The sequence below is a fragment of the Marinihelvus fidelis genome (genome assembly GCF_008725655.1).
Lineage (GTDB): Bacteria > Pseudomonadota > Gammaproteobacteria > Xanthomonadales > SZUA-36 > Marinihelvus > Marinihelvus fidelis.
Genome location: NZ_VYXP01000003.1, coordinates 109859 through 167529 on the forward strand (window position 1 = coordinate 109859; position 57671 = coordinate 167529).

Genomic DNA, 57671 nt, shown 5'->3' on the forward strand with positions numbered 1-57671 from the left:
CGGTCACCGGCCTGTCATGGTCCGGCTGGTCCGGCAACGGATTTGGCTGGGGCGCGCAGTGGCGGTCCACGTGGCGCGTCGAGGACAACGACGAGGGCTACCGCCTGGGTGATGAGCACCGGCTGACCGGCTGGGGCAGCTACGCGCTGTCGCCCGCCGCCAGCGTATCACTGCGGCTGGAATACCTTGACCGTGGCAATGTCAGCGGTACCGACCCGTTGATCATGGGGCCGGTGCAGACCGCCGACCCGGACCGGCTGGGTGGCGAGCGCCTGGACCTGGGCCTGGGCCTGAACCTGGCCGGCCAGGGGTCGCTGGCCGGATGGCGCCTGGCCTTCGAGTACCTGGTACCAGTCGAGCAGGACCTGGACGGTCCGCAGATGGAAACCGATGACACGCTGACCATCGGCTTGCAGAAGAGCTGGGACTGACCGATTCCGGCAGCGCCCCGCCTTCTCGGGCGGGGCGCACCGTCCAACGTCAGATCGTCCTTGTCGCCACCGCTGGCGGCACCGCGGACGCACGTCGCGCCGGCCCAAACACGGCCAGCTGACCCACGACCAGCAACACGAGCATCGCAGCCGGCACCAGCCAGACGTCCAGGCGGTCCAGGTCGAAGGCATCGACCAGGAACATGTTTAGCGCAATGGTCAGGGCGGCGCCCAGAACCACGCCCACACCGCTGATGAGCACATTTTCGGTCATGAAATAACGGGCGATCGAGGCCTTGCTGGCACCCAGCGCCCGCCGCGTACCAATCTGCTTGGTACGGCGGCTGACCGAGAAGCTGGCCAGGCCGACGATCCCCAGGGATGTGATCAGCAGCAGCAGGACGATCGTGAAGGTCAGGATCTTGATCATCGAGCTGTCGCCGCGGTAGGAGCGCTCGCGGGTCTCGGTCATGGTCTGCATGTTGCGCACAATGCGATCGCGGTTGCGATCGGCCAGCAGTTTCTCGACCTCCGGCATCAGGCGGTCGCGCTCACCCGGTTCGGTACGGATGACGTAACGGGTAGATCCGAACAGCGTGTGCTGCGGCACCAGCATGACGCGCTCGACCCCATCCCAGCCGTTCCAGGCCGCCTGCATGCGCTCAACAATGCCCTTCACCGTCATTGGCTCATTGCCGTTGATGTAGACAGTGGCGCCCAGCGCGTCGCGCCAGTTGTCGGGGAACAGGCTCTCGGCCATGGCCTGGGTCAGCAGGGTCGTCGCCGACCATTCCTGTGACGTCCGCTCGCGCCAGGTCACGTCGGCCGCGGTGAAGTTCTCGCCGGCCACCAGGGACAGCCCGTAGGCATCCAGGGCGTGCTCGTCGACGAAGTACACCGCCACGCCCACGCCTTCCTGGTCCTCACCGGGCTCGGTCTGCAGGCCCATGGACCAGCCGCCGCCGGACAGCGGCACCGAGTTGGTCTGGATGGCGTCGATGACGCCCGGCATGGCCCGGATCGCGTCCAGGTCCTGCTCGATGACCGACTGCTCATCGAAGTCCTCGGTGTAACCGACGCTGGCGATATGGAAGATGTTTTCTTCGTCCACGCCGCTGGGCCGGGCCATCGATTCGCTGCGCGACTGGATGATGGAAATGGCGTTGACCATGATCGCCATGGTCACCGCCACCTGCAGGGCGATGAGGATGGCGCCGGTCTTGTTGCGCATCAGTGCGCGCCAGATGGGTCCGATCTGCATGATGCTCTCCTATTGGGTCTTCAGCTGGCTGGCGGGCATGACACGACATGACTGCCAGGTGGGATAGAGGCCGGCCAGCAGCGCCGACACGATGGCCAGGGCAATGGCGGCCGCCACCATGGCCAGGTCCAGCTGCACCAGGTGTTCGACATAGTCGCCGAACAGGGCGTGAATGCCCTGCAGGCCCAGCCAGGTCAGGCCCAGCCCCACCACGCCGCCGGCCAGGCCGATCAGGCCGGACTCGATCATGTGCTGGACGAACACGTCGCGCCGCGAGGCACCCAGGGCGCGCCGTACGCTGGTGACACCGGCCTTGCGCATAAACTTGGCCAGCAACAGGCCGATGGTGTTCAGCAGGCACACGGCCAGGAACAGCAGTGACAGCCCCAGCATGACGCGGGCATCGTCCTCCACCACCTGCTCGGCCTCCATCCACTCCATGACATCACTCAGGCGGTTGTCACGCGGCCGGCCGAAGCGGCCGAGTTCTTTCTGCGAATCGGTGTAGGCATTCAGGAATTCCATGTACTCGCGCTTCTCGTTGTCGTCGCGCAGCTCGGCCCAGAACTGGATCCACACGCACTCGGAGTTCAAAAAGCCCTCGAAGCCGTCATCCGGGCGTTTCCAGCAGTTGGTGTTGCCGTTGCGCGGCAACTCGTACTCGATGGCCACGTTGAACGGGATGTAGAGCTCCTCGGTGGGGTCGAAGGCGCCGTTGGTGACGTCGTAGAACTTGGGCATCGGCAGCCACTCATCCATGACGCCGACCACGCGGAAGTCCATGCCGTTGAGGCGCACGCTGCGGCCCACGGAGTCTTCGCCGCCAAACACCCGCTCATTCAGTTCACGGCTGAGCACGGTGACGCGCTCCAGCCCCTCGTCGGCAGATGAATCCCAGCCGCCGCCGTACTGGAACGGCGTATCGAACATGGCAAAGAAGTCGGCGAAGGTGTTACGGGTATCAACGGTAAACGGCCGCTCGTCCGGGTTCTCCGGCTCCAGCACCAGGCCGGAACGGTTCGAGGCGACCTGGCGGTGTGCCTTGTCCGCGCGGATCAGGTTCATCGCGTCGGTATAGGTCACCTGGTCGGGCGGCTCGCTGTCCTCGTCGGTGTCGTTAGGGTCCCAGCTGTCCAGCTGCACGTAGAACAGCTGGTCCGACTTGTGCGGGATCGGGTTGCCGGACATGGCGTAGTTGACGGTGATGATGGTCATGCTGGCGCCGATGCCGATGGCGATCGCCAGCACCATCAGGGCACTCAGCAACGGGTTGGCGCGGATACTCAGCCAGCCCAGTTTCAGGTAATAGTTGAACATGTCGCCCCCCTGCCCTACGCGGTCGCGGCCAGTTGCAGGTCCGAATGGTCGTCGGACACCTGGCCGTCGCGGATGAAGACGTTGCGGCCGGCGCGGTCCGCCAGGCTCGGGTCATGGGTGACCATGATGACCGTGGTACCGCCGGCGTTAATTTCCTCGATCAGCGACATGATCGATTCGGCCATGTTCGAATCCAGGTTACCGGTGGGCTCGTCGGCGAGCAGGAAACGGGGTTCGCCGGCCAGCGCCCGGGCAATGGCCACGCGCTGCTGCTGGCCACCGGACAGCTGCGACGGCAGGTGGCTGGCCCGGGATGACAGCCCCACCCGCTCCAGCACGCCCTCGATGCGGCGCTTGCGGTCGGCCGCGCTGAAACCGCGGTAGCGCAGCGGCACATCGACGTTGTCAAACACGTTCAGATCCGGGATCAGGTTGAAGCCCTGGAACACGAAGCCGATCTTCTCGTTGCGCACCTTCGAGGTATCGCGGTCCGACAGCGACGAGACATCCTTGCCGTCGAGCACGTACTTGCCGGCGGTAAAGCGCTCCAGCAGCCCGGCGATGTTCAGGAACGTAGTCTTGCCGGAGCCCGACGGCCCGGTCACCGCCACGAATTCGCCCTCGCCCACCTCCAGCGAAAACTCGCGCAGGGCGTGGGTTTCAACCGTGTCGGTGCGGTACACCATGGAAATGTTCTGCATGCTCAGCATGGGGTTCTCCTTTTGTGTGTTCAGTCGGTGACCCGCACCGTGTCTTCGCCTTCAAAGGCATCAATACTGGAAATGACGACGTTTTCGCCCTCGGCCAGGCCCTCGGCGATCTCCACCGCGGCCAGGCTGCGGGCGCCAACCAGGATGGATCGGCGGCTGGCCGTGCCGTCGTCGTTGAGCACGTAGGCCACGCGGCCACCACCGCTGTCCAGGAAGGCGCCGCGCGGCAGCGTCAGCACGCCGGGGCGCTCTTCCATCAGGATGCGGGTGGTCAGGCGCTGGTTCTGGCGCAGGCCGGGCGGCATGTCGCCTTCGAAGCGCACCCGGGTGGTGACCTGGTTATCCAGCACTTCGGGGGAGACGGCCACGACGGCCGCGGTGTAGGGGCGGTTCATGACCAGCACCTCGGCGGCCATGCCGATGCCAAGGTCGTCGGCGTAGGATTCCGGCACCTGGGCCTCGATCTCGAAGGCCTCCAGGTCGACGACCGACATGATTTCCTGGTTGCGGGCAACGTTGGCTTTCTGGTCGACCAGCAGGTTGCCGACGATGCCGTCGACCGGCGAGCGGATGGCCAGCGAGTCCACCTGGCGCTGCAGGTCTTCGACCAGCAGCCGCTGGCGGTCGAGTTCCAGCTCCAGCGTGCGCAGCTCAAACGCCAGCCGCTCTTCGTCCAGCTTGGCGTCGGCCACGGCGTGTTCGTGCGCAAGGCGGGCGTTTTCCAGGTCGTCCTTGGTCTTTTCGTAGTCGAGCTGGGAGATGGCCTCGATGGCGTAGCCATCCTCCGCGCGGCGGCGTTCGCGCTCGGCGGCGGTCAGCGCCACCCTGGCCAGGTCGATGTTCTTGCGGTTTTCCAGCGCGCGCTGGCGGGCATCGATGCGCTGACGGTCGAGTTCCACCGCCTGCCGGTCCAGGCTGGCCTGCTCCTGCTGCAACTGGTTCTGCAGTTCCGGGCTGTCCAGTGTCGCCAGCAGCTGGTTCTCGGTGACCACGGCGCCGGCATCGACATCCAGGGTGATGGTGCCCTCGGCCGGGGCGAACAGCGACGGCCGGACGGCGGCCACCACCCGGCCCTGCACCGAGACATCGCGGACCAGGTCATCGACGGTCACCCGCGCCAGGCGCAGGCGGTCCAGTGGCACGGTGACACTGGTACCTGCCCAGCGTTGCACCGCAGGCACGGCCCAGAACGACACCAGCACCAGGGCCAGGCACAGCGCGCCGATGCCCCACAACCGCGTGCGTCGAGGCGCTTTCTTGATCACCACATCCTGGCCGGATGTATCGGCAATGTTCATTCAGTGTTCTCCCTCGTTTGCGCTTTAGACGCGCAAAACCGTCGAAGGGTTACAGCGAATGTTGAAAGACCGTGTCAGTGATGATGATGCGCCATGTCGCCCGCGGGCCAGGCCAGCACGATGGCCCAGGCCGCCAGCAGCAGCAGGCCGAAACCGGCGACCCGCCGGAAGAAGGGGTCCCGGCCCAGTGTCACCAGCGCCGGCGCGGCCAGGGTCATCCCCAGCATGGACGGCAGTGTGCCCAGGCCAAAGGCCGCCATGACGCCGGCCCCGCGGGCGAACCCCCCGGTCGAGGCCGCGATCAGCAACGCCGTGTAGACCAGGCCGCAGGGCAGGAAGCCCCAGCACAGGCCCAGCAGCAGGCGCCCGGCCGGGCCGGGCCAGGCTGCCGTCCGCGCGGCCAGCGGGGCGACCTTCTTCCACAGGCCGGCGCCCACGCGCTCGATGACCGCCAGGGCGCGCCAGCCGGTGAGCATCTGCAGGCCCAGCACGGCAATCAGCACGGCGGCGGCCAGCCGCAACCAACGCCCCCAGCCCGGTACACCGGCCCACTCGCCGCCCTGCCCCAGCGTGGCGGCGATCACGCCACCCAGGCCGGCGTAGGCCAGCAGGCGTCCCAGGTTAAACAGCAATGCGTTGCGCCAGGCCTGTCCCTTGCCGGGGCCCAGGCTACCCAGGCCCATGGCGATGCCGCCGCACATGCCGAAACAGTGACCACTGCCTAACAGTCCCGCCAGCAGCGCGGCCACCAGGGGTGGCAGGATGTCGACGCTCACGCCTGTCCCCCGCCGCGTGGCTTATCACTGCTTTTGACTGAACCGGCGTTGATGTCATCATCGGGGTTGGCGTCCGCAGCGGCATCGTCCGTGGCGGGCGGCTTGCGGTCGTCGTCCAGCACGACACTCCAGCCCTGTGACTCCAGGTCATCGAACTGGCCGGAACGAATGGCCCAGACCAGCGCCCACACCGCCGCGGCGACCAGCACCAGCGCCAGGGGGATCATCAGGTAAATGGTGCTCATGTGCGCGCCAGCCGGGCGGCGTTACCCACCACCAGCAACGAACTCAGTGACATGCCCAGCGCGGCCATCCACGGCTGCAACCAACCGCTGAACGCGAGCGGCACGGCGAGCAGGTTGTAGGCCAGCGCCCAGGCCAGGTTCTGGCGGATAACTCGGCGGGTGCGCAGGGCCGTGTCGTGCGCCACGCGCACGCCGTCGAGGCCGGCACCCACCAGCGCCATGTCGGCCGCGCCCTGGGCCAGTTCGGCGGCGCCGTGAACCGTCATCGATGCGTCCGCCGCGGCCAGCACGGGTGCATCGTTGACGCCGTCACCCACCATGAGCACGACCCGCCCCTCGGCGCGCAGCGCCTCCAGCGCGCGAATCTTGTCTTCCGGTGCCTGCCGCGCCTGCCAGTCTTCGATGCCCAGCACGGCGGCCGTCTCGCGCACGGCCGGGATGCCGTCGCCGGAGAGGATGCGCGGGGCCAGGCCCCGGCGCGCCAGGGCTTCGACCGTGGCGCCGGCATCTTCGCGCAGCCGGTCACTAAACCCGAACTGCGCCAGCCAGCCCTCTTCGTCGGCCAGCCAGGCGCCATCATCGCTCTTGCCCGCGGGCGCGCCGGCGAACTCCGCTGTGCCCAGGCGGTATCGCCGCTCTTCGACGTACCCGCTCAGCCCACGCCCCGGCGCATGGTCTACCGCGGTGGCCACGATTTCGCCAGTCGAACGGCTGAACGCCCGTGCCAGCGGGTGCGCCGATTCGACCTCCAGCGCCGCCGCGACGGCCTCGACCCTGTCCACGGACGGCGTGGCGCGGTCGGGGTTCAGATGCACCCGGGACAGCACCGGCTGTCCCTCGGTCAGGGTGCCAGTCTTGTCAAAGACCACGGTGTCAGCGCGCGCCAGCGACTCCAGCGCCTCGCCCCGGGCCAGCAGTACGCCGCGGGCCAGCAGCGAGCGACTGGCGGCGGACAGCGCCGCGGGCGTTGCCAGCGCCAGCGCGCAGGGGCAACTGACCACCAATACCGCCAGCATCGCGGACAGCGCCCGGGCCGGGTCGGTGGCGCCCCAGTACAGCAGCGCCGCGACCGCGGTACCCAGGACAGCAACGATAAAGTAGCCCGACAGGCGATCGGCCATGCCCGGGCGCTGCTGCCCGGCCCGCGCCGACAGCATGCGCCGACCGAGCGTTGAAATGGCCGTGTCGTCGCCGGTGCGCCGCACCTCGACGATGACCGACTGCTCGCGGTTCACTGCCCCGGCGGCCACCTCGTCACCGCGCTCGCGCAGTACCGGCCGTGACTCGCCGGTCAGGATGGCTTCGTCCACGCGCGTCCGCCCGTCGATGATCACGCCATCGGCCGGAAAGGCCCGCCCCGGTTTAACCCGGACCCGGTCACCGGGCACCAGGTCGGCGGCCGGCACCCGGGTCTCAGTGCCGTTATCAAGCCGTTCGGCCCACTCGGGCATCAGCCGCGCCAGCGCCGCGCCGGCCTGCGCGTTGCGGTGCCGCTGGTTCATCTGCACAAAGCGCGCGATGCTGAGAAAGAAAATGAACATGACGACGGAGTCGAAGTACACATCCCCCGCCCCGCGAAGGAAGTTCACGGTACTGGCGACGAAGGCGATGCTGATCGCCAGCGCCACCGGCAGGTCCATGCCCGGGCGCCGGGCGCGCAGGGCCGCCACCGCGCCGCGGAAAAACGGCAGGCCGGCGTAAGCCACCACGGGCAGCGTCACCACCAGGCTGGTCCATTCCAGGAAACGGCGGGCGGTCTCGCCGATGCCCAGCGCGTCGCCGGCGTACAGGCCGACGGCGTACATCATCACCTGCATCATGCCGAGGCCCGCCACGCCCAGGCGGCGCATCGCCAGGCGGCGCTCGTCCAGGCGACTGCGCGCGGCTTCCCCGGCCAAAGGCAGGTGGGGCCGGTAGCCGAAACGCGCCAGTTCCAGCGCCAGGCGGCTGGGCGGCGTGCGCTCCGGGTCGAATTCCACCTGGGTATAGCCACTGGCGATATCGACGCTGGCGCGACGAACGCCGTCCAGCGGCTCCAGCCGGCTGCGGATCAGCCAGGCACAGGCCGCGCAGTGCACGCCTTCGACCTGCAACAAGAGGGTATTGAAGCCGTCGCCCATCGGCGTGCCACGGTAGGCCGGGCGGGCATCAATCGCGGCCCAGTCCGCGGCCAGGCGCTCCGGCGAGTCGGGTGCACGGATGCCCTCGCCCTCGCGGAACCGGTAATAGCGCGCGTGCCCGGAGGCGTGAATCAGCTCAAACACCGCCTGGCAACCGGCGCAGCAAACGCACCTCGATTCGCCCTCCCAGCGGACCTGGAACCGGTCGTCTTCACAGGCCTCGCCGCAATGGAAACAGGCGGCCTGGGTGTCAGTCATCGTCCCCGTTCTGCGCCCGCATTTCGCTGCGGATGCGATCGTACTCCTCGTCCTTGACGACGATGTACTCGGGGTTGGCGAGCGCCAGCCACAGCGTGATGCCACAGGCCACCACGGTCAGCAGGGGGATGGCAATGAGTACCCATGGCCAGGGTTCACGGTACCAGGGCCGTGGCGCGTCATCAGTCGGGTTTCGTGATGCGTTCATCGGTCGAAAGGCAGGATCATGCGAACGGTACGGGTGATGTCGATGGCGGCATCATCCTCGGCCTGGAAACGGATCTCGATATCCTGCGCGCCGCGGCCGAAGCCGGCCGGCGCCCTCAGCGTCAGCGTGTACTCACCCACCTGCTCGGCACCCAGCACCGGCGTCGGCGCGACCTCGACCTGCACGCCCTCATGCGCGGGCACACTCACCACGTAGGCATGGTCGCGGTGGTCGACATTCACCAGCTTGAGGGTGTAGATGTTTTCGACCTGGCCGTCCGCCAGTTCGCGGTAAAGCTGGTTGCGATCGTTGATCAGCTCGGCGCGCAACAGCGTGCGCTGCGTCAGCGAGATACCAATACCGGCGAGCAGGGCGAACAGCAGCGTGCCATAGATGATGATGCGCGGCCGCAGCACCCGGGTCGGCTGCTTTTCCAGCGCGTTCTCGGTGGTGTAGCGAATCAGGCCCGGCTCGTAGCCCATTTTGTCCATGACCTGGTCGCAGACATCGACGCAGGCGGCGCAGGCGATGCATTCCACCTGCAGGCCGTCGCGAATGTCGATACCGGTGGGGCAGACCTGGACGCACAGCGTGCAGCCGATGCAGTCGCCCAGCCCCAGCGCCGCCGGGTCATCACCCTTGCGACGACCACCGCGCGGCTCGCCACGGGCCTCGTCGTAGGAAATGATCAGCGTGTCGCGATCGAACATCGCGCCCTGGAAGCGCGCGTACGGGCACATGTACTTGCACACCTGCTCGCGCAGCAGGCCGGCATTGCCATAGGTGGCAAAGGAATAGAACAGGATCCAGAACGTCTCCCACGGCCCCAGCGACAGCGCCAGCACCGACTGGCCGAGCTCGCGGATGGGCGTGAAGAAGCCGACAAACGTGAACCCGGTCCACAGCGCGAAGGTCACCCAAAGCGCCTGTTTGCCACCCTTGCGCAGGATCTTTTCGCTGTTCCAGGGGCCCTTGTCGAGCTTCATCCGCTTGTTGCGGTCGCCCTCGGTCCACTGCTCGATCCACATGAAGGTCTCGGTCCACACCGTCTGCGGGCAGGCGTAGCCGCACCACAGCCGCCCGGCCAGGGCGGTGAAGAAAAACAGCGTCAGGCCGGCCGCGATCAGCAGCAACGCCAGGTAGATGAAGTCCTGCGGGAAAAACGTCAGCCCGAAGATATAGAAGTGCCGTGCAGGCAGGTCGAACAGCACCGACTGGTGACCGTTCCAGTTCAGCCACGGCAACAGGTAGTACAGGCCCAACAGGACAAACACGGCGACCTTGCGCAGGCGCGCGTACGTCCCCTTCACGTGCCGTGGGTAGACCTTGGGTTCCTTGCGGTAGAGGGTCTCCCCGCCGGCCTGCGCGGACATCAGTACCAGTCCTCGTCGTCAAGGTCGGGGTTGCCGTCAGCGGGGTGATGGGTTTCCGGCGGCCGGCGACGACCCTTGCCGCGAGCGTGACCACGGCGCGGCCCGGTACGGATCATGTAGCCCGTCAGCAGCGCGGACAGCAGCGCGATGGCGAAGAGGAAAAAGAAGGCCATGCCATAGACCAGGTGTACACCGGGCTGCCAGTCGATTACCCAGTCATCGCTGACACCATTAGGGTCGATGACGGCAAACAGCATGAAGGTGCCGACGCAGGCCGCCAGGAAGGCCATCCAGATGGCCACCCCGATATCCCGCTGGCGCCGGGTCCACCGACCCGGCACACGCTGGTCACTGCGCTCCGCGCCCATATTCGCCTCAGTCGCTGTTGCCTGACAGCCCCAGGACGTAAGCCGCCAGGATGCGGCGCTGCGGTTCGCTCATCAGCGATTCGTGCGCCGGCATGCGGCCGTTACGGCCATGCTGCACGCTGAAGACGATGTCGTCGACGCTGTTGCCGTAAAGCCATTCGTCATCGACCAGGCTGGGGGCGCCAAGCGCCGGCATGCCGTGACCTTCCACGCCGTGACAGGCCACGCACAGCATGGCGTAGTCCTGCTGGCCTTTCTGCGCCTGCGCGGCCTCGTGATCGAGCCCGGACAGCGAGCGCACGTACTGCGCCAGCGCGAACAGCTGCGGGTAGTCCATCGCCGCGCCCAGCGGCGGCATCGCCGCCTGGCGGCCCTGGTTGATGGCGGTCAGGATGCTGTCGTAGCCCTCGCCCCACTGCCAGTAATCATCCGCCAGGTTGGGGAAGCCCGGGCCACCGCCACCGTCGGAGCCATGGCACATGGCGCAGTAGTTGCCAAACAGCCGTCGCCCCGTTTCCATGGCCTGCGGGTCGCCGACCAGCTCGGCCGGTGTCATGCCCTCGTAGCGCGCCAGCACCTCGGCCGTGGCCGCATTGGCCTTCTCGACCTGCTCCTCGTAACGCTGCACCTGGGTCCAGCCCAGCAGGCCGGACAGGTTACCCAGGCCCGGGTAGAGCACCAGGTAGACCAGCGCGAAGATGATGGTGATATTGAACAGGTGCAGCCACCAGCGCGGCAGCGGGTGGTTCAGTTCGCGGATGTCATGATCCCAGACATGGCCGGTATCGTGAATGTCGCCATCGTCATCACGATCGGAAATGCCCTTGGTCCAGTGCAGCAGCCACCAGCAGGCGAGAATGCTGCCGATCGACACGATGATGACAAAGATGCTCCAGAATGATGTCAGCTGGTTCATGCCCCGTCCTCCTTCACCGCTGGCATCCGGCCGTCGTCGTCATCCAGCGGCAGTCGGGCCGCCTGCTCGAACTCCGGCACCCGTTCGCGGCTCCAGGCCCAGGCGAACAGGCCAACGAACCCGATGATCAGCAACACCAGGAGTATGCCCCTGAGGATATTGATATCCATGTCAGCGTCCGCTCCTTGCGTGCCCCAGGCCCTGCAGGTACGCGATCAGTGCATCCATTTCGGTCTTGCCATCGACGGCCGCCGGTGCACCCTCGACCTGGTCGTCGGTATAGGGGTCGCCCAGCCGTTGTAGTGCCCGCATGTGCTTTTGCACCTCGGCACCGTCGAGTTCGGCCGTGTCCAGCCAGGGGTAGGCCGGCATATTGGACTGTGGCACCACGTCGCGCGGGTTCATCAGGTGCACATAGTGCCATTCGTCGCTGTAGCGGCCACCCACACGCGCCAGGTCCGGCCCGGTACGCTTGGAACCCCACTGGAATGGCCGGTCGTAAACCGATTCGCCGGCCACCGAGTACGGCCCGTAGCGCTCGGTCTCGCTGCGGAACGGACGGATCATCTGCGAATGACAGCCGTAGCAGCCCTCGCGGATATAGATGTCGCGGCCGGCCAGTTCCAGCGCCGGGTATGGTTCGATGCCCTCGTAAGGTTCGATGTAGCGGTCCTGGGCGATCAGCGGCAGCAGTTCGACCAGCCCCGCCAGGCTGACCACGACGACGATCCACACCGCCATCAGGTTGATGTTTTTCTCGAGTTTTTTATGGGCGCGACTCATGCTTCAGCCCCCCAGGTGGCCGGTTCCGCGGCCTCCTCTTCCAGCGGCGGCGCGCCGGCCATCGTTTTCCACGTGTTCCAGGCCATCAACAGCATGCCGCTGAAGAACAGCAGCCCACCCAGCAGGCGGATGGCGTAGTACGGCTTGGTGGCCGCGATGGTCTCGATAAAGGTGTAGGTGAGCGTACCGTCATCGTTAAAGGCTCGCCACATCAGGCCCTGCATGACGCCGGCGATCCACATCGAGGCGATGTAAAGGACCACGCCAATGGTGGATATCCAGAAATGCGTTTCCACCGCCTTCACGCTGTACATCGTCTTCTGGCCGCCCAGGCGCGGAATCAGGCAGTACAGGCTGCCGATGGTCATCATCGCCACCCAGCCCAGCGCGCCGGAATGCACGTGGCCGATGGTCCAGTCGGTGTAGTGGCTGAGCGCGTTGACAGTGCGAATCGACATCATCGGGCCTTCAAAAGTCGACATGCCGTAGAAGCTGAGCGCCACGATCATGAACTTCAGCACCGGGTCGTCGCGGAGCTTATGCCAGGCGCCATTCAAGGTCATGATGCCGTTGATCATGCCGCCCCAGCTGGGCGCCAGCAGGATCAGCGAAAACACCATGCCCAGCGACTGAAGCCAGTCAGGCAAGGCGGTGTAATGCAGGTGGTGCGGGCCGGCCCACATGTAGATGCCGATCAGGGCCCAGAAATGCACGATCGAGAGGCGGTAGGAGTAGATCGGGCGCTCGGCCTGCTTGGGCACGTAGTAATACATCATGCCGAGGAAGCCGGCGGTCAGGAAAAAGCCCACCGCGTTATGGCCGTACCACCACTGCACCATGGCATCGACGGCGCCGGTGTACATGGAATAGGACTTGGTGGCACTGACCGGCAGCGCCACGTTGTTGACGATATGCAGCAGCGCGATGGTGATGATGAAGGCGGCGTAGAACCAGTTGGCTACGTAGATATGGCTGACGCGGCGCTTGATGATGGTGCCGAAGAACAGTACCGCGTAGGCCACCCAGACGACCACGATCATCCAGTCGATCCACCACTCCAGCTCGGCGTACTCCTTGGCCTGGGTCAGGCCCAGCGGCAGCGTGATGGCCGCGCAGACAATGATCAGTTGCCAGCCCCAGAACACGAAACTCGCCAGCCCGTCAGAGATCAGCCGGACATGGCAGGTGCGCTGGACCACGTGCAGCGAGGTGCCGATCAGCGCGGAGCCGCCGAAGGCGAAAATGACGGCGTTGGTGTGCAGTGGCCGCAGGCGACCGTAGGTGAGCCAGGGAATCTCGAAGTTCAGCACCGGCAACCAGAGCTGCGCCGCGATCAGCACGCCGACCAGCATGCCGACGATACCCCAGAGAATGGTTGCCACCGTAAACTGGCGTACAACCTTGTCGTTATAGGTCATTCCCGCTCCCCTCCAGAACGTGTTGGGCTTACTTTCACCGCCGGCAGAATACTATCACTATACTCTTGCAGTCATTGAGAACGAGGCGCATTTGTGAATACGCACAGGGACCCGGCTGGACGTGACATCGCGGCCGATAGCCATACCGTCATCGCACCGTGCCGCAAGCTCAACCTGGCCATGCCAATCCGCTGGTTGCGCGCAGGCTGGCAAGACTACCGGGCGGTACCGCGGGTGAGCCTGGCCTATGGCATGCTGGTGTTTGCGATCAGCGCCGTGGTGTCTTGGCTGGGCTGGACGCTGGGCGGCTGGGTACTGTTGCTGACCTTGTTGACCGGGTTCGTGTTCGTCGCCCCGTTACTGGCGTTTGGCCTGTACTCGGTGGCCCGCCAGCGCGACGCCGGCAACTGGCCGTCGATGGCGCGCTCGCTGCTGGACATGCGCCGGCCGGTCCAGAACGCCATGGTGTTTGGCCTGCTGCTGCTGGTCGTGTTCCTGGTCTGGGCCCGGGCAGGCTCGATGGTGCATATTTTCGCATCGCCCGATTCGACCCCGGGCTGGATGGACGTGCTGCGCTTCTTCGCAATCGGCTCGGCCGTCGGCGCGGTATTCGCCGGCTTTACGTTTGCGGCCTCGGCGTTCTCGCTGCCGATGCTGGCCAACCGCAATGTCGACGTGATCACCGCCGTTCTGTCGAGCATCAACGCGGTGATGCGCAACAAGCTGACCTGCGCCGCCTGGGCCCTGACACTGCTGTTGCTGACCGCCGTTGGCGTGGCCACGGCCCTGCTTGGCCTTATTATCGTGATTCCATGGCTGGCCTACGCCAGCTGGCATGCCTATCGTGACGTGCTGGTCGTCGACGCCTGGGCGCCACTGCCCATCGAACAGGAGAACACCCATGAGTCTTGAAGTCGCGGTCATCGGCTCGGTCAACCTGGACCTGGTGGCCCGCGTCAGGGCGTTTCCACGACCGGGTGAAACCGTCACCGATGCCACGCTGGATCGCCACCCCGGCGGCAAGGGTGGCAACCAGGCCATCGCCATCCGCCGCCTGGGCGCAAATGTCCGCCTGGTGGCCTGCGTGGGCAATGACAGCACCGCCGACGAAGCACTGGCCGGCCTGGCGCGCGAGGGCGTGATCCTGGACCATGTCCAGCGCATCGATGGCGCCGCCACCGGCACGGCCATGATTGCCGTGGATGGCAACGGCGAGAACCAGATCGTGGTGGCGCCGGGCGCCAATCGCCTGTTCACACCGGAACGACTGGTGCTGCCGGCCTGCGATGTCGTCATCGCCCAGCTCGAGGTGCCGATGGACACACTGGAGGCCGCGGCCCGCGCGCACCCGGGCTTCTTCTGCCTCAATGCCGCACCGGCCCGGCCGGTTTCCCCTGCCCTGCTCGCCGATGTCGACCTGCTGGTGGTGAACGAGATCGAGGCCGAGGCGATCGGCCCGAACCTGGACAACTTTAACGGCTGGCTGGCCGTGACCTACGGCGCGTCCGGCGCAGAACTGATGCGCCATGGCAATTGGGTGGCCAGCAGCGACGCGCCACGTGTGGACGCCATTGACACCGTCGGCGCCGGCGACGCGTTCACGGCGGCGCTGGCGTTTGGGCTGGGGAGCGGCCAGTCACCAGACGTGGCGCTGAACCGGGCCTGCACGGCGGGCGCGCTGGCGACCACCCGTGCCGGGGCGCAGTCCTCGCCAACGCTGGAGGCACTGGAGCAGTTCCTGGCGCGTCCGGCCTGAGCCGGCTCAGGCGGGCTCCCCGCCAACATCGTCGTCCGGCTCCAGGGGCTGGAAAGACGCCGCCGCCACCGGTCCGGGCGGCTGGCGGAAATCACTGCGCACGTGCAGGTCGCGCTGCGGGAAGGGAATCTCGATACCGGCTTCGCGCAGGCGGGTTTCCAGGGCCCAGAGGAATTCGCAGCGGATGCGGTGCGGGCGGCGTACACCGGCCCGGCTGACCCATAGCAGCATCTGGAATTCCAGCGCGCTGTCGCCGAAGTTGAACAGGCGCAGTTGCGGCCGCCGGCCCGGCATGTTGGTTAGCACAAACTCGACATCCTCGGCCGCGGCCATGGCAATTTCCTTCACCTGCTCCTTGTCCGAGCCATAAGCCACGCCAAAGGGTATGCGCATGCGCGCGATCGACTCGCGCAGGGTCCAGTTGGTGAGCTTGGTGGTGACCAGCTCGGAGTTCGGCACCACCACGTCGACACTGTCGTTAGTGTTGACCACGGTGGCGCGGGTATTGATCTCCTTGACCACGCCGGCCAGCCCGCTGGAACCGGCCTGGCCACCATCGAGCTCAATGTAGTCGCCCACCCGCAGGGAGCCTTCCAGCAAAAGAATCAGGCCGGAGACGAAATTGTTCACCACCGCCTGCAGGCCAAAACCGATACCGACAGAGAGCGCACCGGCGATCAGCGCGAAACTGGTGAAATCGAAACCGATGGACGCAAACGCCGCGAACAGGCCGACCGTCATGATGACGTAATGCAGGATCCGGCCCAGCGTGTAGGCGACCGGGCTGGCGGAGAACTGCTCGCCAGCCGCCGCGGCGTGTGCGATCAGGTAGCGCGCGACCCAGGAAATCAGCCACGCCAGGGCGATGATAAACAGCATCTTCAGGATGCCGCCCGGGGTCACCGGCGTGTCACCGATATCGAACAGGTGATAGTCGGCGGCGGCGATGACGTGGTCCCAGGCCGAACCGATGGTGAATTTCAGCCGGCTCCAGGCCTTGCGCAGGCCGCTCTGGCCGGCCAGCACGTCGCGGGTCAGGATGCCCTGGACCAGCAACAGGTCATCGTTGCGCGAGCGGATTTCCTCGACCAGGTCCAGCGTTTCGCGCGCCACGGTGCGGGCGATATCCTGGTTGGCCGCGGCGTTGGCGGAGTCGTCCGTCGGCGGAGATACCAGGGTATTGCGCGAATTCTCGGACCAGACATCCAGCTGCGGCAGGATGCGCTCCGACAGCGCCCGCGCATCCGCCGCCGCACCGCGCAGGTCCAGGTCGCCGTCCAGCGAGTCGGTACGAAGCCCGTACCAGTTCGCTTCACTGCGCGCCAGAGCGGCTTCGAGGCGGGCCAGCTCGGACGCGGCGGCGGCGCGCGTGATCTGTTGCCGGCGCAACTGTTCAAGGCTGCGATTTATGTTGTCTGCCGAGAGCACATCCAGCAATTGGGACTGCAAGGCCGTGACCTGCCGGTCCGCCTCCGCTACGGCTTCGGTGCTTTCATCCAGGTGTTGCTGGATTTCTTCTGCGGTCACATCACCCACTTCAAGATGGGCGCGAGCGAAATCCAGTTGCTCGGAAACCAGCTGGTCACGCTGTTCCAGAGCCTTTTCCCTGGCCTCCAGGTTCGCCTGCCTGGCCGTGACCAGTTCAAACTCGACGCGCATGGTGATGCGGTCAATACCGATCAGGACCTTGGCAGGGGACTCGACAGGCTGCGACTGGTACGCCCGCAGCAATTCGTCACGCCTTGACTGCAGGAAGTCGAGCTGCCGATCGGCCTGCTCGATATCGACCCGGACGGATGACAATTCACGCTCGATGTTTCGCGACTGCGCGCGTAAACCCAGCATTTCCCGCAGCGAATACGCATCCTGGGTGGGCACCGGCGGGAAAGGTGCCGAGGCCTCCCCGGCCCGGGTCACTTTCAGCAGGCGGACCAGGTTGGCCAGGTTGTCCAGTGCCGCGCTCGCCCGATCGTGATCGGCGGGGCCCAGGCCGTCGATGCGATCTTCCAGGCTGGCCAGGAAAGCGTTGATGCGACGATTCTGCTCATCCTCGTCGGCAACGTCGAACTCGCTCCACCAGTCCGCCGGCATGGCGGTGATCGCGGGCGGCTCCCAGGCGGCGGGGTCCGGCTCCGCCGGCTCGCTGGCCTGCAAAGCCTTGGGCAGTAACTGGGCGTGCGCGTACAGGGACATTGCCGCCAGCGACAAGCCCATCGCCAGGCAGGCGAGCGGAAACAGGAATCTGCGCAGCGACAATGCCATGGCTGGCATTGAAGCCTGATTCAGCGCCGGATGCAACGAGCGCTCAGTAACCGCGACGGGCGTCGACGGTGTATTGCAGCGGTTTTCCGGCCTGGAACCGGCGGAAATTGTCCAAGAACACGGCGACGATATCGGCCGGCTCGCTGAGCGCGGCGACATGCGCGGTCACGCGCAGGTTGGGGGTTGTCCAGAACGGATGATCCTGCGGCAGCGGCTCCTGGTTAAAGACGTCGAGGACGGCGCCACCCATGTGGCCGTCACCCAACGCCGCGACCAGGGCCTGCTCGTCGATCACGCTGCCACGGCCGGCATTGACCAGCACCGCTCCGGCCGGCAGGGCCGCCAGCGCGTCGGCGTCCAGCAGGCCAGCAGTGTCGGGGGTGTCCGGCAGCAGCGTGACGAGGTAGTCGCATTCTCCCAGGAAGGCATGCAGGTCTTCGACGGCAAAGACCCGGGTGAAAGGCGCCGTCGCGGCACCGGAGCGGCTGCAGCCCAGTACCCGCAGGCCCAGCGCCTGGGCGCGCCCGGCGACCACGCGGCCGATCGAGCCCATGCCCAGGATACCCATGGTCTTGCCGGCGATGCGCCCCGTGGGGGTCGTCACCCAGCGCTGCTCCGCCTGCCACTGGAAACGCTGGATCACGCCCAGTTCGTGCGCCAGCAGGTAGCCCAGCACGTATTCGGCCATCTGCGGGCCAAAGACGCCCTTGATGCCGGTGACGGTGAGCCCGGCGGAGGCCGCATCCAGCAGCGGCGCCACACCGGCCCAGGTCGATTGCACCCAGCGCACGCCGTCCATGTCATCCAGGGCCTGGACCAGCAGGCCCGGATCACCCAGGACGACCGGCTCGCCCGCGTAACGTGCGGCGACCGCGGCCGCGTCTGTGGCGGCCGCTGCCACGATGCCCTCGTCCGCCAGCAGGCGGACATAGGCGTCCGCGTCCCGGCTCAGGACAAACACGCCATCTTGGCCCAGGGGCTGATTCACCGGCGGCGCGTGACCCGGTCAGTCCTTCAGGCGCTTGTAGCGCACCCGCTTCGGTGCCGCGTCCTCGCCCAGGCGCGCCTTGCGGTCCTCTTCATACTCGGTGTAGTTGCCGGGAAAGAAGGTCACCTTCGAATCGCCCTCGAAAGCCAGGATGTGTGTCGCGACGCGATCCAGGAACCAGCGGTCATGGCTGATCACCAACACGCTACCCGGGTAGGCCAGCAGCGCTTCCTCGAGCGCGCGCAGGGTTTCCACGTCAAGGTCGTTGGACGGCTCGTCGAGCAGCAGCACGTTGCCGCCCTGCTTCAGCGCCACGGCCAGCTGCAGGCGACCGCGTTCACCACCGGACAGGTCACCCACCCGTTTTTGCTGGTCGGAGCCCTTGAAGTTGAAGCGGCCGACATAGGCCCGTGACGGCATCTGGAAGCTGCCAACCTGAAGGATGTCCTGGCCATCGGAGACGGCTTCCCACACGGTCTTGCTGTCATCCAGGCCCTCGCGCAGCTGCTGCACACTGACCAGGTCGACGGTGTTGCCCAGGTCAACCTCGCCGCTGTCCGGCGTTTCCTGGCCGGAGATCATCCGGAACAGCGTCGACTTACCGGCGCCGTTACCACCGATCACGCCGACGATCGCGCCTTTCGGCACGGAGAAGTTCAGGTCTTCGAACAGCAGCTTGTCGCCGAAGGCCTTGGAGACATTACGCACCTCGATGACCTTGTCGCCCAGGCGCTCGCCCACCGGAATATAGATTTCGTTGGTCTCGTTGCGCTTCTGGAATTCCTGGCTGCTGAGTTCCTCGAAACGGTTCAGGCGCGCCTTGCCCTTGGCCTGGCGGCCACGGGTACCGGAGCGCACCCACTCCAGTTCGTGCTGCATGGCCTTGCGGCGCGCGGCTTCCTGTTTTTCCTCGATAGCCAGGCGAGCCTCTTTCTGCTCCAGCCAGGACGAGTAGTTGCCCTCCCAGGGAATGCCGTGGCCGCGGTCCAGTTCCAGGATCCAGCCGGCGGCGTTGTCGAGGAAATAGCGGTCATGGGTGATGGCCACGACGGTGCCGGGAAAGTCCACCAGGAACTGCTCCAGCCAGCCCACGCTCTCGGCGTCCAGGTGGTTGGTGGGCTCGTCCAGCAGCAGCATGTCCGGGCGCGACAGCAGCAGCCGGCACAGCGCCACGCGGCGGCGCTCACCACCGGACAGATTGTCGATCTTCGCGTCCCAGGGCGGCAGGCGCAGCGCGTCGGCAGCCACGTCCAGGCGGTTTTCCAGGTTGTGCGCATCCCAGGTGGCGATGACATCCTCGTAGCGCGACTGGCGCTTGGCCAGCTCGTCAAAATCGGCATCCGGCTCCGCGTACTCGGCGTAGACGGCCTCCAGGCCGGCCAGCGCGTCCAGCGGCTCGCGCAGGCCGTCTTCGACGGCTTCGCGCACCGTGTGCTCGGTGTTCAGCTCCGGCTCCTGCGGCAGGTAACCGATCTTCAGGTCGGGCATTGGCCGGGCTTCGCCCTCGATGTCGGTGTCGACACCGGCCATGATGCGCAGCAGCGTGGACTTGCCGGCGCCATTGAGCCCGAGCACGCCAATCTTGGCCCCCGGAAAGAAAGACAGCGAGATGTTCTTAAGGATTTCGCGCTTCGGCGGCACGATCTTGCCGACGCGGTTCATGGTGAAAACGTACTGGGACATGGCCTGCAACCTGAAAATGGGTGCGCGATTATAACGTGCTAAATTTGCGGGCATGAAGCGCTTCGACGATCTCGTACCCGACGGCGGCACGCTGCTGCTGGACGGTGGCCTGGCCAGCCGGCTGGAAGCGCGCGGGCATGACCTGTCGACGCACCTGTGGTCGGCGGCGCTGCTGCGCGACGACCCCGAAGCCATCATCGCCGCGCACATGGATTTTCTCGAGGCCGGCGCGGACTGCCTGGTCAGCGCCAGCTACCAGGGCAGCCAGGCCGGCTTCATGGCGCTGGGCATGTCCGCCTTCGAGGCCGACCAGCTGATCGCCTCGTCCGTGACCCTGGCGAAAACCGCGCGCGACCGCTACCTGCGCAAGGCGCCGCCCGGGCGCCGCAGGCCGCTGGTGGCGGCCAGCTGCGGGCCCTGGGGCGCGGTGCAGGCGGACGGCTCCGAGTACCAGGGCAAGTACGGCGTCTCTCCCGAAGCACTGAGGGATTTCCACTACCATCGCCTGCCCGTCCTGGACGAGGCTGGCGCCGACCTGATCGCCTGCGAGACCCTGCCCGACCACGTCGAGGCGCAGGTGCTGCACGGCCTGCTGAAGCTGGTGGAGACCCCGGCCTGGGTCAGTTTCACCTGCAAGGACGAACGCCACCTGCACGACGGCACGCCGCTGCGGGACATGGCCAGCCTGTTCGCCAACCACCCGCGCGTCGTCGCCATCGGCGTCAACTGCACCGATCCGGCGCTCATTCCATCACTGATCGCCGAGGTGCGGGCCGGCGCGCCGGAAAAGGCCGTGTTGGTCTACCCCAATTCCGGTGAGCGTTATGATGCCGCGGCGAAAGACTGGACCGGCACCACCCGCACCGACAACTGGGCCGCGGACACGCTGGCCTGGCGCGCCGCCGGCGCCCGCCTGGTCGGCGGCTGCTGCCGAGTCGGCCCGGACGATATCGCCGCGGCGCGGGCCGCGCTGGACGCCAACCCGACCTGACTCACGGGAGAACCACCTTGAAGCAACACGACACCGATGCCATGGCCATCCAGGACCATTACGACCCGGACTTCCAGGTCTGCTACGGCTGCGGCGCCAGAAATGACAAGGGCCTGCACCTGAAGAGCTATATCGACGGTGACCGCGTGGTCGCGGAGTACCTGCCACAGGCGCATGAAATGGGCGTACCCGGGGTCGCCTACGGTGGATTGATCGCGTCGCTGATTGACTGCCACGGCATTGCCACCGGCGCGGCCCACTTCCTCGCCGAGTACAGCGGGCACCCGCCGCGCTGCGTGACCGCATCGCTGCATGTCGAGTACCGCGCGCCCACGCCCATTGATGGCACGCCGATGACCCTGACCGCCCGGGTCACGGATTCTTCGGCGCGCAAGGCCGTGGTCGAGGTGCAGGTGTACGCCGGCGGCACCCTCACGGCCGAGGGCCGCGTTGTGGCGGTGCGTTACAGGGGGTAGACCGGGTGCGGCGCCTTCGGGTCGTAGTAGCGCATCATTTCCGGCTCCAGCTCAGCCAGCTTTTTCTGCCGGTTTGCCGGGTCGGGGTGCGTGCTCAGGAACTGCGGCGGTGAGGCGCCGCCGTCCTTGGCCATCTTGGCCCACAGCGTGGCTGCCGCGCGCGGGTCGAAACCCGCCTTGGCCGCCAGCTCGATGCCTATGCGATCGGCCTCGGTTTCTGCCGTGCGACTGTTGGGCATGTTGACCGCGTAGACCGCGGCCAGCGCCGCGCCCGAAGTGGCGATAGCCTTGTTATCGGCAAAAATACCGACGGCCGCCACACCGATGGAACTGGCCATTTGCACCGACATCTTTTCCGCCGAGTGATTGGCCAGCGCATGGGCGATCTCGTGGCCCATGACCTGCGCGAGTTCATCGTCGGTGGGCTGGATGGTGTTGACCAGTCCGGTGTACATGGCCATGCGACCGCCGGCCATACACCAGGCATTGACCTGCGGATCATCAATCACCACCACGCTCCACTCCCAGTCCGCGGAATCGGGCCGCATGGCAATCGCCTCGGTGATCAGCCGGCCGGTAATGCGCTCGACGCGCCGGACCAGTGCCTGGTCAGACGACAGCTTGCCCTCCTTCTGCAACTCGCTGACCGTCGACACGTACGCCTCTTTGGAACTCGCGATGGCGGAGTCCTCCGACACCAGCATCAGCTGGCGCCGCCCGGTGGGGCTGGTCGCGCAGGCCACCAGCAATGACGTTACCAGGGCGAAAACGAGCAACCGCGCCAACAGCGTACGCTGCGACCGGCGAATGGGGATCTGGTTCATGTGTTCCTCGGGGGTCGGGACCATGTCGCTGAAAAATACGCTACCTCGGCCATGGATGCCAGCACTGCCCTAGCGCGTGTACAACCGGTAGCGTGCCCATTCACGGGGTGCCTGGCCGGCGTCGATGGACTCACGCATGGCCGTGGCCAGTGCCGTGGCGGGCGCCAGGTCGGCGTCGGCCGACGAGTACATGGCGCGAGCGAATGCGGCCGACCGCTCGCGGTCGCCGCGCCACAGGGTGGCCTGGACACTGCCGGCACCGGCCCGGAACCATTCGGCCACGATTGGCGGCACCAGGTCTTCCTGGCCGGGGCGACCCACCATTTCGGCCTGGCCCATGTATACCAGGGCCGCCGTCGTCGTCCACGTGGCCATGTCGGCCGGGCCCGGGCGCTCACGCCCCAGGCCGCCGGCGGGCTCCGACAACTCCAGCCAGGCGTTGTCCGGTCGGGCCATGTCGATATGTACCGGCATCACCAGGTGGACACGCCCGGCCTGGCGGAAGTCGGGGCTCTCGAACTCGTCGGCCAGCAGGGCCGAACCCCGCACCAGCGTCAGCCCGGGCCCGACGAACAGGCTGGCCACCGCGTCCAGCTCCGGGGCCGGGGCGAGTGCCGCCAGGTAGCCGGACTGGAAGTCCTCCGGCGCACCGGCCAGGAACAGGCGGTCTCCCGGGTCTGTCGCTACCCTGGGCGGGGTCTCCGGGAAACCGGTTGGTGTCGACAGCACGTGGCGCTGCACCAGGTAATCACCGTTGACGCGGATGGCCGCCGCCGGAAGGCGCGCCAGCGGGCCCGCGGCCACCCAGTGCAGCCGTCGTGGCAATGACCGGCTGATGGGCCCGAGCAACTGCCGGCCGAGCCGCGCCATGGCCTGGTCGAAGGCCTCGGTATCCAGGGTGGGCAGCCGGTCGGCCAGGTCATACAGTTCCTCGCGCAGCGATCCGCCGGTGGCCAGGCTGAACCGCTCCGTACCGCGCCCGTCCGTCAGCAGCACCCAGGCGCCATCAGCGGCGATGTGGAAGTCCAGCACCGCGCCGTCGCTGCCCAGCGCGTTGCGCCAGGCGGCCAGTGCCGTCGCGCCCGCTTCGGCATCGGCGGAGGGCGGTGGCCGCAGTGATGCCAGGGCGTTGCGCGCCTGGTCGGCGGCGGCGGAGTCTCCGGCGGCCGCCAGGCGGAGAGACTCGCGCAGTTCCGCCAAAGCGCTCTCTTGCGCCGTGGTCCAGGACGATGGTTCGAGTGAAGCCGCCAGGCTGCGCACGCGCGCCAGGCCCAGCTGCGCCTGGGCCGGGGTGGCGCGTGACATCAGCAGGCCGGTATACCCCGTGACCAGCGCATCCCGCCGTTGTGCGTACCAGCCGCCGAGTACGCCCGGCAGGGCCTGGCGATGCCAGCCAATGTCATCAAGCAGGCGCTCGTACTGCGACAATGCGTCCGCCCACTGCGCCTGGCGCTGCAGATGCCGCGCGTACAGGAAGTCCGCTTCGGCCGCTACGCCGGGTATGGCCGTTACCCGCGCCCGGTCACGGGCCTCGCGGGCGCTGTCGGCGGTGCAGGCATCAAATGCGATACACAGCTGCAGGGCCGCCAGTGGCGCCCATGGCGAGTCCGTCGCGGCTTGCAGGCGCCGCAGCGGTGCTTCGGCGCTTGCCCTGGAACCCGGCGCGGACAACGCGTCCAGGGCCAGGGCGTAATCGTGCGCGGCCCGCTCCGCGGCGCCCTCCAGCCGTTCGCCCTGGGCGGCGCGCAGTGTACGCATGCGCTGGACATCACCGCGCTGGCGATAGACATCCGCCATGATGCCCAGCGCCGCAGACACGTCCAGCAACGCCGTGCGACGGCGCCAGCCCGTGCCGTCCGGCATCGCGGCCGCCGCCTCGGCCCAGGCCAGGGCGTCGTCGAAGCGGCCCAGCCCCATCGCCGCCCGCGCCGAGGCCAGCTGCAGCTGCGCGCGGGTGGCCGTGTTGCGTTCCAGCGCCAGCGCCTGGCCCAGCACGTCGAGGGCCTGCGGATACCGCCATGCGTCATTCAGCAGCCGGCCCTGGGCCAGCAGGTTCAGCGCCAGCTCGTCGCCCTGGGCGTCGGCGTCCAGGCGCGATTCGATTTCCCGCAGCACCTCGCCACTGGCGACGACATCGCCCTGCACGGCGTGGACATCGACGAGCCGCTCACGAATGGACGTCGACAGGTCATCCGCGCCGATGTCGTCAGCCTGCGCCAGCCCCGCCTGCAGTTCCTCCAGAGCCTCGTCGTCGCGACCCAGTTTCGACAGCGCCTCGGCGCGGGTGAACAGCGCCTCGGCGTGCACCAGTGGCTGCGTACCGATGGCCGGCTGCGCCAGTACGTTGTCGGCGGTCTCCAGCGCAAGCTGCGGATCGCGGTCGGGGGAAGCCAGCGCCAGCTTCAACCGGGCCGCCGCCAGCGCCACGGCGGGAAACCGGCCGGTGGCCTGGTCGGCGTCGATATCGGCCAGCAGGTCCAGTGCCGTGGCCGGGTCACCCATGCCATGCGCGGCGATATGCGCCTGGTAATAGATGGACCACAGCCGCAACTCATCCATGCCGAATTCGACAAACGTCCTCGCGGCCGTCGACAGCGAGCCGGCCTTGATGCTCCAGCTGGCCGCCGTCTCGACCGCGGGCGCCTGCAGGCCGAAGGCCATCGACCGCAGCGCGCGGTCGAGCGCGGCGCTGCGCTGGTCACGGACGCCAATGCGATTCAGCCCCAGGTCGAACCGGGTCCGGTCGGTGTGACGGCCCGCCGTGACGCGGATGTCCAGCTGCCGCTCACGGGACGTCTCGTCCACGTACAGGAACAGGGGCGCCAGCCGCTGGCCGGGTACACCCGCGGTGGTCACGGGAATGTCATTGATATCCAGGATTTCAACACCAAACTCGGCATCGACACCGTCGACCCGCACCCACAGGGCCTCGTCACTGCCCTGGCGGATAAAGTACTCGCGGCTCAGCGGCGTATCGGCATGCAGCGCGGCCACGAGCAATGACCACGCGACCAGGCCGGCAACCACCTGGCTGATGACCCTTCGCGTGTTCAAGTCGCGTTCTCCGCTGTTTTCATGCCTGACGCACCCCGTCACTTTGGTTAAACTGGCCGACGCGCCGTCTCCGCCACGCTTGCCGCCGACTGCGCATTGAACATTTGAGGTCGCGCAGAGTCAATGTTCCCCATGTCCGCCTTGCCAGAAAGCCGCCGCCCCGACGTTGAAAATTCCTGATCGCGAAACTGCCGTCTTTACCACCTCCGCCGTCGACCTGTTCGCCTCGGCGCTGGGCGCGTTCATCCTGCTGATGATGCTGCTGTTCCCCTACTACCAGCGCGCCGGCAGCGGCCAGGCGTTTTCCGACACCTGGGCGCTGATGCAGGAGCGGCGCGCGCGTGCGGCCGACACCGAGACCCTGCAGGCCGAGCGCGAGCGCATGCAGTCGGAACTCGAGCAACTGATGGCCGCCAACCGCGGCACCGAGGCCGCGCTGTCGCGGTTGCGCAACGAGGCCCGCGACATCGAGCGCCAGCTGGCCGACACACCGGTCGACACCAGTACACCCGAGCCCGAACCGACCCCGCCGCCGCGGGCACCGGTCGACGGCGTAGAATTCTCGATCCTGGGACTGGCCTCGGAGTCCCGCTCCTTCGTCATCGTCGTCGACATGTCCGGCAGCATGCTCAATTACGAGAGCCTGGTGCTGCAGGCCATTCTCGACATCCTCGGGCCACTGGACGCCGATGACGAGTTCGCCATCGTCGGCTACCAGGGCAACCCGCAACCGGTGCTGTGGCGCTGGCCGCAGGGGACCACGATGGCCGCCGGCACCCCGGACAACCTGGCCCAGGCGCGCGAGTTCGCCCGCGGCCTGTCGACCAAGTTCGTCGGCTCAACGCCCACGCTGATGGCCCTGCAGGCGGCCTTCGAATACCCGGCCAACGCCGTGATCCTGATGAGTGACGGTGAGCCGAACAGCCCGCCGGGTTACATCATCCAGAACATTACCGGCATGAACCAGTTCCGCCAGACCGAGCTGCACACGGTGGCGATCGGCGACTACACCCACAACCGTAACCTGGTCATGTTCCTGCAGACCCTGGCGCGACTCAACAACGGCGACTTCGTCGGGGTGTCACGATGAGGCGGCGGCGCGGCATGGGCAGCGTGTTTTCACTGTCGGCCATCGACCTGTTCGCCTCCGGCATGGGTGCGTTCATCATCATCACCATCATCCTCATGCCCGATTACCAGAAAGAGGTGCGCATGGAAGGCCACCTGGCCTACCTGGACGCGCTGGCGCGGGAATCCGAAACCCTGCTCGACGAGACCGAGATGGGCGTCGAGCGCCTGCAAATGGCGCTGGACGCGGCGCGCACCCGGCAGCTGGAACTGGAGGCGGAAGAGCGCATCCTGGGCAGCGAGATCAACACCCTGAATGCCCAGCTGACGGCGCGCCGGCAGCAGCCCACGCCCGCGGTGCTCGACGAGGAACTGGAAGACACGGCCAATGCCCACGCGGTGACCTTTCGTTTCCTGGGGCTGAAAACCGAGCAGACCCGCTATGTGCTGCTGGTGGACATGAACAAGTTCCTTGGCGAGCACAGCGAGCTGGTGCTGCGCAGTGTAGGCCGCGCGCTGGACGCACTGCAGCCGGGCTTCGAGGTTGGCATCATCGGCTTCCAGCAACTCGACGACGGGCCGCGCTTTCACCACTGGCCGACCGAGGGCGCGCTGGCGCCGGTGACCGCGGCCAACCGCGCGCGGGCACTGCGCTGGCTGGGTGATCGCTCGGGCGCCTTCGCCGGCGGCTCGCCCATGCTGGCCGCGTTCGAGGCCGCCTACCGCACCCCTGCCGGCGCCGTCATCCTGTTTTCCGACGGCCTGCCGAATCCCGCGTTCAACCGCGGCCTGCCCGCGCGGCCGCTGGCGCAGGCCATCACGGTGGCCAACCCGGGCAACGTGGAAGTGCACGCGGTGACCATCGGCGACTACTTCAAGTACCAGGGCACCGTGGCCTTCATGGAAACACTCGCACGGGCCAATTCCGGTGGTTTCCTGGCGCTGGCGCAATAACGGGAATCCAACGATGATGCTGATAGAATTCGCGCCGCCCATGGAGCCCCGAAACGCATGAAAACCCTGAGCCTGGGTCGCGATGCCGACTGCGATCTCACCCTCGAAGCCGATGGCGTCGCGCCGGTGCACGCGCGTGCGCGCCTGGACGTTGACGGCTACATCTGGGTGGACGCCACGGAGCCCGGATTTCCCGTTCGCCTGCGGCGCAACGGCCAGTGGCTGCGGGTCCGGCGCACCACGCTTTGCGCAGGCGATGAACTCCGCCTGGGTGACGCACCGCTTGACCTGCCCACGCTGACCACGGCACTGGGCCCGACGGCCCGGCTCCGCTCCGCGCGCCTGGCCGCCGCCCGGCGGCGCACGGCGCCCGACGCGGACGCACCGGCGCGTGTGAGCCGTGACCCGGTCACCGGCGCCATCCGCGAAACCCGGAACAACAACAAGGACACAAGCCCATGAACCGACCCGGCATCACCCGCCTGATCGCCCTGGTCATCAGTACCATCACGGCCATCCTGGTCATCGCGCTGCTGGCGCGTATCCTGCCGCCATCCGCCGCGGCCGTGCTGCTGGACTATTACCGCGCGACCTGGCCGTTCACGGTACAGAATGTGCTGTGGGTGGCGTTCTTCATCGGCCTGGGCGAAATCGCCATCCGCTGGCGCGCCGGGCGGCTGGAAGAGGCCCAGTTCGACCGCGACTACCTGCCCACCGACGACGAGACGGTCCTGCGCCCCGGTGACGACCTGACACCGATTTTCCGCAAGGTGCGGGCCAGCCGATACCGCCGGACCTGTTTCGTGCCGCGACTGGTGGAGCGCTGCATCCTGAACTTCAACCTCAGCCGCTCGGTGGACCAGACCAACGCGCTGCTGAACTCCAGCCTGGAACTGTTCCTGCATGAACTGGACCTGCGCTACAACATCATCCGCTACATCACCTGGCTGATTCCGTCGCTGGGCTTTATCGGCACCGTGGTCGGCATCATGATGGCGCTGAACTACGCCGGTAACCGCACCAACGTGGAGAGCCCGGAACTGCTGTACGAGGTGACCCAGCGCCTGGGCGTGGCCTTCAGCACTACGCTGCTGGCGCTGGTGATGGCGGCGATCCTGGTGTTCCTGCAGAACCTGGTGCAGGGTCGTGAAGAGAACACCCTGAACCGCGCCGGCCAGTACTGCCTGGACAACCTGATCAACCGCCTGTACGCCCGTTGAAACACCGTTATCCCGTCATCGCCGCCCTGCTCGCGGCCTGTATCGCTGTCCTGCCGGCCTTCGCGGCCGCGCAGGACGACGACACCTACCCCACCCGCAAGACGCTGCCCGATGGCGTGGTGCTGGTGGTCAAGCTGGTGTCGGCCACCGAGGTTAAACCCACCACCGGTGTCGTGGTCGCCTACGGCCGCGTGATCCTGCCGGCCAGCTTTGTCGCCGACACGCTCGATGGTGGCCCCGCGCTCGCGGTCATGGACGGTGGCGGCAGCATCGCGCTGAACGGCCGCCCGGCCACGGTGCGGGAGATTTCCCAGTCCGGCGGGCTCGCCATTCTCGACGTGCCCGGCCTGATGGCGCCGCCTGTCGTGCTGGCCCAGGACCCAGGCGAAGACGGTGACGAGCTACGCTTCGGCGGCTTCCCCCCCGCGAAACAGATGGCCGAGGGCCGCGGCCCCATGTGGCTGCCGGCCCGCCTGAGCGCGAATGTCACCGCGGGCGTTTACGGCCTGCAGGAAACACCACGACTGCCCAACGTCACCGGCTTGCTGTTCAATCGCTGCGACCAGTGGGTGGGCTACAGCCTGGCCATGGGCGAGCCCGACCTGGCCGCGCCATTGCCACCCGTGGTGATGTTCGACCCCGAGCTGGGCAATGTCCTGGCCCGGCTGGGCGCGCCGGCACTGAGCACGGCCCCGTGCGCGCGCCCGGTGGTTGCCGAACAGGCACCCGAGCCTGCGAACACCAGCCCCGAACCCGAAGTGCCACCGCAGGCCGAACCCGGGCCCGCCGCTGTTGATGCCGACACTGCGGGTGACGACACCGCGGCCGCTGACACGGTGGATGCCGCGACCGGCTCGGACGACGCCCCTGCGGATGCCCCGGCCGAAAACGCCGCCCACAACGAACCGTTGGCGACGAACGGGGTCGGCGAATCAACACCGGCCACCGGGCAAGCCGATGCCCCTGCGCCGTTACCCCGCTGGCTGCCGCCGGCGGTCGGCGGCGCGCTGGGCATGCTGCTGCTGGTGGCGGTGCTGCTGGGCTGGCACAGGCGTGGAAAGGCGCCGGTCACTGATGCCGACACCGTCGAACTGGTCGCCGCCCCGCGCCAGGCTGCAGCGTCGCAGGAAAGCCCCAAGACACCCACGGCCGAACGCTGGCCGCCGGGCGCCAACGCCTGGCTTTACGCCCAGGCGACGACGCCGGAGGGCGAGGCGCTGCGCACACGCTGCGCCGTGGACGCCGACGCGTTCGCCTGCGTCCTGGGCCGCGCCGATGCCGACCTGGTGCTCGACAATGACTCTGTCAGCCGCGTTCACCTGCGCCTGGAGCGCCGCGATGGCGCGCTGATGGCCGGCGACCTGGGCTCCACCAACGGCACCTCGATCGGCGCCGCCCGCTGCCTGTCCGGGGAGATCGTGTACCTGGAGCCGGGTGAGACCCTGCAGGTGGGCGACCTGGCGGTCAAGTTCCGCCTGGATGACGACGAGGACAGCGCGCCATGAACCGCCCGGCCACACTGCCGGCCGGCAGCCAGGTTGATGGCCTGGTCATCAACCGGCTGTTGCGCCAGACCGCGGAAAGCGCGGTTTACGAGGTCACCGACCCCGCCATCGATGCCCGCTTTGCGCTGAAGGAGTACCTGCCCGAAGGCCTGGCCCTGCGTGACGATGACGGCCATGTAAGTCCGCGGCCGGGCGACGAGGGTGCCTTCGAAGCCGGGCTGGCGCGCTTCCGGCGTGAAGCCCGGCTCGCCGCGGGCATCGAACACCCGGCCCTGGCGCGCGTCATCCGCCTGTTCGACGCCAACGGCACCAGCTGCCAGTTGATGCCGCTGTACGGCGGCGAACCCCTGCTCGAAGCCCTGGGTTCAGCACCGGCGGCGGGCCTGGCCCGGACCGTCACGCTGTCGCTGATGGATGCCGTGGCCGCCCTGCACGAACTGGACCTGGTACACCGCGACATCAAGCCGGGCAATGTCCTGGTCGATGACGACGGCCGGGTCACGCTGATGGACCATGGCGGCCTAGTCGAGACCGACGCCGACGCGCGCCGTGGCACGCCGGGCTACGCGGCGCCGGAGCAGTATGACGCGGCGCGCAGCGTCGGGGCGCAGGCCGATATCTACGGCCTGGCCGCGGCCCTTTATCACGCCCTGACCGGCGAGCCGCCTGTGCCCGCCGACGTCCGCCAGGCAGCCAAAGATGCGGGCCAGGCGGATCCGCTGCTACCCGCGCGTGAGCGCCTGCCGGCCAGCCGCTACGGCGGTCTGGGCGACGCCATCGACCATGGCCTGCGCCTGGACCCGGCCAATCGACCCGAATCAGTCGCACAGTGGCGCCGGGCCTACGAGAGCCTGGACTGGCGCCTGGACGCCGGCCGCGCCGAAACCGCCGAAGACACCACGGAGAAGCGCGAGTGGCTGTCCACCGCCCTGTTCGCGACGCTGGGCCTGGTGCTGGTAGCCATCGCCGTGTTCCTGCTTGGCGGCGACCCGGAACGCCTGCCCGAGCCCTCGGTCGATAGCGGCCGCCAGGCACCGGAAGCGGGCCCCACGGGCAGCGGCAACGAACGCGCGGCGAGCCCGGAGGAACGCGCCCAGTGGCAGGCCGCGCTGGATGCCGACACGCTGCTGGGCTACCGGCGCTTCCTGGAAGCCTGGCCGGACTCCATCTTCCGGGAGCAGGCGCGGCTGCAGATCAACGTGCTCGACGAGCGGGCCTGGCAGGAACTGTCTGAAGAAAATACCCGCGGCGCCTATTCGCGCTACCTGGAGCAGTTTCCCGGTGGCCTGCACGAGGCCGACGCGCTACGCGCCATCGAGCGCATCGACGAGGCCGAGGCCCGCGCCGAACGCGAACGCCTGGCCCGCCAGGCAGCCGACCAGGCCGCCTGGGACCAGGCCAGGACCGCCGGCACCGTGGCGGCAATGGACGAGTACATCCGCACCTGGCCGGCCGGTGACCAGGTTGAGACCGCGCGCGCGCTGCGCCGGCAACTGCTCGACCAGGCCAACGAGTCCACGGCCTGGGACGCCGCCCTGAAACTGGACACGACCGAGTCCTACCAGGCCTATATCGACGCCTTCCCCGACGGCGAACACGTGGCCGATGCGTTGGCCGCCATCGACGGCTTCGACCTGCGCCCGGGGCGCTCCTTCCGCGACTGCGACACCTGCCCGGAAATGATCGTGATCCCGGCCGGCGCGTTCCAGCAGGGCAGCGATGCCGCCGACGCGCCGACCCGCGAGCAGCCAGCCCATGCCGTGCGCATCGCGCGCGACTTCGCGGCCGGCATGTACGAGGTGACGATGGCGCAATGGGACGCCTGCGTTGACGCCGGCGGCTGCGAAGCGGCTCCATCCGATAACGGCTGGGGTCGCGAAGAGCGACCCGTGATCATGGTGTCATGGAACGATGCCCAGCAATACGCGCACTGGCTCAGCCAGCTTACCGGCGAGACCTATCGCCTGCCCACGGAAAGCGAGTGGGAATACATGGCCCGCGCCCGCGAGAGCGGCGATTTCCCCTTCGGCGACCCGGCCCAGGTCTGTTCGTTCGGCAACATCGCCGGCATGGAAACCGAGTTCCGCTGGCGCCACCAGGCCTGTGCCGACAGCACCGCGCTGGGCACCCTGCCCGTCGGCCAGCTCAGGCCGAACGATTACGGCCTCTTCGATGTCATAGGTAACGTGGCTGAATGGACCGCTGACTGCATGAACCTGTCCTACATCGACGCCCCGGCCGATGGCCGTGCCTGGACCCGGGGGATCTGCTCATCGCGCATGGCGCGCGGCGGCTCGTGGGTCACCGGTACGCGCGACATCCGCTACTCGGCCCGTTTTGACCTGAAGGCCGGCGACCGCAACGACTTCACCGGTTTCCGCGTCGTTCGCGAGTTGAGGGACTGACATGGCGACTGACTCCAGGCCCCTCACCCTGCTCGCGCTGGGCGGGATTCTGTTCGCGCTCACGCTGCCGTTGCATGCCGGCGCCCAGGACGAAGACGAGCCCGATGCCTTGGTGGAGAGCGAAGAGGTGGACGTGAACGAGGACACCTACCGCGCCTTCATGGAACTGGACGACCGTGACATCCAGCGCGCCCGCTTTTCGACCCAACCGGCGCCGATGAACACGCCGCGAAGCCTGACCGGTCTGCCGGAAGCCTCGCAACGCCACCTGCGCGAACAGCTGCGCGACATCATCGTCGGCCGCGGGCCGTGGACCCCGGCCGAGGCCGACGCCGATTATCCCTACGTCCCCAGTGCCGCGGCCGCCGGTGACCCGGCGCTGCGCCAGCGTGAAGCCAAGGCCTGGAACGAACTGGTCGGTGAATACCACCAGCGCGAGGCCGCCCTGTACGCCGACGCCCAGGGTGGTGGCCAGGGCGGCGGCCAGGATGCCGCGGCATCACAGGGTGACGCTGCCGCGGCGTCCGCGCAGGCCGCGGGCAGCACATCGGCTTCCAGTGACGGCTCATCCTCCGGGCAGGACGGCGCACAGGGCCAGGACGGGCAGTCCGGTGAGTCTGGTGAATCCGGCGAGTCCGGTGAGTCTGGCCAGAACAGCGACAGCGCCGAGCGCAGCACCAGCGAGCGCGACTCGCAGGCCAGCCAGTCCGAGCAACAGCGTCAGCAGCAGCAAAGCCCGGTGCGCAGCAGTCGCCCGCCCACCGAGGGCGTGTCGCAGAGCGCGCTGGAATACCTGACCGGCCAACCGGCGGAACAGCCGGCACAGCCGTCCCTCAGCCGCCCACAGGCACCCAACGACCTTCAGGGCAGCGGCGACCAGGGGCTGTTGACGCTGGAAGAACTGGAGCGGGCCCGTGGCCTGCAGCGATTGCCTGTTCCTCCCCCGGCCGAGCCCGAGGAAGACGAACCACCGCAATCGCCCTAGGGCACCGGGTTGGTATCGAGCAGGATCACGTCCTCGGCAATCTCGTTGAGCAGTTTCTCCGCGCGGTCCGCGTCCGTCGGCTCGCGCGTGTAGAACGATTCCGCGGCGCGGATGTGCTGGTCGAAGCTGTCGGTCTGGGTCTCATCATCAAACATGCGCTGCCAGGCGTCGGTGCGGCCGCCGACGGCGTCGATGGCGGCGTCGGTCAGGCGCCCCAGTTCCGCGTCGAAATCGCCGAATTCCAGTTCATTGCGCAGGTACAGGGTCCGCCCGCGGTAGGTATCCAGTGACGGCTCGAGTTCGGCGGGCAGCACATCGGCCAGCGCCTCGGCAATCGCCGTGCGCACCAGGATGGCGTCCTCGCTGATGGCATCGCGGTTGACCAGCTCGATCAGCACCGGGTGAGCCGCCGACAGCGCGTCCATCTGTGCGGCCAGGGCAGCATCATGTTGCGCCGTCATCTCGAACAGCGAAGCCGCGCCCAGGCGCATCTGGGCCTGGCCGACGATGCGCGCCAGCGGCGTTGTGTAGTCATCCGGATCGAACTCAGCCTGTGCCGGCGCCTGCGCGGCCCGCTCCGCCTGCATGGCCCGAACGGCGTCCAGCAAGGCCGGGGCGACGCCCTGCCCCGCCAGTCGCATCAGGCCCAGGCGGCGGTACTGCTCACCCGGCGTCAACGCGGCCAAGGCGGCGAAGTCCGGGCCGGCATCGACCGTCGCGCCGTCACTGGCCATGACCACGCTGCCACCCGCCAGCGCCAGCGCCGTCGCCAGGGCCAGCAGCGACCAGCGGCCCGCACCCGGGTACTTTCGGGGCCAAGGCCTCACTGGGCGGCTCCCGACGGCGCCGCCGCCTGGGTGTAACTGAAACCGACCCGTTCGTTTGGCTCGGCACGGCCAGTGTCGACGCCATCGCGGTAGTGGCGCAGGCGTGGCGCCTCACCCGCGCTCTCGACCCAGACGACGCCGTCAAGGCGGCCGCCGCTGAACTCGCCTTCGTAGTACACCGGCGTGGCGCCCGCGCGACGACTGACCATCGCGCCGGTGCCCTGCGGCCGCCCGTCGCGGGCCTCGCCCAGGTATTCGACACTGCGCTCGCCCGACATCGCGACGCCAAAGCCACGACCGCTGGCGCGGCCATCGACGCAGGCACCCCACCAGGCACCGGGGGCGTCAAGGCCGGGCGCGCTGAACTGGCAGCGATCGTCGACGCTGACCGCCATCGAGCGTACGCGCGACTGGTACAGCGACAGCGTCTTGTTACGGAACTCGCCGAAACCGCGGGCGGTAATGACCTCGCGCGATTCCAGCCATTCCATCTGCACCGACATCTGGCGCTCGAACGTGGGCGCCATGCGGGCGATGAACTTCTCGCTCACCTCGGCCGATTCCGAGCGTGTGTCGAGTGACTTGTTCATGGCCCAGACCGAGCCAACCAGTGAGACGCCGGACAACGACGCGACCATCGCGGCACTGGCCGTGGTGGAGACGGTCGCGCCGTACACCGAGCCGGCCAGCGCCAGTGCGGCCACCGCGGTGGTCATGTTCTGGCGCCGCGCCAGGCGCCGCCGTTCCTCCAGCATGCGGTACTCGGCGGCGATGATCTTGCGCATGCGCACGCCGAAGTCGCCGCTGTAGGTACCGCCGTAGATACTCTCGGACTGGGCCGCCAGGAACTCCCGCTCTGCACCCACCAGGGCCTCCGCCAGTTGCAGGCGGGCGCGCACGCTTTCGTCCTCCGAGCGCGTGTACCAGACCCGCGCCAGGCCGGGATCGAAGCGCGCCAGCGCGGCCTGGCGCTGGAAAAAGGTCGCACGGTCGATATCAATCGTGCGCAGCAGGCTGATCACACGCGCGGCGAAGCCGCTGGAGAAAGTCACCGCGAACGGGTCATACTCACCGGGCTCATCCAACCGGTCCATGCGCTCGGCCGGAATCTGCAGTTTCTCCAGCGGATAGCCCTCCAGGGTCATCCGCTCACCACCGGAGCCCGGTGCGCTCAGCGGCAGGCTCATGGACGGCGCGTCACGCTCGGCGAGAAAGGCGATGAAGTCCAGCGATGCCGGCTGCGGCACCGACGCCTCACCCGCGCGCGCGGCGATGTCCCGCATGGCCTGGGCTTCCGAGGCCCGCCACGACGCGGCCGCCAGGTCGTCACTGGCCAGGATCAGGCCGTTCAGCGCCGGCCGCGCCCAGCGCCCGGCACGAACCACCGCCAGCGGCGTGAACAGGTCCCCGAAGGTCACCGGCGGCGAATCCATCATCTCGTTGACGTCGGGATAGGTATAGGTGCCGAAGTCGATGGTCAGCGCCGCCGGCACCTGTTCGGACGCCAGGATCGGGCGGCTGTAAAGGCCTTCGTGCTCATCCCACAGCACCAGGTGCGGCGACAGCAATACGGTGTGCTCGGGCAGCCGGTCGCGCAGTTCCCGGTACAGCGACATGGCGAAATACCCGGACTTGGCGATGACGGTCTGCGCGATGCGCTCGGTCTGTGCCTTGCCGTACACGGTGTACGGCACTTCGCCGCCGATGGCGTTGACGGCGAAGGAACTCACGTAAATCGACTCCGCGTCGGCGTGAATCATCGCCGGGTAACGGATCACCACCAGCGCCGCGGCATCTGGCGCCTGCAGCGGCGCCGGCGCCTGTGCGGCGCTCACCGCCTGAGGCCGCGCCTCGTAGACCGAGCCCTGTTTGCCGCGCGCCGTTCCGGCGCAGCCGGACAGCACCACGGCGCCAAGGGCCAGGAGGACGACAGCCAGTCGAACCGGCAGGCTGGATGCCAGGGAGTCAGTGGATCTGGATTTCACAATACGGGTATCAACCGGGTGGAACTGCAATGGACTGCGCCACGTGGAAAAAGTGCCATGGTAATCGTCGATCAATCGCTCCCGGGAATACGGGTCGCCTGCCAGGCCACGACCTGCCACTGGCCGTCCCGCTGCACGAAGGTGCCGGTATTAAAGTAGGCCAGCTCACGCGCCGGCGCATCACCGCGTGCCGCGACATTTGCCACCAGGCGGAAGGCTACCGTGGCGGTGTTCCCGTACTCGCGTATGCGAATGTCGCGTCCGGAGTAGGTGACTTCCGGGCCGGGCTCATCCGCGGCCGGTTCGTCGAAGCCGGCCATGATCTCGGCCTTGCCGCGTCGCGTGCCATCGGACGAGGTGTAGACCAGGTCCTCGGCCCAGAAGCGGTCATGCGTGGCGGCTTCATCGACGTTGGCGAGAAAGTCCTCGAGCAGGTCGACGATGGCTTCGGCAGACGGCGTAGCGGGAACGTCGTTGGGCACGTCGTCGGCCACGGCGGGGGCCAGCCAGGCCAGCGTGGTGGCCAGCACGATGGCGGGCATGATGGCGGGCATGCGACAGTTCACGATATCCTCCGGACGCCAGCGAATACTGGACACAGTTCATGATGAAGATCGAAGTCTCGGCCCTGCATGTCTATCCGGTCAAGTCACTGCCCGGAATTTCACTGCAATCGGCGCGCCTGGAGCCCACCGGGCTGGCGGGAGACCGGCAGTGGATGGTGGTGGACGACAACGGCCGCTTCGTCAGCCAGAGAAACACGCCCGCCATGGCGCTGATGGGTTGCGAACTGGGTGACAACCAACTGGTCCTGCATGCACCGGATCATCCGCCCCTGGCCCTGCCTCTTGAGCCATCAACCGGGCAGCACGCGGCGATCAGCGTTTGGCGCGATAAGTGGCAGGCGCTCGACGCCGGCGACGACGCCGCGCGCTGGATCAGCGGGGCCATCGGCCAGGGTCGCGCCCTGCGCCTGGTGCGGGCCGATGCGGCCCGTCCACGGACGCAGTCCCAGCCCGACCGGTACGGGCCGCACACCACGACCCATTTTGCCGACGGCGCGCCGTACCTGGTCGCCGGTGCGGACTCGCTCGACAGGCTGAACGACAGCCTGTCGGGACAGGCCGGCGGCGCGGTCGACATGCGGCGGTTCCGGCCAAACATCGTGGTCACCGGGCTGCCGGCGTTCGAAGAGCATGCCACCGGTCGCCTGCAGGGCCCAGGCTACGACCTGGAACTGCGCTACCCCTGCCAGCGCTGCGTCATCACCACCATCGACCCCGATACCGCCATCGCCGACCCCGCCCGGGAGCCGTTCCGGACACTGGCGACGCTGAATCCCATGCCCGGCAACCCCAGGGCGCCGGCCTTCGGCGAGAATGCCATCCTGGTCTCCGGTGCGGGCGCCACCATTCGCGTGGGAGACATGCTGACCGCCCTGCCCCGCAAAACCTGAGTCACCCGGGCCGCCGATTGTCATCATGCTGCCATGATTGCGGCGGCATAGTTGGCGCCACCCGGCCGGAGTAACCCATGCGCGAGAACCTGCCTTCGGGGGCCAGCGGCGCCCTCGGTATCCTGATGATCTCGGACGTGTACTTCCCACGCGTCAACGGCGTTTCGACCTCGATTGCCTCGTTCCGGCGCGAATTGCTGGCCCAGGGCCATCGCGTGACCCTGGTCGTACCCGCCTATGACGGCGACCCACCCGATGATGACGATGACATCGTCCGCGTTCCCGGCCGGCAGATTCCCGGCGACCCGGAAGACCGCCTGATGAAGCGCGGCGCGCTTAAGCGCGCACTGGCCGCCATCGACCCGGGCGACTATGACCTGGTGCACATCCAGACCCCGTTCCTGGCCCACTATGCCGGCAAGGCCTGGGCCCGGCGCGTCGGCCTGCCGGTGATCGAGACCTACCACACGTTCTTCGAGGCCTACTTCCACCATTACATCAAGGCCATGCCGGCCGGTGTCTCGCGGCAGCTGACCCGCTGGTTCACACGCCGACAGGTGAATGCGGTGGACGCACTGATTGTGCCGTCCAGCGCGCTGGAGGATGTCATGAAGCGGTATGGCGTCAGCACACCAGTGCACGTCTTGCCAACGGGCCTGGGGCCCGAGGATTTCCGAACCACGGACGCCGATCGTTTCGCCCGCGGCCATGGCATCGACCTGGATCGGCCGACACTGGTCTACGTGGGCCGCGTGGCCCATGAAAAGAACATCGGGTTCCTTGTGGATATGCTGGCGAAGGTGCGCGAACGGGAGCCGGATGTTCAGTTCCTGCTCGCCGGTGAGGGCCCAGCGCTGGGCTCGATCCGCGCCCGGGTGCAGCGCCGGGGGCTCGATGGCAACGTGATCTTTACCGGATACCTTTCAAGGGACGGGGAATTGCAGGATTGCTACGCCTGTGGCGATGCCTTCGTGTTTGCCTCGAGGACGGAAACCCAGGGGCTGGTGTTGCTGGAGGCCTGGGCCTGTGGCGTTCCGCTGGTGTCGACGGCCCACCTGGGCACGCGCGACATACTCGCATCCGGCCGCGGCGCGCTGGTGCCCGCCGATGATGTCGACGCTTTCGCCGATGCGGTCGTCCAGTTGCTGGGCGACCCTGCGCTTCGTGAACGTCTTGCCGTCGAGGCCCGCGAGGAAGCGCGGCTGTGGACCTCGGAAAAGCTGGCCGCCCGCATGACCCGGGTCTACAGGGACCTGGTCAGCGGGCGGTCAGCGTCTTACCACAACGCAACGGACCAGCCGCCACCGGCGCGGTAACCCGCGTTACCCAGGCGACGCTGGCGTGAAAGACGGCGGTCACGAGACCGTCCGCGTGCCAGGTCACCTTCGTTGGCAGCTGAACCCGCCTCGACACGCGTCACGCCAACGGCGGTTACGCTCGGTTCGGGTTCTCTCGGGCCGAAGCCACTTCCCATCGTGCTATCAGTTAACATTTACTTCACCCTCCAGTGATTAAAACCACGCTAAAATATGAAACACACATGTCGTTTCCGTTACAGATTCATTTCAAATGGACCTGCCCTCTGGAAACTAAACATGGGGGAATTTTAAGCACTTGCAAGACTCACTTCTAACGGGTTTAATTACCCATGTTTTCACTATTTCTTAATTCATATGGCTTCACTACCACTTAACGCACTTCGCACCTTCGAAGCCGTCGCCAGCCGCCTCAGCTTTTCCGAGGGCGCACGCGCGCTGAACGTCAGTCCGGCCGCGGTGTCATCGCAGATCCGGCAGCTTGAAGAGCGCCTGAACCAGCCGCTGTTTCGCCGCCACGGCAAAACCATCAGCCTGACAGGCGCGGGCCGGAAGCTATTGCCCGGGGTGCAGCGGGGCATGGGTGAATTGCGCAAGGCCATGCGGATCGTCGACCAGGACCGCTCCGGCGGCGTGCTTAACGTCAGCATGGTGCCCACGTTCCTGCAGAAGTGGCTGATGCCGCGGCTGTCCGATTTCTACCAGGGTCACACCGATATCGACCTGCGTATCAATGCGCACAACGAACTGGTGAATTTTGGCGAAACGGACTTTCACGCGGCCATACGCTTCGGGCCGGGTGAGTGGAAAGGGCTTGAATCGGAACGCATCCTGCGTGACTGGATCATGCCAGTCTGCAGCCCGCGCCTGTTACGCGAGATTGGCCCGATCGAGTCAGCCGAACAGTTACAGGACCACAAGCTGTTGTTCGTCGAGAGCGAAGTCTGGGATGCCTGGTTCCGGGTCATCGGCAACGACGGGCGCGACAAGCGCTGGCCGGGCCTGAATGATTCACTGGCGATCCTGATGGCTGCTGAACAGGGGGAAGGCATCGCGCTGAGCCGCTGGTCACTGGTGGCCCGGGATATCGCGGCCGGCCGGCTGGTGCGCCCTATCAACAAGGTAGTGAGAACCGACTGGTCCTACTATTTCGTCACCCCGCCGGCGTACGCCGATATGCCCAAGGTTATCGCGTTTCGCGAGTGGATCCTGGAACAATGCAAGGCCTTCCCGCCGCCAGACAAGGGCTGACCCCGCCGGCGGCGCACCACCCCGGCGCTTAGCCCGGGCTGGCCCCCACGCTACGCGGCCGGGCGCGGGCGGCCATCGCGGACAGCACTTTCTCGATCCGCTCGAACACCCTCGCGAATTCGTCCGGGGTGGGCAGCGTGGTGACGCGGAAGTGGTCGCGGTACGGCACGTTGAAGCTGCTGCCGGGCGCGATCAGCACGTGCTGCTTCTCCAGCAGTTCCAGCGCGAAGGCCTGGTCGTCAAAGCCGGGCAGCCGCTGCGTGTCGACACGCAGGAAGGCGTACATCGCCCCGGCCGGCGCCCTCACCTCGAGAAACTCGCTTTGGCCGGCGCCGTCGATGATGGCCTGGCGTGACTCGTACAGCCGCCCGCCAGGCGCCGTCAGCTGCTGGATGCTCTGTACGCCGCCCAGCGCGGTCTGCACCGCCCATTGGCCCGGCACGTTGGCGCACAGGCGCAGCGACGCCAGTAGCTCCACGGCCTGCAGGTAGTCGTGCGCGTCGGTACGCTTGCCGCTGAACACCGCCCAGCCGATCCGGTAGCCGCAGGCGCGGTAGATTTTCGACAGGCCGCTCAGCGTCACGCAAAGCGTGTCGCGCACCAGCGTGGCCATCGGCGTGAAGGGCGCCTCACCGTAAAGCATCTGGTCGTAGATTTCGTCGCTGAACACCACCAGGCCACGGCGCTCGGCGATGCGGGCGATGGCCGCCAGGCGGTCGCGGTCGTAAACGGCGCCGGTGGGGTTGTTCGGGTTGATCAGCACGATGGCACGGGTCCTGGGCGTCAGCAGCGCTTCAACCTGTTCCGGGTCCGGCTGGAAACCATTCTCCGGCCGGCAGTCGTAATACACGGGCCGCGCCTGGTTGAGTGTGACCGACGCGCTCCACAGCGGGTAGTCGGGGCTGGGCACCAGCACCTCGTCGCCGTTGTTCAGCAGCGCTCGCAGGCACAGCTCGATCAGTTCACTGACGCCGTTGCCAATAAAGACATCATCGGCCGTCACGTCCAGCACGCCGCGGTTCTGCTGCTGCATGACCACCGCCTCGCGGGCCGGGAAAATGCCCTTCTGGTGGCAGTAAGGCTCGCTCTGGCCCAGGTTCTCGATCATCGCCAGGCGCATGGTCTCGGGCGTGCGGTAACCGAACAGGCCCGGGTTGCCGATGTTCAGCTCGGTGATCTCGTAGCCCTGACGCTGCAATTCCTGTGCACGGTGCGCCAGCACACCACGAATCTCGTAGCGGACGTCGCGCAGGCTGCGGTTGATGGGGCGTTGTTCCTTGTCCACGGGTCTTTTCCGGCCGGTCATGAAGTACGGAGTGTTCCATTCACCGGGCGGCGCGGCAAGCGCTTTGTGCGGCCGGGTCCCGACCCTTTCCAGCGGCTGTTATGATTCATGCCTTTCCGCGCCAAGAAATCACGCCATGCCAATCGCCCTCGAAATTGCCCTTTTGTTCATGCTTGGCGTCTTCTGCCAATGGCTGGCCTGGCGGCTGCGATTACCGGCCATCCTGCCGCTGCTGGTGGCCGGCCTGGTGCTGGGCCCCGGCACCGGCATCATGGACCCGGACCAGTTCCTGGGTGACCTGCTGTTCCCGCTGGTGTCACTGGGTGTGGCCGTGGTGCTGTTCGAGGGCAGCCTGACGCTGCGCATTTCCGACGCCCGCCAGGTGAGCACGATGATCCGCAACCTGACCAGCATCGGCGTACTGGTCACGGCAGGTGTCATGGGCGCCGCGGCGCACTACCTGGCCGGCCTGGACTGGCGCCTGTCGCTGCTGTTTGGCGCACTGGTATCGGTCACCGGCCCGACCGTCATCGTGCCCATGCTGCGCAGCATCCAGCCCACCGAGCGGGTGGCGAAGATCCTGCGCTGGGAAGGCATCCTGGTCGACCCCATCGGCGCCGTCCTGGCGGTCCTGGTGTTCGAGTACATCGTCACCGGCCACGAGCAGGAGTCGCTGCTGGAGTTCGGCAAGGTACTGATGATGGGCGCGGTCTGGGGCACCACCGGCGGCGTGCTGCTGGCGCAGATGCTGCGGCGGCATATCATGCCGGACTACCTGGAAAACTATGCCTCGCTGGCCCTGGTGCTGCTGGTGTTTACCGCCTCCAACGCGCTGGGTGACGAGTCCGGCCTGATCGCCGTGACGGTCATGGGTATCTTTATCGCCAATTCAAAGAACGTCGATTTTGACCAGCTGCTGACCTTCAAAGAGCACCTGACGGTGATGCTGATCTCGATGTTTTTCATTATCCTGGCGGCGCGCCTGAATATCGACGATGTCAGGGAGATCTGGGCACCGGCGCTACTGATCCTGGGCATCGGCCTGTTTATCGCCCGCCCCCTGAGCGTGCTGTTGTCGTCCATCGGCAGCACCGTAAACTGGAAAGAAATGACCCTGATCGCCTGGGTCGCACCGCGTGGCATTGTCGCCGCGGCGATCTCGTCACTGTTCGCACTCAAGCTGGAGCAACAGGGTGTGGAGGGTGCCGGTGCGCTGGTGCCGCTGACCTTCGTCATGATCATCGGCACCGTGGTGGTCTACAGCTTCACCTCGGGCCGGCTGGCCTCGGTGCTGGGGCTGTCCAGCCGTGGGCAGCAGGGCGTGCTGATCAGCGGCTCCAACCAGGTGGCGCTGGCGCTGGGCGAAGCCCTGCACGCCAACGATATCCGCGTCAAGGTCATCGACACCCGCGCCGACGGCCTGAAGCAGGCGCGCATGGCCGGGCTGGAGACGTTCTACGGCAATCCGGTGTCTGAGCATGCCGAGCGCTACATGGACCTGACCGGGTATACCCACCTGCTGGCGGTGTCACGCAACGCCGAGGCCAACGCCATCGTCTGCTCTCGCTACCGGCACGAGTTTGGCCCGCAGAGAGTCTACAGCGTGCGCTCGGGCGCCAGCGACGACGATGACAAGGAAGGCTTTGTCCGGACGCTGCGCTCGGCCACGCTATTTGCCCGCGATGTCAGCTGGACCAAGCTGGCCAGCCTGATCGGCAACGGCGGCGAGATTCGCAGCACCCCGATCACGGAGAACTTCGACTTCGAGGCTTACCAGGCCGAATGGGGCAAGCAGGCCACACACCTGTTCGCCATCGACGATGACGGCAAGCTGCGGGTGTTCAGCGATGAGCCACGGCTCCAGCCCAGGGCGGGCTGGACCGTGATCAGCCTGGTCAATACCAACGGTTCAATGTAGACCATCCGGGCCAGGCGTTACAGGCGGACTTTCTCCGGCAGGGGGATGAATTCATCGTCGCCCGGGACCGGGTCGAAGCGGCCTTCGGCCCAGTCGTCACGCGCCTGGGAAATCCGTTCACGACTGCTGGAGACAAAGTTCCAATGCTTGTAGCGCGGCCCTTTCAGGGGCTGGCCACCGAAGTACAGGAACATCGCACCGGCATCGATACCCATGGCCAGGTCGCCCGGGTCAGTGATCAGCGCCATCTGGCCGGCCTCGACGGTCTCGCCACCCAGCCTGACGCGGCCATGGGCCACGTAGACCGCGCGTTCGTCGGAGCGTGCCGGCAGGGTCAGCGTGGACGGCTGTTCCGCCTTCACCGCGGTGTAGAACATTGGCGACTGCGTCTCCACCGGCGATGACAGGCCGAATTCGTCGCCGGTAATCACGCGGATATCCAGGCCGTTCTCCACCTTGCCGGGAATATCCTCTGCCGGGTAGTGCCGGAACGACGGCTTGGTTTCCTCCAGCTCCAGCGGCAGGCCAACCCAGAGCTGGATGCCGTGCAGGTTGGCCTGGCGGGCGCGCTCGGCGTCATCGGTGCGCTCGGAATGGACGATGCCGCGACCGGCCACCATCCAGTTGACCGCGCCGGGGCGGATGGGCAAGGCGTTGCCCAGGCTGTCGCGATGGTAGATCTCGCCTTCGAACAGGTAGGTCACCGTGGCCAGGCCGATATGCGGGTGCGGCCGCACGTCGATGCCCTCCCCGGGCGCGAAGGTGGCCGGGCCGATGTGATCGAAGAACACGAACGGCCCGACATGCTGCCGATCGCCGGACGGTAACGCCCGGCGAACGGTAAAGCCGCCCATGTCATGGACGGCATTGTCGAGATACTGCAGGCTCATTCAGCCGCCGAAGTTGGCCGCGACGAAATCCCAGTTGGCCAGCTTCCAGATCTCTTCCAGGTACTTCGGACGCGCGTTGCGGTAGTCGACGTAGTAGGCATGCTCCCACACGTCCACGGTCCACAGCGGCTTCTTGCCGTCGGTCATCGGGTTGCCGGCGTCGTCGGTGTTGACGATTTCCAGGCCATTGTCACCGGCCACCAGCCAGGTCCAGCCGGAACCGAAGTTGCCGATGGCCGAGGCGATGAATTTTTCCCTGAAGGCATCGAAAGAGCCGAAGGCCGCGTCGATGGCCGCGCCCAGTTCGCCACCGGGTTCGCCGCCGCCGTTCGGTGACAGGCCATTCCAGTAAAACGTGTGGTTCCATACCTGGGCAGCGTTGTTGAACAGGCCGCCGGAAGACTTCGCGATGATCTCTTCCAGGCTGGCGTCGGCGAATTCGGTGCCTTCGATCAGCTTGTTCAGGTTGGTCACGTAGGCCGCGTGGTGCTTGCCGTAGTGGTAGTCCAGGGTCTCGGCGGAAATAACGGGCTCGAGCGCTTCGCGCTCATAGGGCAGCGCGGGAAGTTCATGTGCCATGGTCGTGGCCTCCTTTTCAAATGCAGGTTGAGTTGATGGCTACATTCTACTTGGGGACGGCCCCGCGTGGTTAAAAGTCCCGCAATGGCCACACTTCAGCCAAACACCTTGATGATCGTCCCCGGGTACGGCCACGCCTCGCCTTCGTTGGCCTTGATGCCGCCGATGATCGAGAAAATGATCGTCGCCAGTGCCAGCGCCATGAAGCCGAAGATGCCAATGAGGATGAACGTCAGGATAAAGCAGATCACCCCGTACACCAGCGACGTGATGATCCAGTTCATGACGATGTGTGCGTGCGGCACGATACCCGGCAGGTCATCCTTCTTCAGTTGCCAGATAATGATCGGCACGATCAGCCCGGCCAGTGGCACAACCCAACCGGCAAGGACTGAAAAGTGAAGGAACATGGCCCACTGGCGGGTTTCACGGTCGTCCCCCGCCGAAGGTGGCGGGTTCGCGCCCGCAGTGTCGCTTTCCGTGCTCTGTGTCTCCGGCCCTGGTCCAATCTCGCTCATGCTCCCACCCTCCGGTTGTTCTGTTGGTGACTGACAATGTATACGAGGCCAATCATGCCATGCAAACCGGCGCCCGACATTTGTCCCCGCCATAGAAACTGGTGCACAATACGCACACAAGCAGTTGATAAATAAATGTGCCTGGATGTTACGGAGAGGAACCATGGCCCAACCCAGAATACGCTGGTCATTGCTGGCCGCAGCGTCGATCGCCTTCTTTATCGCCATTCCGGCGCAGGCTGCCCGCTTCGATGGCCTGCAGGGCAACCCCGGACTGCGCTCCGCCTCGGCGTTCATCATGGACGGCGAAGGCAACCTGATCTATGACAAGGACGCCGACACCGTCCGCCCAATCGCCTCGATCACCAAGCTGATGACCGCCATGGTCATCCTCGACTCCGGCCTGGACATGAACGGCGACGTAACCGTTACCAAGGCCGACCGCGACATGATCAAGCTGACCGGCTCGCGGCTGGGTTATGGCGCCACGCTGAGCCGCCGTGAAATGGTCCTGCTGGCCGTGATGTCTTCCGAAAACCGTGCCGCCGCCGCGCTGGGCCGCACCTACCCCGGCGGCACCGAGGCCTTCGTCGAGGCCATGAACGCCAAGGCCGCGCTGCTGGGCATGAGCAACTCCCGGTTCGCCGACCCCGCCGGCCTGAAACCCGAGAACACCTCCACCGCCCGCGACCTGTCACGCATGATCACGGCCGCCTACGACTACCCACTGATCCGCGAGGCCAGCACCACGCAGCGCCTGGAAGTGCAGCCGTGGAGCAATCGTGGCCCGCTGGCCTATGGCAACACCAACCGGCTGCTGAAGAACGAGACCTGGCAGATCGAACTGTCGAAAACGGGCTACCTGAATGAGTCCGGGCGCTGCCTGGTCATGCGCGCCATTATCGAGGGCGAGCCGGTGTTTATCGTGCTGCTGAACTCCTTTGGCAAGCTGACACCATTCGGCGATTCCAACCGCCTGCGCCGCTGGATGCTGGCCGGCGGCTGATCCGCCTGGCCGGCTAGCGCCGCCAGCTTAACCAGTTCAGCCCGAAGCCGGGCACCTTGATGGTGCCCGCCTCGGTGGGCGTCACCCGCCCGCCCAGCAGGTCCTGCATCGGGGCCTGGCCGAAACGCCCGCGCGAACCCAGCGCGGACAGGTCGAAATCCTGCGATTCGGCGTCGAAATTGGCCACCACCAGCACGCGGTCATCCAGGTCGCGCCGGTGGCTGCGCCAGAACGCAAACAGGTGCGGGTTGTCGGTGTCCACCAGTTCACGGTTGTTGTGGTCGGCGAAGGCCCGGGTCGACTGGCGCACCGCGATCAGTTGCTTCAGGCCATCGAAAATGCGCTGCTCCACGCTACCGTGCTGGACGCGTTTCTCCGCCTTGTCCCAGTCCATCTGCGGCCGGTGAATCCAGCGGCTGTCGCCCTGCTTGGACGTGTCATCCAGGTAGTCGTAGTCATTGAGCGTGCCGATCTCGTCACCGTAATAGAGGAGCGGGATACCGCCAAACGCCATGACGATACCGTGCAGCGTGACCACCAGCCGGATGCGCCGCGCGATTTCATCGTCGTCGCCGGAAACCATCGCCGCTTCCAGGCCGGCCAGCGATGCCAGCGAGCCGGAAATTCTTGCGTCACCGGTTTTCTCGTTCTCGCCAAACGGCCGGCCGCGCGCCGGTGAATCGTCGAAACGGCCGGTGAACCAGTCCACCAGGAAGCGCCGGTGGGTCTTCGGGTCATAGCCGGCACGGGCAATATCTGCATCGTCGAAACCCAGGCCGATGTCGTCGTGGCAACGCACGTAGTTCAGCCAGGTCGCGCCGTCGAGCTTGGCCGGCAGGCTCTTGATGCCCTGCGACAGCAGCTTGGCGTTGCGCGTGGCGACCCCGTCCCAGAGCAACGCCATCAGCGTAGCGTTGTAGGCGATTTCGCATTCCTTGGCGATGACCGCGTCCTCGCCGAAGTACTTGATGATCTCCACCGGCGCGACGATCGCCTCGGCGATAAACAGCACACCGGGCGCGGTGACCTGGCAGCAATCCTTGAACAGCTGTAACAGGATGTGCGCCTCGCGCTCATTCTGGCTCTGCGTGCCGATTTTCTTCCACAGGAACGCCACCGCGTCCAGGCGCAGGATATCCGCGCCGCGATTGGCCCAGAACAGCAGGATGTCCAGCATCTCGCTGAACACCGCCGGGTTGCGGTAGTTCAGGTCCCACTGGTAGTCGTTGAAGACGGTCATCACCCACTTGCCCATGGCCTCGTCCCAGGTGAAGTTTCCCGGCGCCGTTTCCGGAAAGACCTCGGGCATGGACTGCTCGTACAGGTCCGGCGTGTCGCGGTCTTCGAACACGTAATAGTAGTCCTGGTAGACCGGGTCGCCGGCCTGTGCCTTGCGGGCCCACTCGTGCTGGTCGGAGGTGTGGTTGACGACCACATCCAGCGTCAGCAGCATGTCACGCTTGCGCATCGAACGCCCCAGCTGGCGTATTTCCTCCAGGGTGCCGGCACGCTCATCCACGTCGCGGAAATCGCTGACCGCGTAGCCACCGTCGCTGGCGCCCGGCGGGCACTTCAGCACCGGCATCACGTGCACCATGTTGACACCCAGCTCCTGCAGGTACGGCAGGCGGGTCTCGACACCGGACAGGCCATCGGCAAACGCATTGGCATACAGCGCCATGCCCACCCAGCGCTGGTCCAGGAACCAGTCACTGCGGGCCTCGCGCTCGATATCCAGCCGTTTCAGGCTCTTGCGTCGCTCCACGTAGTTGCGCGCCATGACCTCCACCAGCCGCACCATCTGCGCCTCGAAGTCCTCGCGGTGGCCGTAGAGCAGCTTGTAGAGGGAATGTATGGCGTAAAAGTTGGCGCCCAGCCGGGTATAGAAATAGCGCAGGTCGCGCTTGCGGATTTCCGGGTTCAGCTGGTCCAGGATCCGGTTCAGCAGCGAATGGGAAACCTGTTCATACATGCCGTTCGTGCTCCTGCTGGAGATTCCAGTCAGACAGGAAGGGTGAATAGAAATCGGCGGATTCGGGTGTGGCTCCGCGAAGGGTACAAACCGCTCCTGCGAAAGCGAGCGCGCGTTCGAGCGCCGTGCTCACCACCCATTGTCGTTGCAGCCCAAGCAGGAATACGGCCGAAAATGCGTCACCGGCGCCCACGGTATCGACCACGTCCACCACCGGTGGCGGGCCCGAAACGGTCACACGGCCACCCGCCTCCACGGTCAGGGCACCCCTGTCGCCACAGGTGACCAGGAGCCCCTGGAGTTGATGATGCGCCGCGAATGCCGCCGCGCGCTCCGCCAGTGGCGAGTCCCCGGCGCCGCTCAGTTCTGCAAGTTCATGCTCGTTGAGCTTGGCCCAGCGCGCGTGGGCCAGCATGTCCAGCACGCCGTCGCGGCTCCACCAGGGATCGCGCAGATTGACGTCCACGAATACAGGCGCCCCCGGTTGGGCCCGTAGCCGCTCCAGGGTCGAGCGGGAAGCCTCGGAGCGCAGCGCCAGGCTGCCGTGGTAGAGCCAGCCGTCCGCCGCCGCATCACCAGGCACGGAGATGGCGTCCCAGGCCACGGGCCTGACGATGGTGTACTGCGGCTCGCCGTTGTCGAAACGGATGTCCACGCTGCCGGTGGGCAGGTCGTCATCGAGACCGATACCCGATCGGTGCATGCCGGCGCCGCGCATCGCTTCCAGAACGTCCTCGCCGGCCCGGTCGCGACCGATGCGACTGACCATCAGCGGTGACAGGCCAAAGGCCTGCAGGTGCCAGGCCACGTTGAACGGCGCGCCGCCCAGCACTGACCTGCCGTCCGGAAAGCGGTCGAACAGCACCTCGCCGAACACCATGGGGCGCCGGTTCATGAAGCGCCTGCCCGGTCCGGCGCCAACCAGCCCCTTGCCACGGGGTGGAAGTGACAGATGCCTTCGAGCATGCCGGCGGCATAGCAGCCGTTCATGCCCATAAAGCCCCCCATGGCAATATACAGCCGCTCGCCGTGGCCCGCGGCGGCCGATGCCTCACGCGCCTGGGTCATGATCTCCGGCGCCGCGTTGGCCACCAGCACCGCCGGGATTTCGCTGACCAGCACCTCCATGTCATTGCCACTGTCACCGCAGAACACGGTGTCGTCCAGCGCCAGTGACTGTTCGTTCATCAGGGCCCGGATGGCGTGGTACTTCGACGCCGAGGCCGGCAGGACATCGACCAGGCCCAACTGGCGGATCTCGTCCACGCTCCAGACCACGCGGGCTCGCACCCCCCGCTCGTCGAGCCGGCGGCGGACCTGCTCGACCCGGTCACCCGGCTCCAGCGGCGCGTAGTAACTGAGCTTGTGCGCGGCCTGGCGGTCCGGTTCCTGTCGCCGCAGGCCATCGACGTCGGCCAGCCACTGGTGCAGGTCATCGCCACCGTGGCCGTTCCAGTCACCGCTGATGGCGCTGGACCAGGCCGTGTGATCACGCCATGTCCCGTCTTCACCGGCCTCGATCAGCGTGGTGCCGACATCGGCGATGATGAAATCCGGCGGCGGCAGATCAAATTCCGCGATGGCCTCGTGCACACGATCCGGGTCGCGGCCGCTGACATAGGCCAGCCGGACCGCGGCGTGACCCGCCAGCCGCGCAAACAGTTCACGCGCGCCCGGTGACTCGGGCTGTGGACCGTTGGGTATCAGGGTGCGGTCGAGGTCGGTACAGACCAGCAACTGGCAGGCGCTCATGAGCCCCCCGCCTTCTGGCGGTCCAGGAAGCCGTAATGCTCGACGGCCTCGAGCACGCCGCGGGCGTGAGGCCGGCGGGCGAAGTAGACGCGGTCGACATCGACCAGCGCGGACAGTTCTTCGTCGTGACGATTGGCGACGACCACCGCCAGGGTGTTGCCACGCATCAAGTCCTCGTCGGCGCCCGAGCCACCGGCCACCAGGATCTGTTCCAGCGGGATACCCAGGCGCAGCGCGACATAACGCAGCGCCAGGCCCTTGGACGCGCGCGACGGGACCACGTCAATGTACTGCCCGAACGAACAGAACAGGTTGGCCGTGAGCTCTTCGCGTTGCAGCAACTCGACCATTTCATCCACCGTCGTGCCCTCGTCGGGGTCGTAGTACCAGGAAATCTTGAAGCGGCTCTGCGCCACGCGAGGCTGCAACTTCATGCCCGGCAGGTCGGACAGTGCCCGCAGGATGCGCGCGCGGTTCCAGTGGTGGTCGATGTGGTCGGCCCAGTGCTCGTCTTCCGACAGGTAGGGGCCGTAATGAATCTGGGTACCCAGGCTGCTGATCAGGATATCGGGCGCGGGCAGGCCGTAACGGTTCATCGCCGACATGGCCGAATCGATCCGTCGCCCGGTCGCGATACCAAACGACATGCGCTTGCGATGGTCGCGAACCAGCGCGGCAAACTCCGGCAAGGCCTCCGGGTCGCCCAGCAGGCTCTGGTCCAGGTCGGTGAACAGCGCCCGGTCGCGGTAGCGCCCGGCCATCGGCGACGGCCATTCCCCGGCTGTCTGGCGGTGCTCACCACTAAGCTGGGCAAGCTGTTCCAGGTAGGCATCGGCATGGGCCTGCCAGGTGTAGTGCTCACGCACGCCGGCCAGGCCGTTCGTTGACGCACTGTCCCAGGCGCGATCGCTTTCCAGTAGTTCGAGAATGGCCGTTGCCATGGCATCCCGATCCAGCGGGTCCACCAGCGCACCGTTGTCGCAGTTGGCGATGATGTCGACCGGCCCGCCATTCTGGGTGGCCACGACCGGCAGGCCGGTGGCCGCAGCTTCGAGCAGCGTCAGACCGAAGGGCTCCGTCAGCGCCGGGTTAACGAACACACCGCGGGACGCTGACGCCAGGCGGTAGATCTCCGGCACCTGCTCTGGGCGGTGATGCTTGGGCAGCGCCACGTGGCCATACAGGTCGTAGCGGTCCACCGTCAGCAGCAACTCCGTCAGCACCGACTGGGCGCCGGCGCCCAGCTCACCGATGTCGTCCCGGTTGCCGGCGACGATGACCAGGTTGGCGGCCTCTCGCAGCGCCTGGCTTTCGCCGAAGGCCTCGAGCAACGTGACAATGTTCTTGCGCTCATCCGGTCGCGACAGGGCCAGGACCACGGGCTTGTCGGTGCCTTTCAGGAACGGTGACAGTGCGTCGGCAAAGGCAAACGACTCGTCCGGCTCTGGCGGATAAAACTGCTTCAGGTCCGTACCGGGCGGGATAACCGCCATGCGGTTGGGGTCGTAGAAGTTGTACAGCCGGTACTGCTCGTCGATCTCGTTGTGGGTGCTGGTAATGACCAGGTCGGCGTTGGCCAGCACCTCCTCCTCGGCGTGGATGCGCCGGCTGATGTTGTAGGTGTCCTCGATCGCCTCGGCGGACAGGCCCTTGGCCAGCAGTCGCTTGCGCTTGTCGCGCCCCAGCGAATGGCCCGTCTGCACCAGCGGCACGCCCAACAGGTGGGCCAGCCGCACCCCCACGTAACCGGCGTCGGCGTAGTGACCGTGAATCGCGTCCGGGCGCGCCGGCTGCGCGTTGATCCACTCGACCAGGTTGTCGGTGAACGCGTCAAGGTGGTCCCAGAGGACTTCCTTGGGCAGGTATTCATCGGGCCCGGCATCGATACGGACGATACGCGCGCCTTCACTCAGGGTCTCGACCGGCGCGGCGTAGTCATCGCTGACCGCCGGGTCGACGACCCGGCGTGTGACCAGGTCCACCTGGCCCACACGTTCGTCTTCAGCCAGCGCCCGCGCCAGGTCGACCACGTACTTGGTCTGCCCGCCGGTATCCGCGTCGCGGCCCAGTTCCAGGTCATGGCCACGGATCAGGCCGTGGACACTGATCATGACCAGGTAAAGTGGTTTTTCCGTCATATTTTCCATCCCCCGGAACAAACTACTGCACCGGGGAACGGATTAAAAGGTGTAAGGTCAGTCGCGGCGCGAATCCGCCACCACCAGGGTTTTCAGGAACTCGATAATCTGCGCCTGCTGGTGATCATCGAGGGCGAAAAACGCGTCGCGCTCGGCCCGCGCGTCACCGCCGTGAAAGTGGATCGCCTCGGTCATCAGTGTCAGGTCGCCACGGTGCCCGTACGGACCCGAGTTACCGACATCCCAGAGCTTGCGACTGAGAAACTCGCCGGTCGGCCTCGGTTGTGGCGGCACCGTGAAGCCCGCCGGGTCGGCGAACCCGTGCAGGAAGCCCTGCGGCACCTGCTCGTTGGCGAAATGGTTCAGCTCGTCGTCATTCAGGTCGTGGCGTTTAAGGTCGGTGAAGGCCTGGACCTCCACGCTGCCGTCACCGCGCGGACGAACCAGCGGGCTGCGCGACGTCCTGACCAGGTCAAATCGGTAAACGCCATCGACATCCTGCGGCCGCAGGTTGCCCGGCGGGTTGTATGGGTTGGGTTCGGTGAACTCGCGCGAGGCCAGCAACAGCGACGGCCGGTGGCAGCGACCACAGCCGATCTCGCTGAACAGCGCCTTACCCTGCCTGGCCGCGCGCCGGGCCTGCCCGTTGGCCGGCCATGCCTGGCGCGGCGCCTCCAGCGCGGCCTGGTAGAGCGTCACCGCGGTGATATCGCCTTCCGTCAGCTCGTTGCTCATCCCGTCGTTGTCGGCATCGCTATCGTGCCCGAACCGCTCGCTCGACTGCATGCCGTGATGGTGGTTCATCGCGTTGTTACTGAATTCCCGCAGTGACACCACCGCGCCCTTCTGGTGAAACGGCTTCACCACCAGGTCCCAGTCCACGCCATCGATGGCAGTGGGATCGACGCGGCCATCGGGCAATACCGTGATCGCGCCGAAGTCGACACCCTTGGCCCGCAGCGGCACAGTCACGGGCGCACCGGTCTCGCGCGCTCTAACGGTCGCGGCCTCGCGGATCGCGATCAACTCGGCGCTCATCTCCCGGGCCAGCATCTCGATCGCACCGGCACCAAACATACCCAACGTGTTGCGTTCGTTGCTGAACGCGCCATCGATCGACCGGGTAACCGGGTCCAGCACCTGGGCCAGCACGAACACGTTGGCGACGAAGTCGCCAGCGCCGCCGGAACGCGGCTGCGCGTGGCAGCCCACGCAGGCGTTGGCGTCTGGTCCCGAGGTGCGAATGAACGGCGGCTGGCCAGGGCCCCGTGCCGCCCCGCCACCCGTGGATTCCGGGCGACCCTGGCCGTCGAGGATATTGAAGCGGGCGTCGAAGAGCTGCCGGCCAGCCTCGAACAGCTCGTCGAAGCTGTAATGGCCGGCGTCGATGGCCGCCTGGTCGTAGTGATGTCCGATGGCCGGCGTTTCGCCGATGGGTACCGTGTGCCCGGCCGGTGATGCCGCGGAAAGGACCGGCACGACCAGCAATACGCTGAATGCCAGGCCCCTTGATTTTAAAACTGACATGACTCCCCCTGATCCTGCTGCGGGCCGGTGCATTCCGACCCGATTGGGAGTCTATCGACGACAACACCGGCCTGGCTGTGGCCAAACGCGGTGTCCTGCCGCCGGATTTTTACCCGGCGGCGTGTAAGCAATGCGCCCGGCTCAGTTGCCCGGCGCGGTGGCCAGGTCCTCGCCGCGGCATGCCCCGGTCAGGCGCAGTTTGCAGGCCAGGTCGCGCAGCGCAGTCCGCAGGCCTTCCTCGATCACCGGGTGATAGAACGGCATCTGCAGGGCCTGGGTCACGGTCAGGCGCTGCTGGATCGACCAGGCCAGCAGGTGCGCCAGGTGCTCGGCACGCGGCCCCAGCATCTCGGCGCCCACCAGCGTGCAGGTCTCGCGATCCGCGTATACGCGTAGCAGGCCCTGGTTGATGCCCATGACACGCGAGCGCCCCTGGTTGGCGAAAGACACCTCGCCGACGGCGAAACTGTCGGGCTCGAGCTGCGACCACGCCTTGCCGACCATGGCCATGTTCGGCTCTGTAAACGCCACGGCGATGGCGGTGCGGCGGACATGCGCCGTCACGTCTGGAAAGCGTGCGGCATTGGCGCCCGCGATGCGGCCCTCGTCCGACGCTTCGTGCAGCAAAGGCCGGTGCCCGCTGACATCGCCGGCGAAGAAGATCGGCGCGTCGCCCGCCTGCGCGGTGCGCGGGTCCCACGAGGGAAAGCCGCGCTGGTCCAGCGCCAGGCCGGTGTTTTCCAGCCCCAGGCCGGCGTAGTTCGCCCGACGGCCCGCGGCCACCAGCACCTTCTCATAGATTCGCTCGTGTTCAACCCCGGCAGAATCACGCCAGTGCAGCCGCACGCCGCCATCCACCGGCTCCGCGGCCAGCATTTCCGTACCGACGGCCAGTTCCAGCTCTTCGCCAAGCACGTCCCGGGTCACGCGCCGGACTTCCGGGTCGGTGAACGGGCCAATGTCTTCGAACGGGCTGAAGAACGTCACCTGCGTACCCAGGCGTTGCATGGCCTGGCCCAGCTCCAGGCCGATGATGCCGGTACCCACCACGGCCAGGGATTGCGGTAGCGATTCGAGCTCAAAAATGTCGTCGTTGACCAGCACGTGGTCACGAATGGCGTCGTAGGGCGGTGGTACAAAGGGCGCACTGCCCGCCGCCACGACCACCGCGCCGGCACGCACTTCAACCTGGTCGTCAACGCGCAGCGTGGTCGGCCCCGTGAACACGGCATGACCCATCAGGCGTTGTTCGGCGGGAATCTCCTCGGTGTCGGACACCACGAAGCCGACGAACCGGTCACGTTCGGCACGGACGCGCTCAAACACGCGCCCGGCATCGACCTGCCAGCCATCGACTTCGATTCCAAACTGGCCCGCTCCGGCCACGTGGTGGGCCGCGTCGGCAGCCGCGATCAGCAGCTTGGACGGCATGCAACCCACCCGTGCGCAGGTCGTTCCGTAGGCACCTGACTCGATCATCAGCGGCGTCTTGCCGGCTTTTTCCACTTCGCGGCGGGCGTTCAGCCCCGCGGTACCGGCGCCGATGATGGCGACGTCAACTTCCCGAATATCCATGGCCTGTCCTCGAATTGGGTATAGAGCGAGCCTCTGCGAAAGCTCGATTTCGATGCATATTAACTATCGTTTACGGGGACAGCAATCGAACCTGTCAATCGAACCGATATGCATCGCCTTGCGTCGCGGACGGCCAGTCCGATTTACTCCCGCTGTTGCTTGTTGCGAACGTCCTTGACCGTGTTGGAGACCACCTGGATGTCGAAATCGGGCTGGCCATGATGACGCTTGACCAGGACATCCTCGCCGTCATCCCGTTCTACGTGATAGACATCGCCGGGCAACTGCGCCTGCATGGCCTCGACCACGGCGCGGGCCACGTGGTTCTCGCTCAGGCCCTTGTTGACGCTCGTGGTGGTCTCGATGGCCTCGCCCCCTTCGGGCAAGACACGAATCACGATTTCGCCATCGGACTCGGCATTGCCGCTGAACTCCAGCCTCCACTTGTTGGACGGCTTGGCGATCGCGCTGGCCGACAGCGCCAGCAACAACAGCCCGAGGGTCGAAACCAGCAGGGTACGCCTGGTGGGTGTCAACATGATGAACTCCCCGAAATACGGTCAATGCGACACATGCCGCCACCCTTATCTTAGTCCAGGGCTGGGCGCATGGCGTCCGCTTGCAATAGAATGCCTCCCCTTCCCCACACACCGCAGAACGCCGAGCCCCATGTTCAGAAATCTCCGTTTTTACCGCGTCGACACCCCCTGGCCCGAATCAGAAGCCGAGCTGGACGAAGCCCTCTCAGAGCACCCGTTCAAACCCTGTGCCGCGTTCGCCGAGCGCAGCGCCGGTTGGGAGTCGCCTACCGGTGACGAGAACATGCCGCTGTGTCGCCGACTCGCCGGCGCCGACCTGCTGCAACTGCGCACGCAGACCCGCATCCTGCCCGCCGCCGCCATTCGCGAGGCGCTCTCCGATCGTGTCGAGGCCTTCCGCGCGCGCATGGGTGTGGAGCCACCGCGGCGCGAACTGAACCGCCTCAAGGCCGAAACCCGCGATGAGCTGCTGTCGAAGGCGCTGGTCAAGTCGGACCGCACCCAGGCCTTCTACCTGCATGCCGACCGCTTGCTGGCCATCGACGTGGCCACGCCGTCCAAAGCGGAGTGGTTAATCGAGAACCTGCGGCCCTGCTTCGGACGCCTGGAATGTGTGCCGCTGGCGTGGAAAACGCCGCCGGAGCAACTGTTGAAGCGCCTGTTCCTGGGCGAGCCCGCCCAGCGTTTCCTGGTCGGCCGTGAGTGCCGGCTGCAGGACCCGTCCGACGCGCGCGCCACCGGCACCTGGAAGAACATCGACCTGGATGACGACAGCATCCAGCGCCACGTCCGCGACGGCATGCGCCTGACTCACCTGGGCGTGATATTCGACCAGTTACTGGAATGCGTACTGGCCGAGGACGGCACCATCGGCAAGCTGCGCTTCCCCGAGGGCAGCGCCGCCGACGACCATGACGAGGACCCGCTGACGCGACTCGACGCCGACTTCGTACTGCTAACCGGCACGATCAAGCGACTGGTGGACGAACTGAAGGAACTGCTGGGCGGTATTTCTCAGGCGCGGCCGGTGCAGCCGGTCGCCGCCTGAGCCCTGCAAGACAGGCCGACCGGCCGGCGTCAGGGTGTACCTGCGCCGGCGATCAGCGCCAGTTTGCGGGCACGTGGCCAGCGCTTGATTTCCGCCTCGCGGCGGCAGGCGGCGGCACGATCGGCCGCCGCCTCGGTATAGACCACGGCCCGCGGACGGCGGCCATTGAAATAGCGGGCACCTCGCTGGCTGCCCGCGTGCTCCGCGAACCGGCGATCCACATCAGTGGTCACGCCGGTATACAGCGTTTCGTCATCGGCGCGGATGATGTAGACCCACCACCCGCTATCCGACGCAGGCACGACCGGCTGTGCCAAAGAACTCAGGACTTTCCGCGGACCAGGATGCTGACGCGGCGGTTCAGCTGCCGCCCCTGCGCGGTGCTGTTGTCGGCCACGGGGTGGGCCTCGCCGTAACCGATCGCGTCCATGCGCGA

At 66.7% G+C, this 57671-nt stretch carries 53 protein-coding genes (2 of these 53 running past the window's edge); 18 read left to right on the forward strand and 35 right to left on the reverse strand.

Going from position 1 to position 57671, the window contains the following annotated elements; translation table 11 throughout:
• Positions 1-431: the 3' portion of a transporter gene (locus F3N42_RS04925; RefSeq protein ID WP_150863275.1), read on the forward strand. 664 nt of this gene lie to the left of the window's left edge; the window shows 431 of its 1095 coding nt (coding positions 665-1095); the start codon falls outside the window, past its left edge; the stop codon is at positions 429-431.
• A 49-nt stretch (positions 432-480) separates the two neighbouring features.
• Here F3N42_RS04925 and F3N42_RS04930 read toward each other — a convergent pair whose 3' ends face one another.
• The 14 genes from F3N42_RS04930 to ccoN form a co-directional block, all read right to left on the reverse strand.
• On the reverse strand, positions 481-1692 hold the full coding sequence (locus F3N42_RS04930; protein ID WP_224784718.1) for an ABC transporter permease: 1212 nt from the start codon (positions 1690-1692) through the stop codon (positions 481-483).
• 9 nt (positions 1693-1701) lie between these two features.
• Positions 1702-3009: an ABC transporter permease gene (locus F3N42_RS04935; RefSeq protein WP_150863276.1), complete on the reverse strand. Its 1308-nt coding sequence runs from the start codon at positions 3007-3009 to the stop codon at positions 1702-1704.
• Between the two features lie 14 nt (positions 3010-3023).
• Positions 3024-3719: an ABC transporter ATP-binding protein gene (locus F3N42_RS04940; protein WP_150863277.1), complete on the reverse strand. Its 696-nt coding sequence runs from the start codon at positions 3717-3719 to the stop codon at positions 3024-3026.
• 20 nt (positions 3720-3739) lie between these two features.
• Positions 3740-5017 carry an efflux RND transporter periplasmic adaptor subunit gene (locus F3N42_RS04945; protein ID WP_150863278.1) on the reverse strand — a complete coding sequence of 426 codons (1278 nt, stop codon included), beginning with the start codon at positions 5015-5017 and terminating at the stop codon, positions 3740-3742.
• Between the two features lie 74 nt (positions 5018-5091).
• Positions 5092-5793 carry a sulfite exporter TauE/SafE family protein gene (locus tag F3N42_RS04950; RefSeq protein ID WP_150863279.1) on the reverse strand — a complete coding sequence of 234 codons (702 nt, stop codon included), beginning with the start codon at positions 5791-5793 and terminating at the stop codon, positions 5092-5094.
• Positions 5790-6038, reverse strand: coding sequence for a cbb3-type cytochrome oxidase assembly protein CcoS (gene ccoS / locus F3N42_RS04955; protein ID WP_150863280.1), 249 nt, complete (start codon positions 6036-6038; stop codon positions 5790-5792). Before ccoS ends, F3N42_RS04950 begins: the two co-directional genes overlap by 4 nt.
• On the reverse strand, positions 6035-8416 hold the full coding sequence (locus tag F3N42_RS04960) for a heavy metal translocating P-type ATPase (RefSeq protein WP_150863281.1): 2382 nt from the start codon (positions 8414-8416) through the stop codon (positions 6035-6037). Before F3N42_RS04960 ends, ccoS begins: the two co-directional genes overlap by 4 nt.
• Positions 8409-8624: a FixH family protein gene (locus F3N42_RS04965; RefSeq protein WP_150863282.1), complete on the reverse strand. Its 216-nt coding sequence runs from the start codon at positions 8622-8624 to the stop codon at positions 8409-8411. Before F3N42_RS04965 ends, F3N42_RS04960 begins: the two co-directional genes overlap by 8 nt.
• Positions 8621-9997 (reverse strand): cytochrome c oxidase accessory protein CcoG, encoded by a 1377-nt coding sequence (gene ccoG, locus F3N42_RS04970; protein WP_150863283.1) that lies wholly within the window; start codon positions 9995-9997, stop codon positions 8621-8623. Before ccoG ends, F3N42_RS04965 begins: the two co-directional genes overlap by 4 nt.
• Positions 9997-10365, reverse strand: coding sequence for an ABC transporter permease family protein (locus F3N42_RS04975; protein ID WP_150863284.1), 369 nt, complete (start codon positions 10363-10365; stop codon positions 9997-9999). Before F3N42_RS04975 ends, ccoG begins: the two co-directional genes overlap by 1 nt.
• A gap of 7 nt (positions 10366-10372) precedes the next feature.
• The gene (gene ccoP, locus F3N42_RS04980) at positions 10373-11281 is read right to left on the reverse strand and encodes a cytochrome-c oxidase, cbb3-type subunit III (RefSeq protein WP_150863285.1); all 909 of its coding nucleotides are present in this window, start codon (positions 11279-11281) and stop codon (positions 10373-10375) included.
• Entirely contained in the window at positions 11278-11451 is a 174-nt protein-coding gene (locus F3N42_RS04985; RefSeq protein WP_150863286.1) for a cbb3-type cytochrome oxidase subunit 3, read from the reverse strand. Before F3N42_RS04985 ends, ccoP begins: the two co-directional genes overlap by 4 nt.
• A 1-nt stretch (position 11452) precedes the next feature.
• On the reverse strand, positions 11453-12064 hold the full coding sequence (gene ccoO, locus F3N42_RS04990) for a cytochrome-c oxidase, cbb3-type subunit II (protein WP_150863287.1): 612 nt from the start codon (positions 12062-12064) through the stop codon (positions 11453-11455).
• Positions 12061-13482, reverse strand: coding sequence for a cytochrome-c oxidase, cbb3-type subunit I (ccoN, locus tag F3N42_RS04995; protein ID WP_150863288.1), 1422 nt, complete (start codon positions 13480-13482; stop codon positions 12061-12063). The genes ccoO and ccoN overlap by 4 nt, the downstream gene beginning before the upstream one ends.
• A 93-nt stretch (positions 13483-13575) precedes the next feature.
• Between ccoN and F3N42_RS05000 the strand changes: the two genes are divergently transcribed.
• Positions 13576-14394, forward strand: coding sequence for a DUF2189 domain-containing protein (locus F3N42_RS05000; protein WP_150863289.1), 819 nt, complete (start codon positions 13576-13578; stop codon positions 14392-14394).
• Positions 14384-15238, forward strand: a complete 855-nt coding sequence (locus F3N42_RS05005) for a ribokinase (protein WP_150863290.1) — start codon at positions 14384-14386, stop codon at positions 15236-15238. Before F3N42_RS05000 ends, F3N42_RS05005 begins: the two co-directional genes overlap by 11 nt.
• Before the next feature lie 6 nt (positions 15239-15244).
• On the opposite strand, the gene F3N42_RS05010 is transcribed toward F3N42_RS05005, so the two are convergent.
• From F3N42_RS05010 to ettA, 3 genes are read right to left on the reverse strand one after another with little or no spacing between them, the layout of a single operon-like run.
• The gene (locus F3N42_RS05010; protein WP_191621238.1) at positions 15245-17509 is read right to left on the reverse strand and encodes a mechanosensitive ion channel domain-containing protein; all 2265 of its coding nucleotides are present in this window, start codon (positions 17507-17509) and stop codon (positions 15245-15247) included.
• A 34-nt stretch (positions 17510-17543) separates the two neighbouring features.
• Entirely contained in the window at positions 17544-18488 is a 945-nt protein-coding gene (locus tag F3N42_RS05015) for a D-2-hydroxyacid dehydrogenase (protein WP_150863292.1), read from the reverse strand.
• 18 nt (positions 18489-18506) lie between these two features.
• Positions 18507-20171 (reverse strand): energy-dependent translational throttle protein EttA, encoded by a 1665-nt coding sequence (gene ettA, locus F3N42_RS05020; RefSeq protein WP_150863293.1) that lies wholly within the window; start codon positions 20169-20171, stop codon positions 18507-18509.
• A 52-nt stretch (positions 20172-20223) separates the two neighbouring features.
• Here ettA and mmuM point away from each other — a divergent pair, with 52 nt between their 5' ends.
• A complete protein-coding gene (gene mmuM / locus F3N42_RS05025) occupies positions 20224-21162 on the forward strand; it encodes a homocysteine S-methyltransferase (RefSeq protein ID WP_150863294.1) in 939 nt (312 codons plus the stop codon).
• A gap of 17 nt (positions 21163-21179) precedes the next feature.
• On the forward strand, positions 21180-21638 hold the full coding sequence (locus F3N42_RS05030) for a PaaI family thioesterase (RefSeq protein WP_224784719.1): 459 nt from the start codon (positions 21180-21182) through the stop codon (positions 21636-21638).
• Here F3N42_RS05030 and F3N42_RS05035 read toward each other — a convergent pair.
• The gene (locus F3N42_RS05035) at positions 21626-22462 is read right to left on the reverse strand and encodes a M48 family metallopeptidase (RefSeq protein WP_150863295.1); all 837 of its coding nucleotides are present in this window, start codon (positions 22460-22462) and stop codon (positions 21626-21628) included. The two genes, F3N42_RS05030 and F3N42_RS05035, sit on opposite strands and share 13 nt — an antisense overlap.
• Before the next feature lie 69 nt (positions 22463-22531).
• Positions 22532-25516 carry a CHAT domain-containing protein gene (locus F3N42_RS05040; protein WP_150863296.1) on the reverse strand — a complete coding sequence of 995 codons (2985 nt, stop codon included), beginning with the start codon at positions 25514-25516 and terminating at the stop codon, positions 22532-22534.
• A gap of 166 nt (positions 25517-25682) precedes the next feature.
• On the opposite strand from F3N42_RS05040, the gene F3N42_RS05045 reads away from it, so the two are divergent.
• The 7 genes from F3N42_RS05045 to F3N42_RS05075 are packed head-to-tail and all read left to right on the forward strand — an operon-like array spanning position 25683 to position 33653.
• Positions 25683-26606, forward strand: coding sequence for a vWA domain-containing protein (locus tag F3N42_RS05045; protein WP_150863297.1), 924 nt, complete (start codon positions 25683-25685; stop codon positions 26604-26606).
• Positions 26603-27538, forward strand: coding sequence for a vWA domain-containing protein (locus F3N42_RS05050; protein ID WP_150863298.1), 936 nt, complete (start codon positions 26603-26605; stop codon positions 27536-27538). Before F3N42_RS05045 ends, F3N42_RS05050 begins: the two co-directional genes overlap by 4 nt.
• 57 nt (positions 27539-27595) lie before the next feature.
• Positions 27596-28000 carry an FHA domain-containing protein gene (locus F3N42_RS05055; RefSeq protein WP_150863299.1) on the forward strand — a complete coding sequence of 135 codons (405 nt, stop codon included), beginning with the start codon at positions 27596-27598 and terminating at the stop codon, positions 27998-28000.
• The gene (locus F3N42_RS05060; RefSeq protein ID WP_150863300.1) at positions 27997-28758 is read left to right on the forward strand and encodes a MotA/TolQ/ExbB proton channel family protein; all 762 of its coding nucleotides are present in this window, start codon (positions 27997-27999) and stop codon (positions 28756-28758) included. The genes F3N42_RS05055 and F3N42_RS05060 overlap by 4 nt, the downstream gene beginning before the upstream one ends.
• Positions 28755-30263 (forward strand): FHA domain-containing protein, encoded by a 1509-nt coding sequence (locus tag F3N42_RS05065; protein WP_150863301.1) that lies wholly within the window; start codon positions 28755-28757, stop codon positions 30261-30263. The genes F3N42_RS05060 and F3N42_RS05065 overlap by 4 nt, the downstream gene beginning before the upstream one ends.
• Positions 30260-32668 (forward strand): bifunctional serine/threonine-protein kinase/formylglycine-generating enzyme family protein, encoded by a 2409-nt coding sequence (locus F3N42_RS05070; protein ID WP_150863302.1) that lies wholly within the window; start codon positions 30260-30262, stop codon positions 32666-32668. Before F3N42_RS05065 ends, F3N42_RS05070 begins: the two co-directional genes overlap by 4 nt.
• 1 nt (position 32669) lies before the next feature.
• The gene (locus tag F3N42_RS05075; RefSeq protein WP_150863303.1) at positions 32670-33653 is read left to right on the forward strand and encodes a hypothetical protein; all 984 of its coding nucleotides are present in this window, start codon (positions 32670-32672) and stop codon (positions 33651-33653) included.
• Here the strand turns inward: F3N42_RS05075 and F3N42_RS05080 are convergent.
• From F3N42_RS05080 to F3N42_RS05090, 3 genes are all read right to left on the reverse strand, one after another.
• Positions 33650-34480, reverse strand: coding sequence for a hypothetical protein (locus F3N42_RS05080; RefSeq protein ID WP_150863304.1), 831 nt, complete (start codon positions 34478-34480; stop codon positions 33650-33652). The two genes, F3N42_RS05075 and F3N42_RS05080, sit on opposite strands and share 4 nt — an antisense overlap.
• The gene (locus F3N42_RS05085; protein WP_150863305.1) at positions 34477-36465 is read right to left on the reverse strand and encodes an MORN repeat-containing protein; all 1989 of its coding nucleotides are present in this window, start codon (positions 36463-36465) and stop codon (positions 34477-34479) included. The genes F3N42_RS05080 and F3N42_RS05085 overlap by 4 nt, the downstream gene beginning before the upstream one ends.
• A gap of 71 nt (positions 36466-36536) precedes the next feature.
• Positions 36537-37031: a nuclear transport factor 2 family protein gene (locus F3N42_RS05090; RefSeq protein ID WP_224784720.1), complete on the reverse strand. Its 495-nt coding sequence runs from the start codon at positions 37029-37031 to the stop codon at positions 36537-36539.
• Between the two features lie 38 nt (positions 37032-37069).
• Here F3N42_RS05090 and F3N42_RS05095 point away from each other — a divergent pair, with 38 nt between their 5' ends.
• The 3 genes from F3N42_RS05095 (at position 37070) to gcvA (ending at position 40488) form a co-directional block, all read left to right on the forward strand.
• Positions 37070-37921: an MOSC domain-containing protein gene (locus tag F3N42_RS05095; protein WP_150863306.1), complete on the forward strand. Its 852-nt coding sequence runs from the start codon at positions 37070-37072 to the stop codon at positions 37919-37921.
• Positions 37922-37998: 77 nt separating this feature from the next.
• Positions 37999-39237, forward strand: coding sequence for a glycosyltransferase (locus tag F3N42_RS05100; RefSeq protein ID WP_150863307.1), 1239 nt, complete (start codon positions 37999-38001; stop codon positions 39235-39237).
• 357 nt (positions 39238-39594) lie between these two features.
• Positions 39595-40488 (forward strand): transcriptional regulator GcvA, encoded by an 894-nt coding sequence (gcvA, locus tag F3N42_RS05105; protein ID WP_150863308.1) that lies wholly within the window; start codon positions 39595-39597, stop codon positions 40486-40488.
• A gap of 28 nt (positions 40489-40516) precedes the next feature.
• Here the strand turns inward: gcvA and F3N42_RS05110 are convergent, their stop codons facing one another.
• Positions 40517-41773 (reverse strand): aminotransferase class I/II-fold pyridoxal phosphate-dependent enzyme, encoded by a 1257-nt coding sequence (locus F3N42_RS05110; protein ID WP_224784721.1) that lies wholly within the window; start codon positions 41771-41773, stop codon positions 40517-40519.
• A 136-nt stretch (positions 41774-41909) separates the two neighbouring features.
• Here F3N42_RS05110 and F3N42_RS05115 point away from each other — a divergent pair, with 136 nt between their 5' ends.
• Positions 41910-43691, forward strand: coding sequence for a cation:proton antiporter (locus F3N42_RS05115; protein WP_150863310.1), 1782 nt, complete (start codon positions 41910-41912; stop codon positions 43689-43691).
• A gap of 17 nt (positions 43692-43708) precedes the next feature.
• On the opposite strand, the gene F3N42_RS05120 is transcribed toward F3N42_RS05115, so the two are convergent.
• The 3 genes from F3N42_RS05120 to F3N42_RS05130 all read right to left on the reverse strand — a co-directional run bounded on the left by F3N42_RS05120 (position 43709) and on the right by F3N42_RS05130 (position 45678).
• The gene (locus F3N42_RS05120; protein ID WP_150863311.1) at positions 43709-44581 is read right to left on the reverse strand and encodes a pirin family protein; all 873 of its coding nucleotides are present in this window, start codon (positions 44579-44581) and stop codon (positions 43709-43711) included.
• On the reverse strand, positions 44582-45160 hold the full coding sequence (locus F3N42_RS05125; RefSeq protein ID WP_150863312.1) for a superoxide dismutase: 579 nt from the start codon (positions 45158-45160) through the stop codon (positions 44582-44584).
• Positions 45161-45255: 95 nt separating this feature from the next.
• Positions 45256-45678 carry a DUF4870 domain-containing protein gene (locus F3N42_RS05130; RefSeq protein WP_150863313.1) on the reverse strand — a complete coding sequence of 141 codons (423 nt, stop codon included), beginning with the start codon at positions 45676-45678 and terminating at the stop codon, positions 45256-45258.
• A 163-nt stretch (positions 45679-45841) separates the two neighbouring features.
• Here F3N42_RS05130 and F3N42_RS05135 point away from each other — a divergent pair, with 163 nt between their 5' ends.
• Positions 45842-46684, forward strand: a complete 843-nt coding sequence (locus F3N42_RS05135) for a serine hydrolase (RefSeq protein ID WP_150863314.1) — start codon at positions 45842-45844, stop codon at positions 46682-46684.
• Between the two features lie 13 nt (positions 46685-46697).
• Here the strand turns inward: F3N42_RS05135 and F3N42_RS05140 are convergent, their stop codons facing one another.
• The 7 genes from F3N42_RS05140 to F3N42_RS15585 all read right to left on the reverse strand — a co-directional run bounded on the left by F3N42_RS05140 (position 46698) and on the right by F3N42_RS15585 (position 56187).
• Positions 46698-48656, reverse strand: coding sequence for an alpha-amylase family glycosyl hydrolase (locus tag F3N42_RS05140; protein WP_150863315.1), 1959 nt, complete (start codon positions 48654-48656; stop codon positions 46698-46700).
• Positions 48649-49551 carry a PfkB family carbohydrate kinase gene (locus F3N42_RS05145; RefSeq protein ID WP_150863316.1) on the reverse strand — a complete coding sequence of 301 codons (903 nt, stop codon included), beginning with the start codon at positions 49549-49551 and terminating at the stop codon, positions 48649-48651. Before F3N42_RS05145 ends, F3N42_RS05140 begins: the two co-directional genes overlap by 8 nt.
• Positions 49548-50408, reverse strand: coding sequence for an HAD-IIB family hydrolase (locus F3N42_RS05150; RefSeq protein WP_150863317.1), 861 nt, complete (start codon positions 50406-50408; stop codon positions 49548-49550). Before F3N42_RS05150 ends, F3N42_RS05145 begins: the two co-directional genes overlap by 4 nt.
• Complete coding sequence (locus F3N42_RS05155) at positions 50405-52546, reverse strand: HAD family hydrolase (RefSeq protein WP_150863318.1); 2142 nt, start codon at positions 52544-52546, stop codon at positions 50405-50407. The genes F3N42_RS05150 and F3N42_RS05155 overlap by 4 nt, the downstream gene beginning before the upstream one ends.
• A 57-nt stretch (positions 52547-52603) precedes the next feature.
• Positions 52604-54073, reverse strand: coding sequence for a cytochrome c family protein (locus F3N42_RS05160; protein WP_191621239.1), 1470 nt, complete (start codon positions 54071-54073; stop codon positions 52604-52606).
• 141 nt (positions 54074-54214) lie between these two features.
• The gene (locus tag F3N42_RS05165) at positions 54215-55648 is read right to left on the reverse strand and encodes a dihydrolipoyl dehydrogenase (RefSeq protein WP_150863320.1); all 1434 of its coding nucleotides are present in this window, start codon (positions 55646-55648) and stop codon (positions 54215-54217) included.
• 143 nt (positions 55649-55791) lie between these two features.
• A complete protein-coding gene (locus F3N42_RS15585) occupies positions 55792-56187 on the reverse strand; it encodes a hypothetical protein (protein WP_191621240.1) in 396 nt (131 codons plus the stop codon).
• 130 nt (positions 56188-56317) lie between these two features.
• Here F3N42_RS15585 and F3N42_RS05170 point away from each other — a divergent pair, with 130 nt between their 5' ends.
• Positions 56318-57235 (forward strand): recombination-associated protein RdgC, encoded by a 918-nt coding sequence (locus tag F3N42_RS05170; RefSeq protein ID WP_191621241.1) that lies wholly within the window; start codon positions 56318-56320, stop codon positions 57233-57235.
• Positions 57236-57264: 29 nt separating this feature from the next.
• On the opposite strand, the gene F3N42_RS05175 is transcribed toward F3N42_RS05170, so the two are convergent.
• Positions 57265-57552: a GIY-YIG nuclease family protein gene (locus F3N42_RS05175; protein ID WP_224784722.1), complete on the reverse strand. Its 288-nt coding sequence runs from the start codon at positions 57550-57552 to the stop codon at positions 57265-57267.
• Between the two features lie 5 nt (positions 57553-57557).
• A protein-coding gene (locus tag F3N42_RS05180) for an OmpA family protein (RefSeq protein WP_150863322.1) crosses the window boundary here: on the reverse strand, positions 57558-57671 show its final stretch. Its footprint extends 570 nt past the window's final position; 114 of the gene's 684 nt are visible here — the last part of the coding sequence; its start codon lies off the right edge, out of view; its stop codon occupies positions 57558-57560.

Coding starts and splice junctions, on each gene's coding strand:
- F3N42_RS05050 (WP_150863298.1), top strand. CDS start 26,603: ATGAGGCGGCGGCGCGGCATGGGCAGCGTGTTTTCACTGTCGGCCATC.
- F3N42_RS05120 (WP_150863311.1), bottom strand. CDS start 44,581: ATGAGCCTGCAGTATCTCGACAATGCCGTCCATGACATGGGCGGCTTT.
- F3N42_RS04935 (WP_150863276.1), bottom strand. CDS start 3,009: ATGTTCAACTATTACCTGAAACTGGGCTGGCTGAGTATCCGCGCCAAC.
- F3N42_RS04930 (WP_224784718.1), bottom strand. CDS start 1,692: ATGCAGATCGGACCCATCTGGCGCGCACTGATGCGCAACAAGACCGGC.
- F3N42_RS05095 (WP_150863306.1), top strand. CDS start 37,070: ATGATGAAGATCGAAGTCTCGGCCCTGCATGTCTATCCGGTCAAGTCA.
- F3N42_RS05140 (WP_150863315.1), bottom strand. CDS start 48,656: ATGTATGAACAGGTTTCCCATTCGCTGCTGAACCGGATCCTGGACCAG.
- F3N42_RS05130 (WP_150863313.1), bottom strand. CDS start 45,678: ATGAGCGAGATTGGACCAGGGCCGGAGACACAGAGCACGGAAAGCGAC.
- F3N42_RS05075 (WP_150863303.1), top strand. CDS start 32,670: ATGGCGACTGACTCCAGGCCCCTCACCCTGCTCGCGCTGGGCGGGATT.
- mmuM (WP_150863294.1), top strand. CDS start 20,224: ATGAAGCGCTTCGACGATCTCGTACCCGACGGCGGCACGCTGCTGCTG.
- F3N42_RS04945 (WP_150863278.1), bottom strand. CDS start 5,017: ATGAACATTGCCGATACATCCGGCCAGGATGTGGTGATCAAGAAAGCG.
- ccoO (WP_150863287.1), bottom strand. CDS start 12,064: ATGAGTCGCGCCCATAAAAAACTCGAGAAAAACATCAACCTGATGGCG.
- F3N42_RS04965 (WP_150863282.1), bottom strand. CDS start 8,624: ATGAACGCATCACGAAACCCGACTGATGACGCGCCACGGCCCTGGTAC.
- F3N42_RS05135 (WP_150863314.1), top strand. CDS start 45,842: ATGGCCCAACCCAGAATACGCTGGTCATTGCTGGCCGCAGCGTCGATC.
- F3N42_RS04985 (WP_150863286.1), bottom strand. CDS start 11,451: ATGGATATCAATATCCTCAGGGGCATACTCCTGGTGTTGCTGATCATC.
- ccoN (WP_150863288.1), bottom strand. CDS start 13,482: ATGACCTATAACGACAAGGTTGTACGCCAGTTTACGGTGGCAACCATT.
- F3N42_RS05100 (WP_150863307.1), top strand. CDS start 37,999: ATGCGCGAGAACCTGCCTTCGGGGGCCAGCGGCGCCCTCGGTATCCTG.
- F3N42_RS05170 (WP_191621241.1), top strand. CDS start 56,318: ATGTTCAGAAATCTCCGTTTTTACCGCGTCGACACCCCCTGGCCCGAA.
- ccoS (WP_150863280.1), bottom strand. CDS start 6,038: ATGAGCACCATTTACCTGATGATCCCCCTGGCGCTGGTGCTGGTCGCC.
- F3N42_RS05055 (WP_150863299.1), top strand. CDS start 27,596: ATGAAAACCCTGAGCCTGGGTCGCGATGCCGACTGCGATCTCACCCTC.
- F3N42_RS05070 (WP_150863302.1), top strand. CDS start 30,260: ATGAACCGCCCGGCCACACTGCCGGCCGGCAGCCAGGTTGATGGCCTG.
- F3N42_RS04960 (WP_150863281.1), bottom strand. CDS start 8,416: ATGACTGACACCCAGGCCGCCTGTTTCCATTGCGGCGAGGCCTGTGAA.
- F3N42_RS05165 (WP_150863320.1), bottom strand. CDS start 55,648: ATGGATATTCGGGAAGTTGACGTCGCCATCATCGGCGCCGGTACCGCG.
- F3N42_RS04975 (WP_150863284.1), bottom strand. CDS start 10,365: ATGGGCGCGGAGCGCAGTGACCAGCGTGTGCCGGGTCGGTGGACCCGG.
- ettA (WP_150863293.1), bottom strand. CDS start 20,171: ATGTCCCAGTACGTTTTCACCATGAACCGCGTCGGCAAGATCGTGCCG.
- F3N42_RS05150 (WP_150863317.1), bottom strand. CDS start 50,408: ATGAGCGCCTGCCAGTTGCTGGTCTGTACCGACCTCGACCGCACCCTG.
- F3N42_RS05035 (WP_150863295.1), bottom strand. CDS start 22,462: ATGAACCAGATCCCCATTCGCCGGTCGCAGCGTACGCTGTTGGCGCGG.
- F3N42_RS05010 (WP_191621238.1), bottom strand. CDS start 17,509: ATGCCAGCCATGGCATTGTCGCTGCGCAGATTCCTGTTTCCGCTCGCC.
- ccoP (WP_150863285.1), bottom strand. CDS start 11,281: ATGAACCAGCTGACATCATTCTGGAGCATCTTTGTCATCATCGTGTCG.
- F3N42_RS05160 (WP_191621239.1), bottom strand. CDS start 54,073: ATGTCAGTTTTAAAATCAAGGGGCCTGGCATTCAGCGTATTGCTGGTC.
- F3N42_RS15585 (WP_191621240.1), bottom strand. CDS start 56,187: ATGTTGACACCCACCAGGCGTACCCTGCTGGTTTCGACCCTCGGGCTG.
- F3N42_RS04940 (WP_150863277.1), bottom strand. CDS start 3,719: ATGCTGAGCATGCAGAACATTTCCATGGTGTACCGCACCGACACGGTT.
- F3N42_RS05155 (WP_150863318.1), bottom strand. CDS start 52,546: ATGACGGAAAAACCACTTTACCTGGTCATGATCAGTGTCCACGGCCTG.
- gcvA (WP_150863308.1), top strand. CDS start 39,595: ATGGCTTCACTACCACTTAACGCACTTCGCACCTTCGAAGCCGTCGCC.
- ccoG (WP_150863283.1), bottom strand. CDS start 9,997: ATGTCCGCGCAGGCCGGCGGGGAGACCCTCTACCGCAAGGAACCCAAG.
- F3N42_RS05005 (WP_150863290.1), top strand. CDS start 14,384: ATGAGTCTTGAAGTCGCGGTCATCGGCTCGGTCAACCTGGACCTGGTG.
- F3N42_RS05145 (WP_150863316.1), bottom strand. CDS start 49,551: ATGAACCGGCGCCCCATGGTGTTCGGCGAGGTGCTGTTCGACCGCTTT.
- F3N42_RS05125 (WP_150863312.1), bottom strand. CDS start 45,160: ATGGCACATGAACTTCCCGCGCTGCCCTATGAGCGCGAAGCGCTCGAG.
- F3N42_RS05060 (WP_150863300.1), top strand. CDS start 27,997: ATGAACCGACCCGGCATCACCCGCCTGATCGCCCTGGTCATCAGTACC.
- F3N42_RS05115 (WP_150863310.1), top strand. CDS start 41,910: ATGCCAATCGCCCTCGAAATTGCCCTTTTGTTCATGCTTGGCGTCTTC.